General features: G+C 51.4%; 54 protein-coding genes and 1 pseudogene (1 of these 55 running past the window's edge). 25 read left to right on the top strand and 30 right to left on the bottom strand.

Translation table 11 applies throughout. The annotated features are described in order from the left end of the window. From AC3G2T_RS26120 to AC3G2T_RS26075, 10 genes are all read left to right on the top strand, one after another. On the top strand, positions 1-444 hold the 3' portion of the coding sequence (locus AC3G2T_RS26120) for an ABC transporter permease (protein ID WP_474685517.1). It extends 453 nt beyond the left edge of the window; only the last 444 of its 897 coding nucleotides appear in the window; its start codon lies beyond the left edge, outside the window; it ends in the stop codon at positions 442-444. 25 nt (positions 445-469) lie between these two features. Continuing rightward, positions 470-1,447 (top strand): ABC transporter ATP-binding protein, encoded by a 978-nt coding sequence (locus tag AC3G2T_RS26115; RefSeq protein WP_474685464.1) that lies wholly within the window; start codon positions 470-472, stop codon positions 1,445-1,447. Further along, complete coding sequence (locus AC3G2T_RS26110; protein WP_474685465.1) at positions 1,444-2,433, top strand: ABC transporter ATP-binding protein; 990 nt, start codon at positions 1,444-1,446, stop codon at positions 2,431-2,433. The genes AC3G2T_RS26115 and AC3G2T_RS26110 overlap by 4 nt, the downstream gene beginning before the upstream one ends. Positions 2,434-2,467: 34 nt before the next feature. Next, on the top strand, positions 2,468-3,280 hold the full coding sequence (locus AC3G2T_RS26105) for a carbon-nitrogen hydrolase family protein (RefSeq protein ID WP_488437416.1): 813 nt from the start codon (positions 2,468-2,470) through the stop codon (positions 3,278-3,280). Positions 3,281-3,303: 23 nt separating this feature from the next. Continuing rightward, a complete protein-coding gene (locus tag AC3G2T_RS26100) occupies positions 3,304-4,524 on the top strand; it encodes a trans-sulfuration enzyme family protein (protein WP_488437415.1) in 1,221 nt (406 codons plus the stop codon). Between the two features lie 54 nt (positions 4,525-4,578). Next, positions 4,579-6,546, top strand: a complete 1,968-nt coding sequence (locus tag AC3G2T_RS26095) for a prolyl oligopeptidase family serine peptidase (RefSeq protein ID WP_488437414.1) — start codon at positions 4,579-4,581, stop codon at positions 6,544-6,546. Positions 6,547-6,947: 401 nt separating this feature from the next. Then, positions 6,948-7,430 (top strand): hypothetical protein, encoded by a 483-nt coding sequence (locus AC3G2T_RS26090; RefSeq protein ID WP_488437413.1) that lies wholly within the window; start codon positions 6,948-6,950, stop codon positions 7,428-7,430. A gap of 237 nt (positions 7,431-7,667) precedes the next feature. Next, positions 7,668-8,567, top strand: coding sequence for an alpha/beta hydrolase family protein (locus AC3G2T_RS26085; RefSeq protein WP_488437412.1), 900 nt, complete (start codon positions 7,668-7,670; stop codon positions 8,565-8,567). Position 8,568: 1 nt separating this feature from the next. Next, positions 8,569-8,868 carry a hypothetical protein gene (locus AC3G2T_RS26080; RefSeq protein WP_488437411.1) on the top strand — a complete coding sequence of 100 codons (300 nt, stop codon included), beginning with the start codon at positions 8,569-8,571 and terminating at the stop codon, positions 8,866-8,868. Between the two features lie 416 nt (positions 8,869-9,284). Continuing rightward, positions 9,285-9,506, top strand: coding sequence for a hypothetical protein (locus tag AC3G2T_RS26075; RefSeq protein ID WP_474685471.1), 222 nt, complete (start codon positions 9,285-9,287; stop codon positions 9,504-9,506). Positions 9,507-9,863: 357 nt separating this feature from the next. Here the strand turns inward: AC3G2T_RS26075 and AC3G2T_RS26070 are convergent, their stop codons facing one another. The 4 genes from AC3G2T_RS26070 to AC3G2T_RS26055 all read right to left on the bottom strand — a co-directional run bounded on the left by AC3G2T_RS26070 (position 9,864) and on the right by AC3G2T_RS26055 (position 12,584). Continuing rightward, positions 9,864-10,271 carry a hypothetical protein gene (locus AC3G2T_RS26070; RefSeq protein WP_474685472.1) on the bottom strand — a complete coding sequence of 136 codons (408 nt, stop codon included), beginning with the start codon at positions 10,269-10,271 and terminating at the stop codon, positions 9,864-9,866. Between the two features lie 290 nt (positions 10,272-10,561). Next, a complete protein-coding gene (locus AC3G2T_RS26065; RefSeq protein ID WP_474685473.1) occupies positions 10,562-10,894 on the bottom strand; it encodes an ArsR/SmtB family transcription factor in 333 nt (110 codons plus the stop codon). A 1-nt stretch (position 10,895) separates the two neighbouring features. Beyond that, positions 10,896-11,321: an SRPBCC family protein gene (locus tag AC3G2T_RS26060; protein ID WP_474685474.1), complete on the bottom strand. Its 426-nt coding sequence runs from the start codon at positions 11,319-11,321 to the stop codon at positions 10,896-10,898. A gap of 141 nt (positions 11,322-11,462) precedes the next feature. Next, entirely contained in the window at positions 11,463-12,584 is a 1,122-nt protein-coding gene (locus AC3G2T_RS26055) for an NADH-dependent flavin oxidoreductase (RefSeq protein WP_488437466.1), read from the bottom strand. Between the two features lie 219 nt (positions 12,585-12,803). Here AC3G2T_RS26055 and AC3G2T_RS26050 point away from each other — a divergent pair, with 219 nt between their 5' ends. The 4 genes from AC3G2T_RS26050 to AC3G2T_RS26035 all read left to right on the top strand — a co-directional run bounded on the left by AC3G2T_RS26050 (position 12,804) and on the right by AC3G2T_RS26035 (position 15,165). Next, positions 12,804-13,226 carry a MerR family transcriptional regulator gene (locus AC3G2T_RS26050; RefSeq protein ID WP_488437410.1) on the top strand — a complete coding sequence of 141 codons (423 nt, stop codon included), beginning with the start codon at positions 12,804-12,806 and terminating at the stop codon, positions 13,224-13,226. 166 nt (positions 13,227-13,392) lie between these two features. Beyond that, positions 13,393-13,725 (top strand): winged helix-turn-helix transcriptional regulator, encoded by a 333-nt coding sequence (locus AC3G2T_RS26045; protein WP_488437409.1) that lies wholly within the window; start codon positions 13,393-13,395, stop codon positions 13,723-13,725. Positions 13,726-13,963: 238 nt separating this feature from the next. After that, positions 13,964-14,692 (top strand): NAD(P)-dependent oxidoreductase, encoded by a 729-nt coding sequence (locus AC3G2T_RS26040; protein WP_488437408.1) that lies wholly within the window; start codon positions 13,964-13,966, stop codon positions 14,690-14,692. 14 nt (positions 14,693-14,706) lie between these two features. Next, on the top strand, positions 14,707-15,165 hold the full coding sequence (locus AC3G2T_RS26035) for a DUF2269 family protein (protein ID WP_488437407.1): 459 nt from the start codon (positions 14,707-14,709) through the stop codon (positions 15,163-15,165). 253 nt (positions 15,166-15,418) lie between these two features. Here AC3G2T_RS26035 and modB read toward each other — a convergent pair whose 3' ends face one another. Then, entirely contained in the window at positions 15,419-16,090 is a 672-nt protein-coding gene (gene modB, locus AC3G2T_RS26030; protein ID WP_488437406.1) for a molybdate ABC transporter permease subunit, read from the bottom strand. Next, positions 16,087-16,944 (bottom strand): molybdate ABC transporter substrate-binding protein, encoded by an 858-nt coding sequence (gene modA, locus AC3G2T_RS26025; protein WP_488437405.1) that lies wholly within the window; start codon positions 16,942-16,944, stop codon positions 16,087-16,089. Before modA ends, modB begins: the two co-directional genes overlap by 4 nt. A gap of 172 nt (positions 16,945-17,116) precedes the next feature. On the opposite strand from modA, the gene AC3G2T_RS26020 reads away from it, so the two are divergent. Continuing rightward, positions 17,117-18,064 (top strand): substrate-binding domain-containing protein, encoded by a 948-nt coding sequence (locus AC3G2T_RS26020; RefSeq protein WP_488437465.1) that lies wholly within the window; start codon positions 17,117-17,119, stop codon positions 18,062-18,064. Positions 18,065-18,168: 104 nt separating this feature from the next. Here AC3G2T_RS26020 and AC3G2T_RS26015 read toward each other — a convergent pair whose 3' ends face one another. Next, positions 18,169-18,876 carry a DUF421 domain-containing protein gene (locus AC3G2T_RS26015; RefSeq protein WP_488437464.1) on the bottom strand — a complete coding sequence of 236 codons (708 nt, stop codon included), beginning with the start codon at positions 18,874-18,876 and terminating at the stop codon, positions 18,169-18,171. A 35-nt stretch (positions 18,877-18,911) separates the two neighbouring features. Here AC3G2T_RS26015 and AC3G2T_RS26010 point away from each other — a divergent pair, with 35 nt between their 5' ends. Both AC3G2T_RS26010 and AC3G2T_RS26005 read left to right on the top strand, forming a co-directional pair. Beyond that, positions 18,912-19,127 (top strand): Ig-like domain-containing protein, encoded by a 216-nt coding sequence (locus AC3G2T_RS26010; protein ID WP_488437463.1) that lies wholly within the window; start codon positions 18,912-18,914, stop codon positions 19,125-19,127. A 597-nt stretch (positions 19,128-19,724) separates the two neighbouring features. Continuing rightward, the gene (locus tag AC3G2T_RS26005; protein WP_488437404.1) at positions 19,725-21,725 is read left to right on the top strand and encodes a transglycosylase domain-containing protein; all 2,001 of its coding nucleotides are present in this window, start codon (positions 19,725-19,727) and stop codon (positions 21,723-21,725) included. Positions 21,726-21,821: 96 nt separating this feature from the next. On the opposite strand, the gene AC3G2T_RS26000 is transcribed toward AC3G2T_RS26005, so the two are convergent. Together AC3G2T_RS26000 and AC3G2T_RS25995 are read right to left on the bottom strand one after the other, a co-directional pair. Then, on the bottom strand, positions 21,822-22,691 hold the full coding sequence (locus AC3G2T_RS26000) for a hypothetical protein (protein ID WP_488437403.1): 870 nt from the start codon (positions 22,689-22,691) through the stop codon (positions 21,822-21,824). Between the two features lie 298 nt (positions 22,692-22,989). After that, positions 22,990-23,358, bottom strand: a complete 369-nt coding sequence (locus AC3G2T_RS25995; protein ID WP_488437402.1) for a DoxX family protein — start codon at positions 23,356-23,358, stop codon at positions 22,990-22,992. A gap of 292 nt (positions 23,359-23,650) precedes the next feature. Between AC3G2T_RS25995 and AC3G2T_RS25990 the strand changes: the two genes are divergently transcribed. Continuing rightward, a complete protein-coding gene (locus AC3G2T_RS25990) occupies positions 23,651-25,234 on the top strand; it encodes an alpha-L-rhamnosidase-related protein (protein ID WP_488437401.1) in 1,584 nt (527 codons plus the stop codon). Positions 25,235-25,260: 26 nt separating this feature from the next. Here the strand turns inward: AC3G2T_RS25990 and AC3G2T_RS25985 are convergent, their stop codons facing one another. From AC3G2T_RS25985 to AC3G2T_RS25970, 4 genes are all read right to left on the bottom strand, one after another. Then, the gene (locus AC3G2T_RS25985) at positions 25,261-26,271 is read right to left on the bottom strand and encodes an AraC family transcriptional regulator (protein ID WP_488437400.1); all 1,011 of its coding nucleotides are present in this window, start codon (positions 26,269-26,271) and stop codon (positions 25,261-25,263) included. A 326-nt stretch (positions 26,272-26,597) separates the two neighbouring features. Continuing rightward, positions 26,598-27,380 (bottom strand): DUF6886 family protein, encoded by a 783-nt coding sequence (locus tag AC3G2T_RS25980; protein ID WP_488437399.1) that lies wholly within the window; start codon positions 27,378-27,380, stop codon positions 26,598-26,600. Continuing rightward, a complete protein-coding gene (locus tag AC3G2T_RS25975) occupies positions 27,365-28,588 on the bottom strand; it encodes a hypothetical protein (protein ID WP_488437398.1) in 1,224 nt (407 codons plus the stop codon). Before AC3G2T_RS25975 ends, AC3G2T_RS25980 begins: the two co-directional genes overlap by 16 nt. Positions 28,589-29,323: 735 nt before the next feature. Then, on the bottom strand, positions 29,324-30,829 hold the full coding sequence (locus tag AC3G2T_RS25970) for a DUF4153 domain-containing protein (protein ID WP_488437397.1): 1,506 nt from the start codon (positions 30,827-30,829) through the stop codon (positions 29,324-29,326). Positions 30,830-30,975: 146 nt separating this feature from the next. Here AC3G2T_RS25970 and AC3G2T_RS25965 point away from each other — a divergent pair, with 146 nt between their 5' ends. Then, positions 30,976-32,760 (top strand): ABC transporter substrate-binding protein, encoded by a 1,785-nt coding sequence (locus AC3G2T_RS25965; protein ID WP_488437396.1) that lies wholly within the window; start codon positions 30,976-30,978, stop codon positions 32,758-32,760. 64 nt (positions 32,761-32,824) lie between these two features. Here the strand turns inward: AC3G2T_RS25965 and AC3G2T_RS25960 are convergent, their stop codons facing one another. Together AC3G2T_RS25960 and AC3G2T_RS25955 are read right to left on the bottom strand one after the other, a co-directional pair. After that, positions 32,825-33,757, bottom strand: coding sequence for a polysaccharide deacetylase family protein (locus tag AC3G2T_RS25960; RefSeq protein ID WP_488437395.1), 933 nt, complete (start codon positions 33,755-33,757; stop codon positions 32,825-32,827). A 650-nt stretch (positions 33,758-34,407) separates the two neighbouring features. Further along, positions 34,408-34,668 (bottom strand): YqkE family protein, encoded by a 261-nt coding sequence (locus tag AC3G2T_RS25955; protein WP_474685492.1) that lies wholly within the window; start codon positions 34,666-34,668, stop codon positions 34,408-34,410. Between the two features lie 328 nt (positions 34,669-34,996). On the opposite strand from AC3G2T_RS25955, the gene AC3G2T_RS25950 reads away from it, so the two are divergent. Next, positions 34,997-35,602, top strand: a complete 606-nt coding sequence (locus tag AC3G2T_RS25950) for a GNAT family N-acetyltransferase (protein ID WP_474685493.1) — start codon at positions 34,997-34,999, stop codon at positions 35,600-35,602. 112 nt (positions 35,603-35,714) lie between these two features. Here AC3G2T_RS25950 and AC3G2T_RS25945 read toward each other — a convergent pair whose 3' ends face one another. Genes AC3G2T_RS25945 through AC3G2T_RS25935 form a run of 3 tightly spaced genes read right to left on the bottom strand, consistent with a single transcriptional unit; the run spans position 35,715 to position 37,714 of the window. Beyond that, a complete protein-coding gene (locus AC3G2T_RS25945; protein ID WP_474685494.1) occupies positions 35,715-35,876 on the bottom strand; it encodes a hypothetical protein in 162 nt (53 codons plus the stop codon). A 45-nt stretch (positions 35,877-35,921) separates the two neighbouring features. Then, complete coding sequence (locus AC3G2T_RS25940; protein WP_488437394.1) at positions 35,922-36,530, bottom strand: TetR/AcrR family transcriptional regulator; 609 nt, start codon at positions 36,528-36,530, stop codon at positions 35,922-35,924. A 14-nt stretch (positions 36,531-36,544) separates the two neighbouring features. Next, positions 36,545-37,714, bottom strand: a complete 1,170-nt coding sequence (locus tag AC3G2T_RS25935) for a YhgE/Pip domain-containing protein (RefSeq protein WP_474685496.1) — start codon at positions 37,712-37,714, stop codon at positions 36,545-36,547. Positions 37,715-38,100: 386 nt separating this feature from the next. Here AC3G2T_RS25935 and AC3G2T_RS25930 point away from each other — a divergent pair, with 386 nt between their 5' ends. Beyond that, entirely contained in the window at positions 38,101-39,375 is a 1,275-nt protein-coding gene (locus AC3G2T_RS25930) for a right-handed parallel beta-helix repeat-containing protein (RefSeq protein ID WP_488437393.1), read from the top strand. 15 nt (positions 39,376-39,390) lie between these two features. Continuing rightward, complete coding sequence (locus tag AC3G2T_RS25925; RefSeq protein WP_488437392.1) at positions 39,391-40,827, top strand: pectate lyase family protein; 1,437 nt, start codon at positions 39,391-39,393, stop codon at positions 40,825-40,827. A gap of 103 nt (positions 40,828-40,930) precedes the next feature. On the opposite strand, the gene AC3G2T_RS25920 is transcribed toward AC3G2T_RS25925, so the two are convergent. From AC3G2T_RS25920 to AC3G2T_RS25905, 4 genes are all read right to left on the bottom strand, one after another. Next, a complete protein-coding gene (locus AC3G2T_RS25920) occupies positions 40,931-42,163 on the bottom strand; it encodes an NAD(P)/FAD-dependent oxidoreductase (protein WP_488437391.1) in 1,233 nt (410 codons plus the stop codon). A gap of 854 nt (positions 42,164-43,017) precedes the next feature. Next, positions 43,018-43,785, bottom strand: coding sequence for an EcsC family protein (locus tag AC3G2T_RS25915; RefSeq protein ID WP_488437390.1), 768 nt, complete (start codon positions 43,783-43,785; stop codon positions 43,018-43,020). Between the two features lie 663 nt (positions 43,786-44,448). After that, complete coding sequence (locus AC3G2T_RS25910; protein ID WP_488437389.1) at positions 44,449-44,973, bottom strand: hypothetical protein; 525 nt, start codon at positions 44,971-44,973, stop codon at positions 44,449-44,451. A gap of 117 nt (positions 44,974-45,090) precedes the next feature. Continuing rightward, on the bottom strand, positions 45,091-45,960 hold the full coding sequence (locus tag AC3G2T_RS25905) for a sigma-70 family RNA polymerase sigma factor (RefSeq protein WP_488437388.1): 870 nt from the start codon (positions 45,958-45,960) through the stop codon (positions 45,091-45,093). A 360-nt stretch (positions 45,961-46,320) separates the two neighbouring features. Between AC3G2T_RS25905 and AC3G2T_RS25900 the strand changes: the two genes are divergently transcribed. The 3 genes from AC3G2T_RS25900 (at position 46,321) to AC3G2T_RS25890 (ending at position 49,350) form a co-directional block, all read left to right on the top strand. Continuing rightward, on the top strand, positions 46,321-46,962 hold the full coding sequence (locus tag AC3G2T_RS25900; protein WP_488437387.1) for an NAD(P)H-dependent oxidoreductase: 642 nt from the start codon (positions 46,321-46,323) through the stop codon (positions 46,960-46,962). 373 nt (positions 46,963-47,335) lie between these two features. Beyond that, the gene (locus tag AC3G2T_RS25895) at positions 47,336-48,247 is read left to right on the top strand and encodes an SDR family oxidoreductase (protein WP_474685504.1); all 912 of its coding nucleotides are present in this window, start codon (positions 47,336-47,338) and stop codon (positions 48,245-48,247) included. Positions 48,248-48,474: 227 nt separating this feature from the next. Next, positions 48,475-49,350 carry a LysR family transcriptional regulator gene (locus tag AC3G2T_RS25890; protein WP_488437386.1) on the top strand — a complete coding sequence of 292 codons (876 nt, stop codon included), beginning with the start codon at positions 48,475-48,477 and terminating at the stop codon, positions 49,348-49,350. Here AC3G2T_RS25890 and AC3G2T_RS25885 read toward each other — a convergent pair. The 8 genes and pseudogenes from AC3G2T_RS25885 to AC3G2T_RS25850 all read right to left on the bottom strand — a co-directional run. Beyond that, positions 49,331-50,434, bottom strand: a complete 1,104-nt coding sequence (locus AC3G2T_RS25885) for an AbrB family transcriptional regulator (protein WP_488437385.1) — start codon at positions 50,432-50,434, stop codon at positions 49,331-49,333. The two genes, AC3G2T_RS25890 and AC3G2T_RS25885, sit on opposite strands and share 20 nt — an antisense overlap. A gap of 99 nt (positions 50,435-50,533) precedes the next feature. Then, a complete protein-coding gene (locus AC3G2T_RS25880) occupies positions 50,534-51,712 on the bottom strand; it encodes a MalY/PatB family protein (RefSeq protein ID WP_488437384.1) in 1,179 nt (392 codons plus the stop codon). Between the two features lie 48 nt (positions 51,713-51,760). After that, positions 51,761-52,495, bottom strand: a complete 735-nt coding sequence (locus AC3G2T_RS25875) for an amino acid ABC transporter ATP-binding protein (protein WP_488437383.1) — start codon at positions 52,493-52,495, stop codon at positions 51,761-51,763. Positions 52,496-52,508: 13 nt separating this feature from the next. Then, the gene (locus AC3G2T_RS25870; RefSeq protein ID WP_474685509.1) at positions 52,509-53,177 is read right to left on the bottom strand and encodes an amino acid ABC transporter permease; all 669 of its coding nucleotides are present in this window, start codon (positions 53,175-53,177) and stop codon (positions 52,509-52,511) included. A 59-nt stretch (positions 53,178-53,236) separates the two neighbouring features. Further along, positions 53,237-54,070: an amino acid ABC transporter substrate-binding protein gene (locus tag AC3G2T_RS25865; protein WP_474685510.1), complete on the bottom strand. Its 834-nt coding sequence runs from the start codon at positions 54,068-54,070 to the stop codon at positions 53,237-53,239. Positions 54,071-54,403: 333 nt separating this feature from the next. Further along, positions 54,404-54,622, bottom strand: a complete 219-nt coding sequence (locus tag AC3G2T_RS25860) for a hypothetical protein (RefSeq protein ID WP_488437382.1) — start codon at positions 54,620-54,622, stop codon at positions 54,404-54,406. Between the two features lie 423 nt (positions 54,623-55,045). After that, positions 55,046-55,531, bottom strand: a complete 486-nt coding sequence (locus AC3G2T_RS25855) for a hypothetical protein (RefSeq protein WP_488437381.1) — start codon at positions 55,529-55,531, stop codon at positions 55,046-55,048. Next, a pseudogene (locus AC3G2T_RS25850) lies at positions 55,531-57,671 on the bottom strand (hypothetical protein); the annotation flags it as partial. The gene AC3G2T_RS25855 and the pseudogene AC3G2T_RS25850, both read right to left, overlap by 1 nt.

The following is a 57,671-nucleotide window of genomic DNA, read 5'->3' as shown; positions in this document are numbered from 1 at the left end:
GTGTTGGGGCCCGGGCTCGGAACACTCATCTTCGTCATCGGAGTTACGAACTGGGTCTCTTACGCCAGGGTCGTCCGCGGCGAAGTGCTGAGCGTGAAAGAGCGGGATTTCGTCAGAGCGGCCAAAGCGGTGGGCGCGAAAGATTTTAGAATTATTTTCACCCATATTTTGCCTAATGTGCTCTCCTCTTTCATTATCATTTCTACTATGAGCGTCGCGACGACGATTATTATGGAAGCCTCGCTAAGCTTTCTCGGTCTCGGCATCAAGCCTCCGACCGTGTCTTGGGGAGGCATGTTAAGCGATGGCCGGCAGTATTTGGCAACCAGTTGGTGGGTGGCCACATTCCCGGGATTGGCGATTACGGTCACAGTACTGGGCGTCATCTTTTTGGGCGACTGGCTGCGGGACGTGCTGGACCCTCGCATGAAGACGAAAGAATAACATTACGAAGCGGGGGGAACCGAGTATGACAACGAGCTTGCTCGAAGTGAAAGGGCTGAAAACGTATTTTACGACCGACGAAGGCGTCGTGCCGTCCGTTAACGGCGTAAGCTTCTCCGTCGCGCCCGGCGAAACTTTGGCTATCGTAGGGGAATCCGGCTGCGGCAAAAGCGTCACTTCCCTGTCGATCATGCGGCTCGTCGCTTCGCCGGGAGAAATCGTCGGCGGCGAAATCCGCTTTGAAGGCCGCGATTTGCTCAAGCTGTCGCGCCAGGAGATGCGCAAGCTGCGCGGCAGCGAAATTTCGATGATTTTTCAGGAGCCGATGACTTCCTTGAACCCGGTTTTTACGATAGGCAATCAGGTTGGCGAAGTGATCCGGCAGCATCAGCGCGCGAGCAAGCAGGAAGCCAAGCGGAGAAGCGTCGAGCTGCTTGAGCGCGTCGGCATCGCCAATGCCGCCAAAGTGGCCGCCAGCTTCCCGCATCAGCTATCCGGAGGCATGCGGCAAAGAGTCATGATCGCCATGGCGCTCGCCTGCCGTCCGAAGCTGCTGATCGCCGACGAGCCGACCACTGCGCTGGACGTAACGATTCAGGCGCAAATTTTGGAGCTGATCGCTACGTTAAGCAAGGAGCAAAACACCGGCGTCATCCTCATTACGCACGATCTCGGCGTCGTCGCGGAGATGGCGGACCGGGTGGCGGTCATGTACGCCGGCGAAATCGTCGAAGAAGCTTCCGTATATGACCTGTTCGCGCATCCCGGGCATCCGTATACGATCGGTCTCCTCGGCTCGCTGCCCAAATTGAACGAACAAAAGGATGAGCTCGATTCGATTCCCGGCATGGTGCCGAACCTGCTGCACATGCCGAGCGGCTGCGCCTTCCATCCGCGCTGTCCGTACGCCGACAGCCGGTGCTCGGCCGTCAAGCCGGAGCTGGAACTCAAAAAGGACGGGCACCGGGTCAGATGCCTGCGCGCCGAGGAGGTGTCGTTATGAGCGAAGCCAAAGAACGGAGCCTGCCGCTGCTTAGCGTAAACGGGCTAAAAAAATATTTCCAGCTCAAGCAGGGCATTTTCTTCAAAAAGACGGGATACGTCCGCGCTGTGGACGGGCTCACTTTCGACGTGTATCCGGGTGAGACGCTCGGCATCGTAGGCGAATCCGGGTGCGGCAAATCGACGATGGGGCAAATGATCGCCCAACTGCTGGAGCCTACCGCAGGAGAAATCCGGTTTGACGGCCGGCAGTTGGGCGAGCTGAACGAAGCGGAAATCCGGCACGTCCGGCGGGATTTACAAATCGTGTTCCAGGACCCTTTCGCCTCGCTAAATCCGCGGATGCGGGTGTTCGACCTTGTCGCCGAGCCGCTCAAAGTACATCATATCGCCAAAGGCCGGGAGCTGCGGGACATGGTTATCGAGCTGCTCGAAACCGTCGGGCTCGGCGCGTACCACATCGACCGCCATCCGCACGAATTCAGCGGCGGCCAGCGGCAGCGCATCGGCATTGCCAGGGCGCTCGCCCTGAAGCCGAAGCTGATCGTCTGCGACGAGCCCGTATCGGCGCTCGACGTCTCGATCCAGGCGCAAATTCTCAACCTGCTGAAAAAGCTGCAAAAGCAGTTTCAGCTGACTTACATTTTCATCGCGCACGGCTTGCCGTCCGTGAAACATATCAGCGACCGCATCGCCGTCATGTACTTGGGCCGGATCGTGGAGTTGGCCGACCGCGACGATTTGTTTGCAAGGCCGCGCCATCCGTACACGGAAGCGCTGCTTTCCGCGGTTCCGGTTCCCGATCCGACGCTGCGCAAGAAGCGCGTTTTGCTCACCGGCGAGCTGCCCAATCCGGCCAATCCGCCGCAGGGCTGCGCGTTCCATCCCCGCTGCCCGTACGCCAGCGATTTGTGCCGGCAGCAAGCGCCGGTGCTGGAAGGAGGCGCGCATTCCGTCGCCTGTCACCACCCGTTAAACGGCGAGTAACCCATTTGCACAAATAAGGAGCTGTGAGGATAAAATGGCTTTTCAACTGGTTATGGCGCAATTGATCTCCACCGACGACAAGCATATCAACCTGAAAAAAGCGGAGGCCGCCGTTCAGGAGTCGGTCTCCGTGCACGGCGCGCAATTGATCGTATTTCCCGAAGTGTTCATGAGCCATTTCCCTATCGGCACGCCCAAGGACGTTTCTTTAAAAGATGCGGAGCCTGTTGACGGCCCTTTCGTTCAAGGGATGGCGCAGCTCGCAAGAGCCCACGGCGTCTGGCTTATTTTCGGCATGCGGGAAGCGGTGGAAGACCCTCAAGAGGAACGCGTCTACAATACGACGGTGGTCGTCGATTCGAACGGAGCGGTGGTCAGCGTGTACCGGAAAACGCATCTGTTCGACGCCTTCGGCTATAACGAATCGCGCAACATCAAGCCGGGCGACGCGCTTTTCAAACCAATCGACACGCCTTTCGGCAAAATCGGCCTGTTCGTCTGCTACGAGCTGCGATTTCCGGAAATTGCCCGCTACCAGGCGATGCACGGCGCGGACATCATCATCGTTCCTTCAGGCTGGGTGCGCGGCCCGATGAAGGAAATGCATTGGACCAATCTCGTCACGACAAGAGCGATCGAAAACACGGTCTTTGTCGTCGCCTGCGATAAAGTCAGCGATAACTTTTACATCGGGCAAAGCCTTGTCGTCGATCCGATGGGCGTTACGATGGTCGCCGGGTCCGAGACCGAAGCGCTCATCCCGTGCCGCATCGATCTCAAACGGGTCGAAGAGGTGCGCGCGAAGCTGCCTTCCTATGTGCACCGGAGACCTGAGCTATACGAATAAACCCCATGAACGGAGGGAACCCGATGAAAGAAGGCTGGACATTCGACACTTTGGCGATTCATGCCGCGCAAAAACCGGACGACCGGACGGGAGCCGTCTCCCAGCCTGTCGTCCCCGCCGTCGCCTACGCGTTTCCGGACGTTGAAACGGCTGCGGCCGTCGTAGCCGGAAGCATGCCCGGAACGTATTACGGCCGATACGGGAACCCTACGACCCGCGCGCTGGAAGAAAAAATAGCCCTGCTCGAAGGCGGAGAAGACGCCGTCGGGCTGAGCAGCGGAATGGCCGCGGTTTCCGCGGCTCTTTTGGCTTTTTTGCAGCATGGGGACCATGTCGTCGTAACCAAGGACGTTTACGGGGGAACTTACAATTTTATGACGCTGCTCGCTCCCCGCTTCGGCATTGAGTGCGATTTTGCCGACTGTACGAATCCGGACAGCGTGCTGGCCGCCATCAAGGAAAACACCAAAGCGATTTATGTGGAAACCCCTTCCAATCCCAGGCTCACGGTATTGGACCTGGCCCAGCTTTCCGCCATCGCCCGGCAATTCCGTATTCCGCTCATTGTCGACAATACGTTTATGACGCCATGCTTGCAGCGGCCTCTGGAGCTCGGAGCGGACGTGGTTGTGCACAGCGCGACGAAATATTTGAACGGCCACGGCGATGTGCTGGCAGGCCTGGTCGTAGGCCGTAAAGACGTTATCGATTTTATCCGCAAGCGGATTGCCGGGGATCTCGGACAGCATTTGAACGCATGGGACGCGTTCCTCATTCTCCGCGGGCTGAAGACGCTGGGCATCCGGGTCAGAACGCACTGCGACAATGCGATGAAGGTCGCCGCCTACCTGGACGGCCACCCGCAGGTCGAAGCCGTTTATTACCCCGGGCTTCCCTGCCATCCCCAGCACGCGCTGGCCAAGGCGCAGATGCAAGGCATGGGAGGCATCGTCTCCTTCGAGGTGAAAGGCGGCCTGGAAGCCGGCAAAGCTTTCATCAACCGGCTGCGCCTGGCTCTGATTTCTTTCAGTCTCGGAGACCCGGAAACGCTCGTTCAGCATCCGGCTTCCATGACCCATTTCTCGATCCCGGAGCGGGAAAGGCAGCGTTTTGGCATCACGGACGGCCTGATCCGGCTTTCCGTCGGTTTGGAAAGCGCGGCGGACATTATCGCGGATTTGGAGCAGGCCTTAGCGCCCGCCGCCGGCGAAAAGAAGGGCCGGGTCATCAGCCAGGCACTCTGATCGCCGCAGGCGGAAATGCAAGGCTACGAAACGGAAACAGAGGCGGAGGCGAGCATGCTGAAACGAAAAATAACAACGGAAGATTTGTACGAATACCGGTGGATCGCCGACCCGGCAGTCAATTCGGCTGCCGGCCTGGTTGCCTACACGCACAAAACGATCGAGCGCGATAAAAATGACTACCGGACGTCCATTCGGGCCGTCGGGCTTGACGGCAGCGGCGACCGCGCTTTTACGTGCGGCACCGGAGACGGAGCCCCCGCCTGGTCGCCTGACGGCGGGTCGCTCGCCTTTTTGCGCGCCGCCGCCGGAGAGGCAGGCCGGCAGATCTGGCTCCTTCCCGCGCAAGGCGGGGAGGCTCGCCCGCTGACCCGTGCGAAGCACGGCGTCAGCGCGTTCGTCTGGGCGCCGGACGGGCAGGCCATCGCCTTCACGGCGCGGGCCACGGCCGCCGGGGAAGAAGCGGCCGCGCCCGGCCAGGTGCGCGTCATTGACCGCACAAGCCCGAAAGCCGAAGGCTCCGGCTGGTGGGACGGCTTGTACGCGCACCTGTTCGTGCTCGATGTGCGCAGCGGCCGCATCGCGCAGGTCACGTCCGGAGCCTATGACGCGGCTCAGCCGTTTTGGCTGCCGGACGGGCAAAGGCTCGGCTTCCTGGCCAAAATCGCGGCCGATCCCGCCCAGGACATCGACCTGTTGGCCTTCAACGATGTGTACACCGTCCGCGCCGATGGCAGCGAGCTCGTGAAGCATACGGACTCGACTTTGCTTATCAGCCAAGCCTGCTGCTCCCTGGACGGCAGAACGATCGCCCTCATCGCGAACGACCGCGCTTACGGCAGCGCGACGCACAACCGGATTTTTTTCGTTCGGGAGGACCGCCTTTCCTGCATAACCGGGCTGCTGGAGATGCAGATCGGCAATTTTGCGCTTAGCGATATGAAAGCCGTCGCGGCCTGTCCCCTGATTTTTGCCGACGACTCCTCCGTGCTTGCACTTGGTTCTCTGCACGGCAGCGTGCACGTCTACCGCTTTTACGAAGATGGCTCCTTTGAGCAAATAACCGCCGGGGACAGAGACGTGTACCAATTCGGCGTTACGGCCGATGGACGGCATTTGATCGCCGCCTCCACCGAACCTTTGCTGCCGGGCGATTTGTACAGGATCGATTTACAGACGCGCGAAGAACTCCGGTTGACGGCAAGCAATGACGCTTTTTTGGAGCAGCTTGAGCTGAGCCGCCCTTCTTCGTTCTGGTTCAAAACTTCGGATAACTGGGACGTCCAGGGCTGGATCATGACGCCTCCGGATATGGAGCAGGACCGGAAATACCCGCTCATTTTGCAAATTCACGGGGGCCCTCACGCCTTGTACGCCAACGATTACAGCCATGAGTTTCAGACACTGGCGGCGCAAGGATACGTCGTTCTTTATACGAACCCGCGGGGCAGCTTCGGCTGCGGCCAAGACTTTGTGCGCGCCTGCCGGGGCGATTTTGGAGGGCGGGATTATGAGGATTTAATGGATGCTGTCGATTACGCGCTGGGCCATTTCGGCTTTATCGATGAAACGCAGCTGTATGTGACAGGCGGCAGTTACGGGGGATTCATGACCAACTGGATCGTGGGCCAAACCCGGCGGTTTCGCGCCGCAGTCACGGATCGGTCGATTTCGAACTGGCTCTCCTTCTACGGCATGAGCGATATCGGCATCTCTTACACCGAAGGGGGAATCGAAGGAAACCCTTGGGACGATCCCGAAAAGCTGTGGAAACGCTCGCCTCTCGCTTACGTGAAGCAGATCGAAACGCCGCTGCTGATTCTACATGGCGAGCAGGACCACCGCTGCCCCATCGAGCAGGGCGAACAGCTGTACGTCGCCTTGAAGCGCCTCGGCAAACGCACGCAGTTCGTCCGCTTCCCGAACGCCAACCATACGCTGCTGAAAAGCGGCAAGCCTTCGCTGCGCGTCGAGCGCCTGAACCGGATCATCGCCTGGTTCAACGACGACCGGGTCGCGTGAGCGCGCGATGTGAAAAGACGCCTGCACAACCACTTCCGCAAGTGGGGGTTGGGGCGTCTTTTTTCCGATGCCGGCGCGGAAAACCCTCTCGCTAACGGGGCCGGCCGGCTGGTTGTGCACTACTTGGCAGCGCAGGTGCGCCGCGCCGTACCTTCCAGCGCGCGGTGTTGCGCTGCATGACGGCGATCGGTCGACCACGTCCCGTCGGGTGCCCCGGATGTGGGCAAACTCGCCCACTACTGGCTGCACATCTGCTTTGCGACGTTGGGAGCAGAAAAACTGCAAAAGTCAGGCTGTTGAGAAAGTCTAACGGGTTTCCTCTCAGATCAATTTTTATGTGGGGGCACTCATCTTGAAGAGAAAAAATTGATTTAAAACGATCTGAGAGGGGTATTTGGCTCATGCTTTTGGTGCTTTTTTTGAGCATCCAGGAAAAAAGGGGGTTTCTCAACAGCCTGAAAAGTGCAGGTTTTTTCGCCTTGCTGCGCTTGTCTCGAACAATTCCTGCAAATGTGCAGGCTTTTTCGCTCAATGCGGGGCTCAGGGCCATTTTCACCAGGAATTCCTGCACAATCGCAGGTTTTTCCGCCAAATGGGCCACATTCACGAAAAAAGCCTGTACTTTCGCAGGCTTTTGGCTTGCCAACCTGCTGGCTAACTGCAACACAGGTGCAGAAAAACTGCAAAAGTGCAGTTTATTTCGCCTTGTTCCGCTTGTCTCGAACAATTCCTGCAAATGTGCAGGCTTTTTCGCTCAATGCGGGGCTCAAGGCCATTTTCACCAGAAATTCCTGCACAATCGCAGGCTTTTCCGCCAAATGGGCCACATTCGCGAAAAAAGCCTGTACTTTCGCAGGCTTTCGGCTTGCCAACCCGCTGGCTAACCTCATGGGGTTCCTCCCGCCTCCAGCTTCAATCCTAATCCTCGTATGGAATGGCTGCGAACTCTGCGTGTATAATCACTTTGTCTGGATTGAACAGGAAAAGGGAACTATTCCCGAAGGAATGGTTTGTACAGTGTTTCCCTCCAGTTCGTATGCCCTATTCACTCATACAGGGTTCTTTGCATAAATTAATGGATACGTTTAGCATTGGATGAAGTTCGAGGAGATGACATAAATATGCAAGAAGAGAAAGAAGTGAACAGAAGTCTGCTTGCCGGCTGCCGGGAGGTTGAACTCGTCGATGAGCAAACAGGTGTAACTTTTCCTATGATAGTTATGTACCCGACATGTACTCCTGAAAAAACCGAAAGACTAGGCCCCTACTATTTGGATGTTTCGAAAAACGCCGCACCGCAAGAAGGCGTATTCCCCTTGATTTTAATCTCTCACGGCAACGGCGGTTCGCCTCTTGTCTATCGGACGCTTGCCCGCCATTTGGCGCGTAACGGGTTTATCGTGGGCCTGCCTGAACACCCCTTCAACAATGTGAAAAATAACACCATGGCAAATACGGTCGAGAACCTGACCCAAAGACCCCGGCATATTCGGGCGGCTGTCGATTGGTTTTTCAGCAGCAAGGATTTTGCGGGTGTTTTAAAACCGGGTGCCGTTTCGCTAATCGGGCATTCCATGGGCGGATACTCGGCCTTGGCAGCAGCGGGAGGCGTGCCGACTTCGTTCCCGAATGAGTCTGCGGACGGGCAATCCCATCACATCCATGTTACACCCGAGCCCAGAATCAAATCATTGGTTCTTTTGGCACCGGCATCCGTCTGGTTTAAAGCCGATGGCGCATTGAATGCGGTCGACATCCCCATTTTCATGCTCGCTGGAGAAAAGGATTCCTTTACGCCTTATTTTCATGTACAAATTATTTTGAACGGGGTCCCCGATCGTGAAAAGGTTCAACACAGAATCGTTGAGAATGCCGGGCATTTTTCATTTCTGAGCCCATTTCCGGAAGCCATGACTAATCCGTCTTTTCCTCCCTCGCAAGACCCGCCGGGCTTTAATCGCGAGAGCTTCCAGCATGAATTAAACGTGGAGATCACAAATTTTTTGCTGCGTACCACATGAAATGATACTGACGGAGAAAAATGCGGAGCAAAGGTTTGTCTGGCAGGATGATTTTAAAGACAGCGCAACCGTTGGCGGAGCCGCTGAACCGACTGCAAAACCTGCAAAAGTGCAGGCTTTTTCTCAGGAATCCGGTCATTTGGAGAAAAAGCCTGCGATTGTGCAGGAATTCCCGATCAAAATGGCCCTGAGCCCCATATTCAGCAAAAAAAACTGCACTTTTGCAGGAATTTTTAGAATCCAGAGTATTAATCGGCAAAAAGCTGCACTTTTGCAGGCTTTCTGCGCACCCCCCAAGTAGGTGCACTACCCCCATGCATGCGAGGTTTTCAGCCGCCTGACTTTCGCGGGCTTTCTGCGTTCTGCCAGCGATGTGGGCTCCAGCCCAGGCTAGTCTCCCAACGACCTCCTCGCATCGTTCCGAGAGGCTGTCGTGAGCCGACGCCTGGCCGCGGCGGACGTGGGCCCCTCTCGGGCCCCTCCTCCGAGACTACACCAAAAGCATCACGACAACCGTCGTTACCGCGAGTCCGATCAGCATCGGCAGCAGGTTCCTTCTCGCCAGCTCGAACAGCGTAACGGCGATGCGCGATGCGAACGGCACGCTTACGCTTTCTTACCCGCATTTTGCAATCAGGGCATTTGACGGTAAATCCGTAACTTGTGGTACAATAGAGCGGAAGCTTTGAACCATGCAGAGAGAAAGGAGATGGTGCGATGGCCCGCAACTATCGTTTGCACACCGATGCCGATTTTCAGGAGGCTGTAGAACGGCAAGCCAGCATCCGGATTTTCAAAGATGATCATATCGTAGATTCGAACGCCGTTATTTTGCGTTTTAGCGATACGACTGTCGTCGTTCAGACCAGGGTCAGCGAGCTGACTTACTACGACCGTGAAGCTTGCGAGTTTTTCGAAATGAAACGGACCGGCGGATAAGGGTGCAGCCCACGCTTAACCGGGACAAACATCGTATATGCCGCCTTTGACATACATGCAGCCGCATCTCGGGCAATTTCCTACATTCAGACTCATTCGTCAGCCCCCCCCCTTAAAAATTCCCATTATTCATGTGGTCCCGAACACTTCTGCGGGCACCGCTTCCTTGATCGCCTTCGCGCATTGGTTCAACGTGCTGCCGGTCGTAACAACTAAAAATACCGCTCCTTTACCGGTTTTGTAGAAACCAATAAGTGAGCGGTATTTGTTGGTTTGCTGCTGAACTATCGCGATGAACTCGCGATCCGTCGGTTTTATATTACTTTTTTTTGCATAGGTACGCTTTCTTCGTGCTATTTATCTTAAATTAATATAATAGCTGGTCGTTGAAGGGCTGGCAACAAACTGAACGTTCCCTGAACCAATATTATTAAAGTTTGCATCATATGCGGTAACTGCAAACAGATAAGTTTTCCCGGGTACAAATCCGGTAATATATTTACCAGTCGCAGTCTGAGAACCAAATTCATAAGTATAATTATCAGTTAGATTAATAGCACTGTAGTCGTATCTATATAGATTAGGAACTGACCTCCAAGAAAAATTAATAGAAAATGAGGCTAGCTGAGCATTCGAAATTTGATTAGCAGCTACTACACTTGCAGCGGTTGAGGAAGCAGCCTGATTGTTATCTTGAGCGAAAGCTGGAACAGCAGAAGCAAATAAAAGACACGTTGCGAAAGTGGATGCGATCAGTTTTTTCATTGCTAAAACACTCCTCTTTAATAAATTTTTTCCGTCTCACAAAAATACCAAATAAAGGAATTAATTTCTTTAATCACCCCTTTAATGTAAATATATGTTTGTTACATATACAATTTAACATCATCATACAAATATTTCAAGTAAAATTATGGTAATTTTATCGTGTGAATAAGCAACTTCTTCGCTTATTCAGAAATTTATATACATCTTATCCACAGACGATGAAAATCATAATTTCCTAAACAATAGAAAAAGAACCGCGCAGATGCCCATTCCGCGCGGTTCTTTTTCTATTCCGGAGACTCGTCCGACTCCACGTAATGCTTGAGCACGGACAAGCGATTTTCCCAATATCGCTCGTAATAAGCCAGCCAGCGCTTCAATTCGAGCAGCGGCTCCGGCTCCAGTCTGTACCGCGTCTCCCGGCCGACCTTCTGCTCTTTCACGAGCCCCGCATCGGCCAAAATGCGCAAATGCTTGGACACGGCAGTCCGGCTCATCGGAAAGTGGCCGCTGATGGCGGTGACGGGCATTTCGCGGTCGCTGAGCAGCTTCAGCAAGCTGCGGCGGGTCGGATCGGCGATGGCCTGAAACACGTCGTGTTTCGGGGACGGTTCAGCCATTTCAGGCCTCGACGTAAGCGGCCAGCTTTTTTTGAATTCCTTCCCAGCCTTGTGCCATGTTGCCGCGAACGACCGTGTGCGGCTGTCCAAATTCGGTAACCTGGTCGATGTCCCAGCCCGAATGGATCAGCGTAAATTCCGTTTTGCCGTCCTGATCGGCGAGCTCGAATGTGAGCGTCCAATCTTTGCCCCACCGGAAAGACAGGCGGTTCGGAGGATCGATTTCCGTTACTTTGCAAGGAGACTTGCCGAAATGACCCGCTTCCAGGTGAAACTCATACCCTACTTCAGGCTTAAAATCATTGGGCATAAACCATACGGCAATGCCTTCCGATGTAGCTACGGCGTTCCATACTTTCTGAATCGGCGCGTTCAATACAATAGTCTGGCGAATATCCGGCAGTGTCGGCTGGCTTTTGTTTTCCATAGCTCAGTAGTACCTCCAGTTCATAATACGAAACCAAAAGGTTTCTCTTTATATATTACGAAACCTTTTGGTTTCGTGTCAAGCCAGCTAACTGGCAGGTTACTTCAAGGTAATAGAAAAAGTAGCCTATAGGCTACTTTTCTATTTACCAATTTTAAACCAACCTGGCGATGCTTGAATAACATTCCAAAGTTTTTCTGGAATATGAAGCTGGTCGCGTTTCGAAACGCTCAGCTCAGAAGCGACCTCGGCTTCACGTCCATTTGCAACCTTTTCAACCCAATCGGGGTTCATCATTAACGCATGCCCGATGGCGATTAACGGTAATCCTAATTCCATAGCTTTAAGAGCATCATCCGGTGTTATTATGGAACCGGCCGCCAACACAGGTACCTTACCGTTTGCTCTCTCAAGAATCAATTCAAGCCTTGTTTTTTCATCTTGACTATCTACCGGCTTGGAAGAAACATGATCTAATGAAGCATGTACATAATCTAAATTTTGTTCAACAAGGAAATCAATTAATTCATATGTGTCTTTCATTCGTAATCCGCCCACTTTGGAGGATTCTTCAGGGGAAAAACGATATCCTAACATGAATGGTTTTGTAGCGTGCATTTCAATTACCTTTTTGATTTCTTCAATAATTGCCGATGGAAAACGCAGTCGATTCTCAAGTGTTCCCCCCCATTGGTCTGTCCGTTGATTGGTTGCCGGAGACCAAAAGTTTTGAATTAAAAATCCATGGGCTCCATGAATTTCGACGCCATCAAATCCAGCTTCAATCGCTCTTCTCGTTGTATCGCCAAAAGCACGTATAGTTGACACGATTTCCTCATGGGATAGCTCCCTTGTTTCTGCACTTGGACCAAAAGTAGTAACCTCAGGTTGCAATGCACTCGCACTGACTGCATCCAATCCAGGCAAGGCTTTATCGCCTGCATGAAAAATCTGCAGTACAGCAGGGGAACCTCCACTTTTGGCTGCATCAGCTAATTTTCGTAAACTTGGAATAAATTCATCGTTGTATCCGGCAAATTCATTCGTAAAACCTTGCCCATTAGGTGTAACATGAGTACAACCTGTAATGACGAGTCCTACTCCATTTGCTCTTTGTTTGTAATAGTGTACCTCTTCATCCGAAATGGTAAGGTCGTCATTACTTGACCAGGTTGTCATAGGTGCCATAACGACCCTATTCTTGATTGTTATTCCGCTTCTGAATGTGAAGGATTTAAATAACTTACTGTATGTTTGATTCATTTCATTAACCTCTCTATCCAGTATTTTTCTGGTGCTATTATTACCATTCTGATCCATCGCAACCCTCCCTGTTACAGGTTCTACCTTAATGTAATTTGTTGACGTTAGGGTAAGTCAAGCGTAAATTTTCATATGAATAAGCCAAGATTATTGGATTTTCATAATCCTCTATGATATTCTTTTAGTTACAGTAACTGTAACTAGAGGTGGGACAGGTAAATGTTGTATTCAATGAAATATGTAGTGGAGAACTTAAATATATCGGCAAAGACACTTAGATTTTATGAAGAGCAAGGGATTCTGCCAAATGTATCTCGTGATGAAAACGGTCGAAGAGTTTATACCGAACAACATATAGATTGGATATCTTTTATTCGTTGTCTCAGAGCGACAGGAATGTCTCTTGCTAAGATAAAAGAATATATGGATCTTTTTGAAGTAGGAAATGCTACCTTCTTGCAAAGACAAGAAATGTTGATGAAGCATAAATGGGAAGTGCAGAAGAAAATTGAAGAAGACTTAAGGCACTTGGAGGAAATAAACTATAAAATAGCCATGTATGAACTTCAGAAAGAAGAGGTTAGTAAAAATCCGAATTATAACTTTAAATGCCATGGTCTGGAGCTTAAGAATGTGAATTAATGTATTTTTGTTTTATGGGATAGTAGGGCGGAGGTGAATACTGCATTCGTTAATGTCTTTATCCTTTTTAGTTTCAACGATTGACTTGATTGTAGAGCTATCGTAAAATTTTGTTATGTTAATTTTAGGTAATGCACTTACTTAAAAGTAAGGGGATGATGTATCAATGATTCATCAGCGTGAATGTCCAATTGAGACACTCATTCATGTTTTAGGTGGCAAATGGAAGCCAATGATTTTATGGCATTTGATTGAATCCAAACAGAGATTCAACGATCTGGAAAAGCTTATACCTGATGTTTCACAAAAAATGCTTTCACAACATCTCCGAGATTTGGAACGAGAAGGCATAGTCGATAGAACGGTCTACCCTGCTGTCCCTCCAAAAGTAGAATATTCTCTTAGTGAATACGGCAGAACATTGATTCCTGTAGCAGAAGTCATGTGTGCTTGGGGAGAAAACCATAATAAGCGGAAATATGAAGAGCCAGCGTCATAAAGCTGGTTCAATAAACTTGTACACTAATTCAATCAACTCAAAACAAAAGCTGCCACGGGATTCCGGGCAGCTTTTGTTTACCTACAGTCGCACTCCTGATATGAATTAATTATCGGGTTGGTCATGCTTACTTTAAAGTAAGTACCCTACTTTAAAGTGGGTTCTTAACATAATTTTGAAGCGATGCTAAGCTTGAGTTAACCAAATGTTGGGGTCCATTTAAGAGGAGGAAAGAACAATGAAAATTATTGTTTTTGGAGCGACGGGGAATACAGGGAAAAGAGTGTTGGTACAAGGGATAAAAATGGGGCATGAAATGACCGCATTTGTGCGAAATTCTGAGAAGCTTTATGATCAACTAGGTGAGCATTCCGCAAAGCATGTGAAGGTGATCGTGGACGATATTATGGACCCAGTGAGCGTCGGTGAGGCACTCGCGCATCAAGACGCCGCTATTATTGCGGCCGGCCATGCGGGCCAGGGAGAAGAGTTTGTTCGTATCGTCGATAACATTATAAGCCAATGTGAATCCCAACCTAGTTTCTCTGGGCGGGTATGGATAATGGGAGGAGCCGGCCTGCTGGATATTCCATATACTGATCTTATCGGCAACAATTTACCCGGCTTCCCACCTGAGTATAGAAATCACAACCGGAATTTCGAAAGGCTACAACAGACTGGGCTCGATTGGTCCATTATGTGTCCGGGAACAATGATTGATTCGAGAGAGCATCCAGACCCGGTTCATCTACATGTAACAACGGAAACCTTGCCCGTTCCGATTCCGGAGACGATCAGGGAATATTCCGAGGCAGATATAGCCGGTCACTTGTTCAGCCGACTTCAAGAGCTGAATGTTGCTTATGACGATGTCGCAATATGTATGTTGAACCATCTTGAGCTCGGAGGAGCGTTTAAAAGAAAAAGGGTCGGTCTAGCCTATCAAAGCAATATTACGGTGCACTGAGGAGAAGGGGGATAATGGGTTTGTTTGGATTACTGCTCGTTTTGCATATATTGGCTTCGATCGCCGTAATTGGCCCCGCTATCGTGATGCCCATCATTCGAAGATCCGCTAGAACCGTGGGCCAGATGCACTTTGCTTTTGGTATAACGACCAGACTTGCCATAATGCTTAAAATTGGCGGAACCGTACTTATTTTAACCGGGGTTTGGCTTATGATCATAACCAAGATGGGGTTATCCCAAATGTGGCTGAATGTATCCATCCTTTCATCGCTGCTCATGGTCGTCATGATCGACGGATGGATCGAGCCGCGTATGAAAAAGATCATAAAGATCATATCTGAAAGTCAAGACCATGGTAATGAAATACCCGCCGAGTTCGGACTGCTGATAAAAAAGATCGTACCAATCGAGACGGCAGTACAGCTGCTGATGATTGCCATATTGGTGCTTATGGTCGTTAAGCCATTTTAAAGAAAAGTAATTGCTAAGTATCTTGAATATCGAAAGGTGATAATTACTGGGCACGGAATGGCTTTTCGTACCCTAGTAGGAGAGATAGGTGAAGTACCGCATGCTTCTATTATCGAGTATTACAAATAGAGGAGCGTCAAGTTAAACAAACGAGGAACGATAGCTTAATAATAAGGGGTTTCACATATTAGATACGTCTAATATGTGAAACCCCTTATTTAATAAATTTAGGTCTTGATAACCGTGGCGATGCTTATTTTTTACCGCTAACCACAAACAACATGATAAAAGATATAATAATGATCGCACCGGCCCAGCACCAGGCAAGCGTCGAATCCCCCGACTCCACGGCGATATAGATCGCTGTCGGCAGTGTCTGCGTTTTGTGCGGAATGTTTCCCGCAATCATCAGCGTCGCACCGAACTCGCCCAGCCCGCGGGCAAACCCGAGTATGTACGCCGTCACGACAGAACGCCAGGCCATCGGCAGCGTAATGAACCGCAGCACCTGCCACTCGCCCGCCCCCAACGACCGGCCTGCGTCTTCGAGGTCCCGGCTGACCGAAAGAAACCCGGTCTTCATCGTTTGATACACCAAAGGAAAAGCTACCGCGACCGAAGCGATCACGGCAGCCCCCCAGGTGAAAATGATCGACTGGTCGAACAAGCGCTCCATCAGGTAGCCGATCCAGCTTTTTTTGCCCAGAAACACCAGCAGGATGAAACCTACGACCGTAGGAGGAAGCACCAGCGGCAGCAAAAACAAAGTTTCCACCAGCGTCTTCCCTTTAAAGCTGCGCCGCGACATCCCCCATGCCGATAATCCTCCGAGCACTAAAACAAACACGCTGGAAAAGACGGCCACCTTCAAGGAGATCAGAATGGGAGAAACAAACTCATTCCAATCGATTGACGGCATGATCATTTAGGCACGGTAAAACCGTATTTTACGAACACGTCCAGCGCTTCTTTCGTTTGGAGATAGGCGTAAAAATCGGCGGCTTCCTTGCTGTGCTTGGTCGCTTTCACGATGCCGATAGGATACTCGATAGGCGTGTATGTTTTCGGATCGGCGCTGAAGGCCACTTTCACCTTTTTCGAAGTGAGCGCATCGGTTTTGTATACGAAACCGGCCTCTGCGTTGCCGGATTCCACATAAGTAAGAACTTGGCGCACATCTTTGCCCTGCACCAGCTTGGATTGCAGCGAGTCCCACAATTTGGCGTTGGTGAGCGCTTCTTTTGCATAAGTTCCCGCCGGTACCGTCTGCGGCTCGCCTACGGCCAGATGCTTAATATCCGCACCGGACAAATCCTCGACCTTTTGCACGGAAGCTTTGCCGTCGGCAGGCACCACAACGACCAATTCGTTGATCAGCAAATTTTTTTGCTGTGCGCTATCGATCAGCTGTTTGTCGACGAGAGCTTTCATATTTTTGGTTGCAGCCGAAAGAAATACGTCGGACGGGGCTCCCTGCTCGATTTGCTGCTGCAAAGCGCCGGAAGCGCCGAAATTAAAGTTCAGCTTTATATTTTTGTTCTTGCCTTCATAAGCGGTTTGAATCTCTTTCAACGCATCGGTCAAGCTTGCCGCCGCCGAAATCGTAAGCTCCACTTTTTCAGCAGGAGTCTGGGTCGTTTGAGCAGTGGCTGCAGGCGTTTGCGACTGGGTCCAGGCAGTTGCCGCCGGCTGTTCCTTCTTCTCTGCGCAACCCGTGAAGACGGCAATGGCAATCCCGAGCAGCAACAACAGACTACTGGCTTTAACTCTTTTAAACATATGAATCCCTCCACCTATAAAATATAATCTATCTAAATATATTTAGACCTATTTAATTGTAAATAATTATACTGAATCCCTGTATACTAGTAAATATCTAACATTAAAATTGAAATGCCGGAACGATCCGCTTATGATGAATATACATGCAAACGGAAAGCAGGTGGCCATTATGACAGCCGACATCTCCTATACGACTGAAGAAATAGCGAAACTTTTGAAAATATCCAAGCTGACCGTATACGACTTGATCAAAAAAGGCGACCTTCCGGCCTACCGGGTCGGCAAGCAGATGCGCGTGGACGCGACGGATCTGGAGGCCTACAAAAATCGGGCAAAAAGCGGGAATCCCGCAGCTTTCAGAGCGGACAGCCCCGCGCCTGCGGCACGAAGCGAATCTCCGGCATCTTCGGCCCGGCCACTCGTCATTACCGGACAAGACGTCAGTCTGGACATACTGGCCAAATACATGGAAAAAAAAGCGCCCGGCTTCCGGCCGCTCCGCTCCTATGTCGGCAGTCTGGACAGCCTGATTTCGATGTACCGCGGCGAGTCGGATATCGTCAGCACCCATCTGCTGGACGGGGATACCGGCGAATACAATCTCCCCTATATCCGCAAGCTGCTGATCGGCTCCTCCTACGTCGTCGTCAATCTTGTTTCGCGCAATGCAGGTATGTACGTACCCCGAGGGAATCCGAAGCAAATTGGCAGTTGGGCCGATCTCAAGCAGCCCGGGCTGCGGATCGCCAACCGCGAAAAAGGCTCCGGCGCGCGCGTGCTGCTGGACGAGCAGCTGCGGCTCCACGGCATCTCCCCCCAATCGCTGCTGGGGTATGACGAGGAAGAAACGAATCACCTTGGCGTAGCCGGCAAAGTCGCCTCCGGACAAGCCGACGTCGGCGTCGGCAACGAGAAGGCCGCTCACCTGGTCGGCGGCGTCGATTTCATCTGCATGATCCGGGAGCGCTACGATCTGGTCATGCTCAAAAAACCGGAAAATCTCGAATGGATCGAGCAGGTCAAACAGGTTTTGCAATCCGAGCCGTTTCAAAACGAGCTGCGCTCCATCCAAGGCTACGACCTGTCTCAGACAGGACGCATTTTGCTCGAAACATGAACCAAAGGACCGCAAACACCAAAATACCGCAAACCCGTCGTTTTTCGCAGGATTTGCGGTATTTTGGGTTGTTTAAGTTGCTCCGGCTGCTCCGATCGCCCCGGTTACTCCACATCGATCGGATGCCGAATACGATCCTGATACAAATCGTAGAACATCTCCCCGTTGGTCCCCCTGACCGCGTAACATACCTCTTCCGCCTTGACCCCCCGCTTTTTCAGCTGCGCGGAAAGCCATTCCGGCGATAACCCGGTCAGGCGCAAATTTTCCGTTACGACTTGTCCGTCCATGATCAGCTCAACCGGGAACTGCGGCTTATTAGCAGGGTAAAGCAATTGCAGGTCCTTGCGCAAAATAGGCATGTATTCCGGCTTTTTCAACACGGACAGCTTCCCGTTGATTTCCAGGACGGCATACTCCACTTCTCCGGGGTCAAAAATCTGAACCTCCCTTAATTCCTGATTTAACGAATCGAGCGAAACTTTGATTTTCCTCAAATTCTGCTCCAAAATTTTGCCGTGTTCGATGACGACCGTAGGCTTGCCTGCCAACCATTTGCGCGATTTGCGCGATTTTAAAGAAATGTACGAAATGAGATACGCAATCAGGCTGAACGTTAAAAAAGAAACGATCGGATTCCATATCCTTAGCTGGGTGTTGAACGCGAGATTGGCCGTAATCGCCCCCAACGTAACCGATGCGACAAAATCATGATAGGTCATGCGTGCAATCGTATGCTTGCCGATAACACGGGTAATAGCCATCATAAGAATAAATGCAATCAGCGTCCGAAAAGCCGTATCAAGCAGCACCAAAGCGTTTCGCCTCCTGACCGCTAGTATTTGTAATATGTTGGAAAACATGCACGATCCGGCTATATAGTTATGGCCCACTGCCTGGCGCCAACCAACGCCACATGTCGTTTAGCGGCAGCGACAACGGCATCGCAGCAATGAGCACATCAGGCACAATAACGGCCAAAGCAGCCGGAACAGCTACCATTACCGTAACCACCAACGATAGCAGCAAAACAGCCACTGTCAGCGTCACCGTTACAAACTAGTTGCTATTTGAATTGACTTGGCACGAACGCCGAAAAAACTGCGAAAGCTGTTTAGCCCCCTAATTGAACCGCCTTGACACAAACGTTGAAAAACCTGCAAAAGTGCAGGCTTTTTCCGAGAAAGCGGCTCGTTCGGGCGAAAAGCCTGCAATTGTGCAGGAATTTCCGATGAAAATGGACCTGAGCCCATGTCCCGGCTGAAAAGCCTGCACAATTGCAGGAATTGTTCGTTGCCAGCATCACAACAGGCAAAAAACTGTACTTTTGCAGGTTTTCCTCGCGCTGCCGGGTAGATGTGCTGCCCTCAGCGTGCGAGTTTTTTCAGCAGCCTCAGATTTGCAGGGTTCCTTTGCATTTCTGGCGGTGTCTTGTCGGGCAGGAATGTGTTTCGACCGGCGACCGGCGGGGCCAAAGAGCCTGGGACGTGCCCGGGACTCGGCTGAAACGGTTGCCTCCTCCCCGTCAAGGGATGCCACGCCAACGCAAAAAGACGCCTTATTCCCATTTGCACAATGGGTTTTGGAGGCGTCTTTTTGTATAGCGTCGCATTCCTTGCCTGCCTTGCGAATCCTATAGGCGCGGGTAAGGAGGATTTTCATGAATACACCGAAACAGGCTTCATCTTCATTTTTGAAAAACAAAAAGCTGTGGGCCTCTGTCGGCGCTGTTTTGTTCGCGGGCGCGGCAGGCTTGGCCGCCGGCTGTTATTTGTACATTCGCGGGCTCGATGTGTCCAAGCTGGACCAGCCGCTGCCGGAGCCGACCCTCGTGCTGGACCGCTACGGAAAGCCCGCCTCCCAACTATCGGCATCGAAAATGAACCCGGTATCGCTGTCGCATATGCCGAAAACGCTGACCGATGCGGTTGTCGCCGTGGAGGACAAAAGATTTTACGAGCATTCCGGCGTCGATGTGCAGGCGGTTGCCCGGGCGCTCGTCCGCGACGTTCTGCGGGGCGGCTACTCCGAAGGAGCAAGCACCATCACCCAGCAGCTTGCGCGTAACTTGTTCCTGAATGCCGACAAAACAATTGGCCGCAAACTGCGCGAAACCGCCTATGCGTTGAATATCGATATGACGTACAGTAAAGACGACATTTTGGAAATGTATTTGAACAGCATTTATTTCGGCGAGGGCAGCTGGGGGGTGCAGAGCGCGGCTATGACCTATTTCGGAAAATCCGTGCAGGACTTGTCCCTGCAGGAGTCCGCGCTGCTCGCCGCCCTGCCCAAAGCGCCGAGCCGCTATTCGCCGTTTCAGAACGAAGCCCAGGCGTTGGAGCGGCGGAACACCGTGCTTGCATTAATGCGCGAGCAGGGGAAAATCACGGATCAAGCTTATCTGCAAGCAAAAAACTCGCCGCTCGGCGTCGTCAAAAACAACAAGAAGGGCGAGCTGAAAGGCCGCTATCCCGCCTACGTCGACGCCGTGATCGAAGAGGCCGTGAACCGTTACGGCTTCACGGAGGAGCAGCTCCTCACCGGCGGCCTGCGGATCACGACCGAGCTTGATCCGGCGGCGCAAAACGCCGCCCTTGAAGTTTACGGCAACGACAGCTTCTTTCCGGACAGCAAGCAGGATCAGTTGATCCAGAGCGGCGCCGTCATCCTCGATCAGAGCAGCGGCGGCATCCGCGCCGTTGCGGGAGGGCGCGGAGACGGGGTGTTCCGGGGGTTCAGCCACGCCACGCAGCTGAAGCGGCAGCCCGGCTCCGCCTTCAAGCCGATTGCCGTCTACGGTCCGGCTTTGGAGAAGGGCTACACCCCCGCTTCGGTCCTCTATGACGGACCGCTTAATATCGACGGCTACCAGCCAGAAGATTGGGACCATCAATCGAGAGGCAGCGTTACGATGCGGGAAGCGATCGTCTCTTCCTGGAACGTCCCGGCCGTATGGCTGCTCAAGGAAATAGGCATCGGCAGCGGTCTGGCCTTCGCCGATCGGCTTGGCCTAACGCTCCCGGCGGAAGACCGTCAGCTCGGCATCGCCCTCGGCGGTCTGTCCAAGGGCGTCTCTCCTTTGCAGATGGCGCAAGCGTTCAGCGCCTTCGCTGCCAAAGGCGTTCTGCACAAGGCGCATACGATTGCCCGGATTGAAACCGGCGACGGCCATGTGCTGGTCGAGGCGAACGCGAAAGGCGAGCAGGTGATGCAGCCTTCCACCGCGAATGCGATGACTTCCATGCTGCAGGAAGCCGTTATCCGCGGGACCGGCCGCAATGCCGCCATGAACCGGCCGGTTGCCGGCAAGTCAGGCACGACCCAACTGCCGGACACGGACGAATTCAAAGGCGCCGGCGCGAATACCGCGAAAGACGCCTGGTTCGTCGGCTACACGCCGGAGCTGACGGCCGCGGTCTGGGTCGGTTACGACTATACCGACCGCAACCATTACTTGACTACGTCGGGCGGCGCCGTGCCGGCCGTGCTGTTTCGGGAAATGCTGTCCCGCGCCCTGGCGCAGACGCCGGACGCTGCATTCGATATTCCCGCGGCTGTTGACGCCGCGCCGGAAGCCGCGGCGCCGTCTCCCGCTCCATCTTCCGCATCGACGGAGCATTCCGAAAAGCCCGGCCACGGCCACGGGAAGAAAAAATAACCGCAGCTGTCCGCGACGCGGCTGCGGCAAAAAAGACGCCTGATCCCCGCTCGTACAGCGGCTGGACAGGCGTCTTTTCATTTTCGGAGCGTTTCCTCAATCGTCCTCATTCTCGTCGTCCGACTTGCTATGTTTGTCACGGCCTTCGGACTTCCCGTTTTTTTTGGCTTGTTTCTCGTGTTTATCCTCGTTCTGCTGCGCCCATTTGGTTTTTAATTGCACCTGCATGCTGCCAGCGTCGAGTCCGTATTGATCGGCGATTTGTCCAAGCACCTGCTGACGGGCGGAATCCGACTTCAAATCCACGGAAGCCAACAATTGCTTGATCCAGGCGGCGGCCTCCGCTCCTTTAAGATGAATCGAGCCGCCGCCGCCAGGCTTCAGGCTGAGCTCGTACCCCGCTCCGCCCGGCCCGTGCGTTTGGTCGATGCGAAGCTTAAAGTTTTTGCCGTCCACTTTAAGCTCCAGTTCGTCCAAACCGGAGTAGACGCCCTGCGTTTGCGCAGGCGGGGTCGCTTGCGGCGCTGCAGTCGGCATCGGCGCCTTTGTGGACGATGCCGCCGATGCCGTCGGCGTCGGGCTCGGCGTTGCCGCCGGCGTCTCTGTCGGCGCTGCAGTCGGCACCGCCGCAGACGCGCCCCCCTGCCCGGAAGCCGCTCTTATGTAGGCTGCTTGATGCTTGCTGTTGAGGATGACCTCGACCTGGTCGCCCGGCTTCAAATCCGGCAGCAGCGCCTTTTGCTCGTCGCGGTAGACCCAAACGGATTTGGCCAGCGGCATCGTTTGTTCCCCGGCGGCAGTAGTTATAGTTACGCTGGCCCCATCGCTGCTAATGGATTTGAACGTGCCGGTCGCCGTCTCCGAAGCCGCGGAATTCGACGATTGCGCGGCATAGGCTGTCCAGCCGCACAGCGCCAGGACGACGCATACGATAACGGCGATACTTATTGACGCTCTTTTTTTCATTGCAAATTCACCTCTACCACAACGTTCGGGCGCAAATTCGGTTTTAAGGCGGTCCCGCAAGCAGAGGCGCCGCTGCCGATTCCGATTCCACCCCAGCCAACCGCATCGCGTACGGCATTCAACAATTCCGCCGATCCTTCGAACGAACGTCGCAGATTTGTAATGCAAATGAAATATCATTTTCATCTTGTTTTAATGTACCTGGGCTATTCTATATATGACCCCCCTTTAATATATACATTTAAGACCCACAAAGCCCGTTGCTTGTGGGTCTCTTTCTTGTTTGCGGCGGCCGCCGTCAGCCGGGGAAGCTCGCCAGCGCGGAACTATGAATGACAGTTACGGCGACGGCGATAATCAGCAGAACGAGCGGGAATACCGTCTGCCCCGCGGGATCTTTGCCGCGAAGATGTGCCGCTACGGCGCCCAACATCGTGACGGCCAGCAAAATTCCGCCCCACGCCGCCCAACTGGGCGTCCAAATGCCGACGATGACGGCGATCGCGCCCACCAGTTCAACCAGCCCGGTAAATACCCGGAACCATTGGGGCAATTTTAAACGCTCGAAATTGTCCACATGCATTTTGGACCCGGTCAGCTTCATAACCCCCGCCATCAAAAACATCAACCCCAAAATCACTTCAAGAACAATAGCTGTAATACCCACGTCCATCTCTCCTTTTTAAAATTGTCAACTGATATTAAGACAAGCACAGTTAATCCTAAAAATGAAAGCTGCAGTCCGCAAGCACCGGCGGTTAAATGCAACTTTTATAAGCACATTATATGGCAGTAACTGCAACTATGCAAGTAGCATTTTTTTCGCAAAATGTGGTTATATGAGCTGCATGACCGGACATGTAAAAAGAATAGCCGATCCTGTAAAACCCGCATTGTTTGCGATTCCGTAAACTGCTTTAATGAAGATAATCAAACGCAAAATAAGGAGAAGTGAACCCGTGACCAACTCCGCAAAAATCCAAAAAATCGACCTGCACCATATCGAACGCAATGAAGCTTTTCTGCAAAAGGCTGAACGCTTAAAACCGGTTCTGCTCAAACAGCCCGCCGCGCCGCAAAACATGGTGAATATCGCCGCCGACAGCCAAGCCTTTCACGGCTGGCGTGCCGAGTCCGTCGGCCCGGCCGCGGAGCTTTCGTCCCGCGATTACGGCAAGGGCGACTCCTTCGTCCTTGATTTCGGCACGCACCTGGTCGGAAACTTGCGGCTGAACATTCGTCCGGTAGGCAGTCCGCCTGACGCCCCGCTTCACCTTAAACTCATTTTCGGGGAAATGCCGGTCGAACTTGCCGAGCCTTTTTCTTCGTACAACGGTTGGATTAGCAGCTCATGGCTTCAGGAGGCATCGCTTCATATCGATGTGCTGCCCGGAATCGTGGAATTGCCCCGCCGTTACAGCTTTCGATATATCAAATTCGAAATTTTGGATACATCCCCCAAGTACCGCGTTGCGTTCGATCAAATCGAATGCGTCAGCGTAACTTCGGCGGATACGGCCCTTGTCGCTCCGCTCGTTCATGCGGACCCGATTTTGCGCAACATCGACGCCGTCAGCATCAAAACGCTGCAGGACTGCATGCAGGACGTTTTTGAAGACGGCCCGAAACGGGATCGGCGCCTATGGTTGGGCGATTTGCGGCTGCAAGCTCTGGCCAATTACGAGACGTTCCACAATAACGGACTGGTGAAGCGCTGCTTGTATTTATTTGCCGGGCTTCCGAACGGCGACGGCCAGGTGACGGCCAACGTGTTTACCACATCGTCCCCAATCCCTGACGACACGTATTTGTTCGATTACTCATTATTATTCGTCAGCACGCTCTATGATTACTATATGGCGTCGGAAGACCGCGAAACGCTGGCGGAACTGTGGCCTACGGCTTACAAACAAATCGAGCTGGCGCTGCAAAGACTGGATGATCGCCATATTGTGCAGGACGAGGCAAGATGGTGGTCGTTCATTGATTGGCACGACCAATTGAACAAGCAAGCCCCTTCTCAAGCCATCCTGATCTATGCATTGAGGCAGGCGATCGAGCTCTCCGGGCTGGTTCGGCGCGAAGACGAAGAAGCGTTCCTGAAGCAATCGCTGGACACGATTGCAGCCGCGACGGTCCGTCATCTCTGGAATACGGAAGCCGGCTTTTTCACAAGCGGGGCGGACGGTCAGATTTCATGGGCGAGCCAAATATGGATGGTTCTTGCCGGGGTGCTGGAGCCGGAGGAGAACAGGAGGCTGATGAATCGCTTGCTGACGGACAAACCGGCAATCGGCTTGACTACGCCTTATATGTACCATCATCTGGTGGAAGCGCTCATTCTGGTCGGCGAAAAGGAGCAAGCGGTCGCACAAATGAAAGCGTACTGGGGCGAGATGCTGAGCGACGGGGCGGATACGTTTTGGGAGCTGTATGACCCTGACAACAAATCGTTTTCGCCGTACGGCAGCCCGTTAATCAATAGCTACTGCCATGCGTGGAGCTGCACGCCGACCTATCTGATTCGCAAATATTTGCTGTAGGAAAAAATACAACGGACCCCGGCCGGTTACTGTTTAACTGCCCGCGGTTCGTTATTTTTTTGGCGAAAACGGCTCGGCGTCAGCCCATGGTGCTCCTTGAATTTGCGGTAAAAAAATCCGACGCTTTCATAGCCGATCTCGCGGGCGATTCGCTCGATGCTTTTATCGGTGTTATTGAGAAGCGCCGCGGCATGAATCATCCTCTGGTGCTGCACCAGCTCGACAAACGTTTGTCCTGTGCGCTCTTTGAGCATATTGCCCAAGTAATTCGCGTTAAAATTAAAGTTCTGCGCCAGTTCCGTCAATGTGCAGTCGCGGTAATGCCGCTCGACGTACTGCAAAATGTCGACAAGATTGGATTTCCCCGCTGCAGGGACAAGCTCGAAATTTTTGTCGTGCCGGTAAACCCGCTTAAGCTCGGCGAAGAGCAAAGGAATGTAACATCCAATCATTTCCATCGCGTCGTCCTGCGGATCGAAAAACTCGCACAGCATGTTTTTGATCAAATGCTGAAAATTCGCGTTATCCTCGGAATGGAATACGATATACCGGTCGTGCCGTTGATTTTCCGATAAAGCATTCGTCAAAAAACTGGAAACGATACCCGGTTTATCAATGTGCCCCCGCAATGCCGCAGAGAACGTTTCTTTTGTCATAATCACGTTGACGAGAATATCGTTTTCGCCAAGCGCATAAATGCGGTGCGGAACATCTCTGTCCAGCAGGCAGACCTGCCCTTCCCTCATCTCCACTTCCTTGCCGTTAATCTCCTGGCGGCACACCCCTGAAAAAATATAATTCATCTCGATAAAAGCGTGTGTATGAAGGGGCATATCGGCAAACCGGTGATGTTTGTTGATGAAAAACGGCCCTTTTTCGAAAAAATAGTACTCCTGCATGCGGGGCACCGCGCTCCCGCCCTCGGTTAACAGCTCGTTGCCGTCAAAATCGTTGATGTTCGTTTTCGTCATGATCTGAATTTTTTCAATCTCATCAAGCCGGCGCAAATACGAACCGAGCTGCTGGTGATTCATCATATCGCCTCCTATTCGCCTAACTCGGTACAGACCGCCAAGACGCCGTTCAAATCGTTTGCCGGGTTGAAAAGCCTGCAAAAGTACATCTTTTTGCTCACGGATGCCCCTGCCTCGAATTATTCCTGCAAATGTGCAGGCTTTTCCGCAAATACGCGGGGCTCAGACCATTATAATCGAAAATGCCTGCACAATCGCAGGCTTTTCCCAAAAACGAGCCTTTCCCATCGAAAAAGCATGCACTTTTGCAGGTTTTCCCCAAACAGACAGGCCTGATTCCGGCACCGGTGCAGCAGCCGAGCTTGACGGTTAGAAGCCTGGCGGGTTCGTCAACTACTTTTGGCATTTGCAAATCTGTGTATGCCGAAGTCTTTTAAAGATGAGTTTAAAATAGCATCCCGCAATGGGTGCAGATTGGGGCTGAATCTTACGTCTATATCCAGACTTATCAGCCTGTCCAAAACGTTATCGAGCGGTTCCACGTCCAGCGGCCGTACCGTTTGATGCGAAATGTAATATCCGGCAGTTTTATCAAACAATTGAAAGTTGTCCGTAGGAAATCTATATCTGTACAGGGTCACAGCCTTCATACGCTCATACCAGCCGTTTTCAACCGTTATCACAATATCCGATCGGGTTGCGCCAAAGAAAGTATGCCTGTCCTCATCGGTCATCTCGCCGCTTCTCGTATAAACAATCCTCGGACAATCCCGCGGAAAATAAAAAGTAAATTCATGAGCATCGTCAATCGCCCAAACTACAGGCGGCATATCCCTGCGGTTTTCCTTCACTCTGGGAACAAAAACCTCGATAGAGCTTTCCTCGCTAAAATGAAAAAGCTTCACATAACATCCCTCAATTCTTGAAGCTATATTTTTATGATGTCGACAAAAAAACATCTTCATTGTTTGGTTCATGAAAGTGTCCGGTAACCATGCAAACAAGAAAGGCGCGCAACAATGATACACCATCGTTATCTGTCTGACCAGTGCGAGGTCTTGATCCCCGTTGTTCCTAAATAACGATTTCAGGGCTGCCTTGAAGGCGGCCCTTTTAAAATTTCTGCGTGATTTATGGCCGGTTCCTTCCGACTCGCTTACGGCCGCACCCATTTGGCTCCCTGCCAGGTGTGGATGTAGTACCACGTTTCCCCGTTAGGGGACTTCCAGACGCGTGAAGCGGTGACGGTTTGCGGCGTAAAAGTGAGCGCGTCGTTCGTGGGCGAGTTATCCACATAGGGTATATCCAGCGCAATCGACGCTTCGGTCAGCTCGAGGCGGGCATCGCTCAGCTTCACCCCGAGCTTGGCATCGTTCTGGAAATCCCCGGTCAATCGGGACGAGATTTCCTTGGCCGGGTTGATCCATTTACCGGAGCCGTCCGCCAGAACGAAGTACCAGTCTTCTCTTTTGCCGATCGCGTGAACGGTTTGCGGCTGCTGCTGCCCTGCCGGCTCCGCATAGGAGGAGAAAGGGGCTTCGAAATATTGGAACGGGACAGGAATGTCGAGTTTAAGGTTGACCCGCTCCACCCCTTCAAATCCAAGCCCATAAGCGTCATCCGAATGAATCCATCTAAGTCCCTTCGGGGTTTCGATCTGATACCAAACGCTTGGAGGGACCATTCGCGACTGCTGAGTATATTTCGCAACAGGCTTCACTACTTGAGGAGTCAGCTTCGGCTCGTCAGTCAACGGCTTCTCGGAGGGAAGCATGTACACGTCGCTATCCTGTGCGATAGCTATCATGCCGTCCACCGGAATGCCTACATATTTCTCGGCATAATGGTAGGGACGAATCCATTTTTCTCCCATCCACGAGGTTCGGATCAAATACCACTTATCTTTCGAATAACAAGGGGTGTATGGATCGCACGCATCGATGGAGGCAACCGCCTGCACCTTTTGCGGCGAGAGTGTATATTCGGTTGTTCTCATAGGCGAATCGTAAATGGGAGTTTCCTGTTCAAGCAAAGTCAGCGTTTGCTCCCGAACTTCCAGTTGGCCGTACTTGTACGCGCCTTCCTTCAAGTTAATCCATGCTTCGCCAAGCCACGTCACAACCTTCACCTTATCCTGATGCGTAATGCCAAACAGCTTGTCGCTCTCGATCGGGGCAAGCCGGACCGATTGAAGAGCGCTTAGCGAGCCGATTGCCTCATCCGGTTTTGCTTTGTTGGTTGCATACAACGTAAATTCGTCAAGCAGGGTAACATAAGGCATATCGCTTGGCGCGGCAAGAGCCTGCTCTGCCTGGGTGAGCTGCGGACCGGACGGTAGAGCTATAGCTACAGCCAGCAGTAAAGTTAAATATTTGTTCATCCTGATCATGCTCCTTTGCCAAGTTAGACGTAGGTTCCACCGGAAAGTTTCTTTGATTGGGAAAATGGAACGCTCGCCAAAAAGCTTGTTTCGACGGGCTATCCGAACCTCCCCCTGCCTTCCCTGCCAAGCTTTGCGAGCCGGCCCATCATCGGCAACGCTGCGTAACCAGAGGGGCCCTGATTTGGGAAATAGCCGCTTTTTCCGGGGCGTGCGCCTCTCCCGGAGTAGGTCGTGTAACTGCGAAACCGGACAGGAAGCAGCTTGGCAAGGAGGAAACCTGCGAAAGTGCAGGTTTTTTCTTCGATATTGGCTTATTTTTGCGAAAAACCTGCAAAAGTGCAGGAATCTTTGCTGAAAGTGAATCCGAACCCATGAGTTCGGCGAAAAGCCTGCATAATTGCAGGAATATGTCGAGACCAGCGTATCCACCAAGCAAAAACTGTACTTTTGCAGGTTTTCTGCACGTGGTCGACCGACCGCCGTCATGCAGCGAAACATTGCGCGCAGGGAGATGCGAGGTGCGACGCAATCAGGCAGATTGTGCGACCGGCTCTGGGCGCAGGTTTCTGGGCAGCCTGATTTTCGCGGGTTTTGCGGGCTGCCGCTGCCGAGGCTGCATAACGCGACCCGCTGCACCGGTCGTAGGCGGCCAAATGAAAGGGCATCCCGACTGTGGTCAGCCAGTTGGGATGCCCTTTCCCGCCCCAGTGAGTAAAGGCCGGTTAAACAATTTTACCGCGACGCCCGTTGTTTTGAATAATTCCAGGACGGCCAGTGTCCCTCGTCTGAGGAGCGGGTTTTTATGCTTGCGATGGCGTTCTTCAGCGGAGCCAGATCCGGATGCCGGGACTGCAGTTCCAGCAGGGCGGGCAGCGCATCCGTGGACAGTTCGCCCAGGTAAGGGAAGTCGATCGCACCCGTGCGTTCGTAGCGTTCGATGTTGCCCTCCGCAATGCGCGCATCCAGATTCGCGTAGTTGATCGTTAAATAAGCGAGAATCGATACGCAAATGTACGCCTTGGACAGCGACAACCGCTCCTGCCAAATCCGGGCAAAGGCGATGATAAGCAGCACGCCCAAATACAGCATAAATCCGTGAACCAAAAGCCTTGTCACTGTAAAACCATAAGCGTCCTCGTACAAGGAAAGCCGGCTGTAGGCGGAAACAAGCATAACGACGGTACAGCCGACCAGCATGCTCAGCAGCAGCTTGCGGATTCTTTCCGCCCACTCGCCTGCCGAGCGGACGAGATGCAGCCCGCCGAACAGCAGCCCCAGGTTGATAAGCGATACGAAAACCAACTCCGCAAAACCTCTGCGCGCGTATTCCGCGTAAGCGACTCCCGCAGGGAGCAAACCGTCGGCCGCACCGAACAGGTAAGAAAACTGAATCGCCGCAAACAGCGCGTATACGAGGTTCACACTTAGCAGCAAAGTGCCTGCCGCCACAGGGCTGAGCGCAAATACATTCAGCTCGTGCTCTTCCCTTTTTTCCAGCGTGGCGGCAACGCCGTCCGCCCGATCGTCCGATTTGTGGAACAACAATCCCCATATGTAACAAAACGTGTACAGCGCAAGGCCGCCGGCTACGCCGATACGCACGATCCCTTCGCCTGGCGAGACCCCGGCAAACCAATCGGGAATTTCCGATACCCATGCGAAAAAGATTTGATCCGCTGATGCAAGCAAAGCAATCACGATGGCCAGAATCGGCGCGGCGAGCAGCAAGCCGAAGGCGACCTGGCGCAGCCTGCCCAAAGTGGAATCGGGTCTGCCGCTCGAAGGCGCAATATCCCGGATCAGGCCGAACGGAGCGGAAATATGGGAAATCGGCTTCACGACGCTTTGATGTACGATTTCCTGCACAAATCCGATCCGGTACCAGGGATGCGTACCGCTGCGGGTCAGCAGCATCGTCTGGGCGACGATCAGAATCGGCAAGGCGATCCCGTTCAGCGCCCGAAAAAGGCCGTTGGCGAACATAACATACGTGAACGCGAGCAATCCGATCGGAACGAGCAATATCCAGCCCGAATGAGCCTGCCCCCGCCACTTTTCGAAGCCGCCGATTCTGCCCTTGACCGCGTAAAAAAAGATGCCGTAAAAACCGAGCAAAAACAAAATGACGGATACCCCCGCCGCTTTGCCGACAAACAAATACTGGCTGATCAGACCGAACAATAAGGACAGCAGCAGCAGTCTGCCGTACCTTTTTTGCCATGGCGCCGGATCTCTCATGCACTTTCACTCCCGTGTTCGTTTTAAGTGGAACGGTTTGTTTATTTCTCCCTTTTATTGTAACCTGGAAAATAGGAAGAAAAAGTGCAAGTTTATCCGGGGAAATTTCATGTTTTACAAACGGCAGACCGACGGGAGCAAAGAAGATGAAAATACGGCGGCATTATTTGGCGCTGAGGCGCTCTTTTCCGCACATCCATGAAGAAACGCCTTTCGATACTCACATTGAGGAGCTTGCCCGCTTGCTGGACTGTACCCATCGCAATATGGTCATGCTCTTGAAACGGATGAGCCAGGAGCAGTGGCTGACATGGACGCCGAAAAGGGGGCGGGGAAACCGCTCGGAGATGGTCTTTTTGGCCCGCAAGGAGCAGATTGCTCTGCAGGAAGCGCAGGAGATGGTCGAAAAGCAGGATTTGCGCTCGGCGCTGGAGCTTTTGCAATCGGTGGAGGAAGCTTCTGTGCTGCGGGAGCAGTTTCAGGAGTGGCTGTCCGGCCAGTTCGGCTTTCGCTCGGAGGTTCAGGGGTACAGGCGGACGGATATTTTGCGGTTCCCGCTGCCGCAGACGATCCATTCTCTCGATCCCGCAGCGATCCATTACATGGGCGAATCCCATCTTGTCAATCAGCTGTTCGACGGGCTTGTGCGGATGGATTCGCAGGGCGGCGCGATTGTTCCGCACCTTGCCCATGCGTGGGAAACCGATGATACTCGGACATTGTGGACTTTTTATCTGCGCAAAGGCGTCCTCTTCCATCACAACCGCGAGATGCTGTCCGCAGACGTGAAGTATTCGCTCGAACGGCTCCAAAAGCTTGCGCCGCGCGGGCTGTACAGCTGGGCCTATGCGGGAATCGAGTCAATGGAGACGCCCGATGATACGACGATACGCATCCGCCTGGCGGAGCGCAACGAAGCTTTTCTCGCTTTTCTGACGACCAATCGCGCTTCGATTGTGCCCCGGGACGTTGGCGAGGCGGCCGGCGGGCAGTTTGGCGCAGCGCCTGTCGGCACCGGCCCTTTTCGGCTTGCCGGGCAGGAGCGGGGAGTGTGGATTTTGGAAGCTTTCGCCCCTTATTTTCAGGGACGGGGGTTTTTGGACCGGGTGGAGGTGTGGACGCTGACGGAAGAAGAGCAGCGCGGCCATCCGGAGCAGTGGCAATCTTTTCAGGTGATGCACAATGTGCGGATGTCCGATATGAACGCCGATCAGTGGCAGCAAGTCCGCCAGTCGGGGATGACCTGCAAATTCATGACCGTCAATGAGCTGAAAAGCGGGCCGCTCGCCAATCGGGCGATCCGCGCGGCGCTTGACTTTGCGATCGACCGGGCGCTGCTGCTGGAGCGGCTGTCGGGAGATGTTATTGAATACGGGGACAGCTTTTGGCCGGATTCGCACGATACCGGGCTGCGCGAGACCCCCAGGGACCCCGCAGAGATCAGACGGAAGCTGGAAGCCGCCGGGTACCGCGGCGAAACGCTGACGCTGGCGACGATTCCGCAGTACGAAGCCGACGCCGAGGCTGTGCGGCAGGTGTGCGCCCAATCGGGAATTGCGCTGGACATCCGGCTCATTCCCGCGGAGCAGTTCAAAGGCGAAGCCCGCATGGCGGCGGATTTGCTGCTCTTTGCCGTCATGCTCGACGAACACCGGGAGCTGCGGCTCATCGATCTGTACAAAAGCATGCAGCAGCACGCGCTGCCGGACGTGCGCACGACGCTGGAGCAAAGCCTCCGGCTGATTCTCGCGGAGCCCGACGTCGGACTGCGGGCCGGCATCTTCGGGCGAATCGAAGCCGAACTCAAAGAAAGACACAACCTGCTGTTCCTGTACCGCAAGCACCTGAAAACCGCGTTCCACCCGGCGATCCGGGGGATTTCGCTGGAATCGCTCGGCTGGGTGCGGTTTCGAGATCTTTGGTTTACGTAATCGCTGGGGGCGCTTCCTGGGCGCGCGTTGAAACGCAGCCGTAGACAACGAGCCGCCCCCGCGGTTATTCCAGCGGGTAATCCGCCAACCGGACAAAAGTGAAGCCTTGCTCTTTCAGCTTCGGCACGGCTTTCATCACCCCTTTTGCGGTGTCCTTCTCGGGGTGGTTCATGTGCATGAGCGCGATGGAGCCGTTTTGCGATTTCATGAGCGCTTTGTACACCTGCTCCGTGTTGTAGGTAGCGCCTGCGTCCCCCAGCACGTTATAGTTGACCGCGCGCAACCCCAAATCCTGGACGATCTGCACCGCCACATCATCGTAATAAGCCGTTCCCGAGCGGAAAAACAAAGGGCGGCGGCCTGTCAGCTTCTCGATTTTGTCCTCGTTCCGCTGCACCTCGTCGAACGCTTCGGCCGCGCTCTTCGTGCCGCTGATCCCGTAAGCGGCTTTCCCGGTTACGGACAAGGGCCGGTGCTCGGAGCCGTGGTTCTCGATCTCGAACAGCGGATTGGCGGCCAGCTTCGCAAACGTGTCCGGGTTGGCGTCGATCCACCTTGCATTGATGAACAAGGTGGCCGGTATTTGCTCCTGATCGAGATAATCGATCAGCTTCTTGTCGAACCCGCTCCCTTCCTTGCCGCCGCAGGCGTCAAACGTAAGGGCGACGACTTTGTCCTGCGTGCGCAGCCGCGTCATCACGCCGGGCACATGCTCGCCCCAGCGGGCCGGGACGCTTGCGCGGTAGCGGCTGGCGATCGCCGCGCGGTCCGGCTCCGCGCCGGCCGCGGCCGGCTGCGCCGACGGCAATGCCGCCGGTGCGGCTGCGGCGGGCTGCCCGGCGGGAACCGCCTGCGCGGCGCCTGCCGCTTGCGGCGAGGCCGGCGCTTCAGGCCGCGCCGCCTCGTCCGACGCGGGCTGTGCGCCCGCGCCGCAGGCAGTAAGCGCAATCATGGCCAGCATGATTGCGAATCGAATCCAAGGCCGCGCCTGGTTCATCGGCGGTCCTCCATTCAAGCTGCCTCTTCGCGAGGCAGCTTCAGATTGTTCATAAGCGGCAGAGGTGTACAGCCGTTCTTCCCCCCTACTATGCCACCCCTTCACGGTTTACGGAGCTGGTGTGTACCACACCTCTCCTTCACAGTTTACGGAGCTGGTGTGTACCACGCCTCTCCTTCACAGTTTGCGGAGCTGGAGTGTACCACACCTCTCCTGCACAGTTTACGGAGCTGGTGTGTACCACGCCTCTCCTTCACAGTTTGCGGAGCTGGTGTGTACCACGCCTCTCCTTCACAGTTTGCGGAGCTGGAGTGGTAGGACAAGGCAGCTTAGCAGGGAGAAAACCTGCGAAAGTGCAGGTTTTTCCCGTGGAATTGGTTTATTTTGGCGAAAAACCTGCAAAAGTGCAGGAATTTCCTCTGAAAGTGAACCTGAGCCCATGTCCCCGCTGAAAAGCCTGCACTTTTGCAGGAATTCTTTGTAGGCAGCGATCAGGGACGCAAATTCATGTATTTTTGCAGGTATTCTTCGTGCAACCAGGCAGTTTGTGGCTATCGACTGTGACGCGGGAGGTTCTCAACATTCTGAAGCTGCCTCTCGATGGTGTGCCGTCCGCTTCGCCACCGTTCGACATTGCCGCACGAACGGGTTTACTTATGTTTGCGCCAGTCCAGGCTGCTCTTGTTCAGCAAATGCTCGAAGTCGTTTTCGAGCCGCTTCTCCTCCGCTTTGCGCGCTGCTTCAGCCTGCTTGCGGGATTCTTCTCTGCGCTCCGCTTCCTCGGCTTTCATTGCGTCCGCTTGCGCCTTCAGCCGATCCACGACGTCCGGGCGCAGCAAATCCTTGAGCGTAGCCGGCTTCTCCTGGGCAGCAGGCTCGAGAGAAGCCTGGGGCCGTTTTTTCTTTACCATTGCATTCACCTCTGTTTCTATCCCCTATTATACTGCTTTCAGCACTTTGTATAAAATATAGTTATCCCAGAACCATATCAGCAGCTTATCCCGCTAAATGGCAGTCGAGCATGATCTTACCCAGATGGTAACTTCGATTAAAATCAAACTATCCATAGCATCTTTCAAGGGTTGCAGATTACGCTAAGAGATAATGCCGGATTTCGCACAGAAACGTACAAGTCTTAAAAATGCTCCCCAAAGGTTTTTCTACATGTAACGAACCGAGCACCCTTATTTCGTGGTAAACCGCCCGTATTATAACAATACAGACAAGAGGGGAACCGAGATGCAAACCGAATTAACTACGATGCGCCTGGAAACGGAGCGCCTGATCATTCGTCCTTATATTGAAAATGATTTGATGGAATCGTTTGAGCTGATGCAAAACCCGGAATTGTTTACTTATATGCATATGGGCGTCTTGTCATCTGAAGAATATAAAGGACTATTCAAGTGGCTAATCGACAGTTACAATACCCCCTTCGACATGCCGTTTAAATACTCATTTGCGATTCGAAGCAAAGCAACAGGCGCTTTCATTGGCTGGTGCGGTGTGGGCGTGCTTGATTTCATTGCTCCTGATAAAGAATTGTATTATTTGATTGGCCGTGATTATTGGGGTAATGGTTATGCAGCTGAAGCAGCCGCCGCGTTGGCAGCCTATGCCTTCGATGTTATTGGATTAGACCGATTGTTTGCTAAGGCCCATTCACAAAATACAGCGTCATTGGGAGTTTTAAAAAAGCTGGGCTTTGTATTCGATCGTGAACTAAGGGGCTTGGCAGGGGATTTCGAGGAGTGCAACGGCGAGTTATTGCATGTTCTCACAAGAGGAAAGGTTTCGCGAATTGGCCGGAATTCATCCGATTTAGGGAATGTCATCTTGCGATGAGCGGAATTTTTCGAACCCCCTTACTACCTTGCCCATTCATTCCGTTAAATGTTAACGATGTAAACTTTCCGGGATAACGCAACATGAAGCCGCTCGTCAGAGAAACTGACTTTTATTCCGGCCGATTCCCATCGGGGATCAGGATCGAATTCGGCAATCCGCAATCAATCGTGGAGTTGGAGCCTGGCAAGATGGCCCTGGACTTGGGCAGCAGCGCGGTCGTTTGCGGCCGGCTGCCCGTCAGGCGGTCACAGGCGGCCTCATACAAGCGCAAGCTTGATTTTCCCGATGGAGCGCGGCGGCGTTGCACCGATCCGGTTCATATCGGATCTCCTCCGGCATGCTCCGGGACTCCAAGCATCCGGAAGACATACAACGTTATATACTTGGACATATCCTCATATGTAATGGGCTTTTCAAGCAAAGGTTCCACCACCATAGTATTGGGAGGAAAAAACACCATTCCCATAATGCCTGTCATGGCATAGTCCATAGATTCGAACCGGAAAACAGATAGCCTCCGGCCCTCCTCCAAAATTTGCTGCAGCAGTTCCCATATCGGAAGCAAATGCCCGCGTATCATCTCCGCACGTTTGGAGCGCGTCGTCATCTCCCGGGAGGTTATCACCATCAGCTCCGGCTCTTCAAAGCGGTAGCCAACAATAGAGCTAATAAAAGCCTTCAGCGCAGCGCTGGGATCACCTATTAATTGATAAAAGAGCTCATATCTCTCCGGTCTGTAATAGTATTCGTAGATGGCTTTGAACAACTGTTCCTTTCCGCCAAAATGATAAGACACGAGAGCCGTGTTGGCTCCTGCCGCTTCGCAAATCTGGCGAAGACTTGTCGCATCGAAGCCCTGTTTGGCAAACAGCATTTTGGCGGCCTGGAGTATTCTTTGCTTGGCGGCGAGTTCGCCTTGATTCACTAGCCTCTTCCTTTCTAAGCCGGATTTGAAGCCTTATGTCCGAACCTTTCTTCATTCATTGCAGGCTTTGGCTTCTTAAGCATAACCGCAAGGACGCTTACGCTCAAGCAAACTGCCATTGCCAGGAACAGCATGCCAACAGAATAGCCGACGGACGGGCCTCCAAAAATCAGGTTCATCATGCCGTTAACAGCATAGGTCGCCGGTAAATAATCGCTTATGCCATGGTAGAATCCGGACAGCAGCTCTCTTGGAATCGTAGCTCCCGAAGTGACAAGCTGGACCGACAGGCTGATGATGTTAAGCAGCATGCCGGGCATTCCCAATAACAGCAGGAACATCTGGGAGTAGAACATAAAGGTGGCCAGGAACAAGCTTTGGAACAGCCAAATGGATACATAGCCTCCTTCGCTCTGCCCGCCGAACGCCAGTACCAATGCGGAGCCGATTGCCGATATGATCAGTGAAGACACGAGATTGATAACCACCCGAGCCCCGAAGATCGACCATCTGCCCGCGCGTGCGCCTACTGCCATGGCGGCTTGCTGCATATTCAACTGCATAATCATGGCGCCGACAAAAGAAGCCAGCAACATCATCATCGGCAGCATCTGATTATTCATCCCGTTAACCGGATGCAGGGAATGGGCATCGGACACCACTTTTTCCGATAATCCTTGAGCCATATTTTGAGCCTGTTGAGCAGGCACCTGCAGTTGGCCGAGAGCAGCTTGTACCCCCGCCGCCACCGTCTCTTTATTAGCGTTCGCCGTAATAACAGCCGTTACTCCCTGCATGACGCTCTTGATCATCTGGGGATTCGATTCGTTGATATAATATTCAACTTTCGCTTGCTGACCCGGAGTTTGCAATTGTTTGGTGAAATCCGCGGACAACGCCACAACCAGGTGAACCTCTCTGTTTTCCAGTTTATCCATGGCGGCTTGCCGGGATTCGACTTTTTCCGCGGAAAAAGGCAGCTGCTCCTTCAGCTTGTCGGCGATCGTTTGACCCACTCCTGAGTCTTCACTGACCAAGGCGATTTTAAGATGATTGACGTTGTCCGTTACTCCTTTGTATCCCGTCATCCAAATGACGCAGAAAATAATCTGAAACATGAGCGCTGTCAGAATGGCGCTTTTGGCTGCCGGATGTTTCATCAGTAAGGATAATGCGTGTTTCATGTGCTCCCCCTATTAATTAAACGATTGATTAATTTGACACAACCAAATTTATCACATTAAAATCAGCGGTGTCAAGCAAGGACTTCTGCATCCAATCGGCAATAGAACAAGAAAATTATGGCCTTTTTACCAACGTCTTATGTAATGATTATTTTCTTAAAAATTGATTATAGACACAAAAAAAGCCTGTATTTTCAAGCCAAAAACAAGACAACAACATAATGATTATTGCAGCAATCCGCGGAATTCGGTATACCTGAACTTGCAAGCCCACAAAATTCCAAAGTTGCAAAGGCGGTGATTTATGAAAGCGTTTGAGCGGCATGCGGCCGTACTCGGACATGCAGGTGTATAAAACCATTTATTTTTAGGAGGATGTGGATTATATGAAAAAAAAGAAACTCGTAAAAACCCCGGCAGTCGTTTTATCTTCACTTCTTGCAGTTGCAGTGATGGCCCCTGCGCCTATGGCTATGGCGGCGACCAACATTTATGTGGCGCCTAACGGCAAGGACAGCAATGCGGGAACGCTCGCAAGCCCGACTACGCTGACGGCAGCCATTGCCAAAGCAGCCCCTGGCGACATCATTTACATGCGCGGTGGAACCTACGCTTACTCGACGCAAATTACGATCGAAAGGACGAACAACGGAACATCAAGCGCCAAGAAGCAACTCGTGGCTTATAACTCGGAAAAACCTGTGCTCGATTTTTCCTCGCAGCCTTATAATTCTTCCGACGTTTCGAAGAACGCCAGAGGCTTGCAGATCAACGGCAGCTATTGGACGATCAAAGGGCTGGAAGTTAAAGGCTCGGCTGATAACGGCATCTATGTCGCGGGCAACAACAACCGCGTTGAGAATGTTGATGTCCATCACAATCGGGACACGGGCCTGCAGATCGGCAGGTACAATTCCACAGCGCCCAAAAACGAGTGGCCAAGCAATAACGAAATCGTGAATTCCTATTCCCACGATAACTTCGACCCGGACAACGGGGAAGATGCCGACGGATTCGCGGCGAAGCTGACAGTCGGACCGGGCAATGTTTTTGACGGATGCATTGCGGCTTACAATACGGACGACGGTTGGGATCTCTTCGCCAAGCAGGAAACCGGCGCGATCAGCCCGGTAACGATCAAGAACAGCATCGCGCACCATAACGGACAAACTTCGTCAGGCCAGTCGACGAGCAACAGCGACGGCAACGGCTTCAAACTGGGCGGCGATAAAATTGCCGTCAATCACATTGTCACAGGCTCCATCGCGTATCAAAACAAAAAACACGGCTTCACCTACAACAGCAATCCGGGCTCGATCACGCTCAAAAACAATACGTCGTTTGACAACGGTCAAAGCAATTTTGCCTTTGACGCAGGCACGCACCAGTTCAGCAACAATTTGTCCTATAAAGGCGGGGCCAGCGACAAAACGAGCGGAACCGACGTGCAAAGCACGAATGTTTGGTGGAAATCCAGCAAAAGCACGAATGCCAAAGGGCTGGTTGCCAGCGACGCCGACTTTGTCAGCTTGACGCCTTCTCTGTCCCGCAACGCGGACGGTTCCCCGAATCTCGGGAATTTCCTGAAGCTGGCTAAAGGAAGCGATCTGATCGGCTCAGGTACGCCATCCGGCACAGATATCGGCGCGGCAGGCCACTAATCGAGGAGGACATACATGCATACTTTGAAATTGGGAAAAAGAATTGAAGTTTATACGGCGTTAATGTTGTCGCTGCTGCTTGCCATCTCGTTAGTACTCCTGTCTCCGCTGAATGCTTCAGCCGCCAACGAGTACGACCTGACAGGCTTCTCGGCCGGTAATACGGGAGGCGGCAACATCGCCGAAACGGATTCGCGCTACAAAAAAGTGTACAATGCGACGGATTTGGCCGCTGCGCTCAAGAAAGGTTCCGGGGTCAAAGTCGTCGAGATTATGAACGACCTGAATCTGGGCTGGAACGAGCTTCCGTCGGCAGCCAAAACTTCTCCTTTCAGCGCGCATAACAGCGCCCTTACGCATCCTGTGCTCAAAACGACCGGCGTCAGCAAGCTGACCATCGACAGCTTCAACGGTTTGACGATCTTTTCCGCTAACGGCGCGAAGATCAAGCATGGGGCCATTACGATCAAACGCAGCTCCAATGTCATTATCCGCAACCTCGAATTCGACGAGCTGTGGGAGTGGGACGAATCGACCAAAGGCAATTACGACAAAAACGATTGGGATTACGTGACGATTGAAGAAACAAGCAAAGTGTGGGTCGACCACTGCACGTTCAACAAAGCTTACGACGGCGTGCTCGATGTGAAAAAAGGAAGCAGCGGCGTTACGGTTTCTTGGTCCACTTTTAAGGCGGATGACCGCAGCTCGAACAGTTGGGTAACGCAGCAAATCAATGCGATGGAGGCCAATCAATCGGCTTATCCGATGTACGCTTACTTGAGAAGCAGCGCCGTGGGCCTGAGCAAGAACGATATTATCGCTATCGCAGCGTCACAAAAGAAAGGCCACCTCGTCGGTTCGACCGAATTCGCCTCCGACAATGCGGACCTTGAGGTTACGCTGCACCACAACTATTATCAGGACGTTCAGGACCGCATGCCTCGCCTCAGAGGGGGGAATGTGCACGCCTATAATATCGTTATGGATAGCGCCGGAGCACGGGCTGCCAGCAAAAAAATAACTTCCGCCATGGAATCGGCGATAAGCTCGAAGGGCTACCATTTCGGAATTACGAGCAACGGAGCCATTTCCACCGAGGACGGAGCCGTACTGGTTGAGAAGTCGCAAATCATCGACGTCGTGTTCCCGATCCGCAACAATCAGGCGGATGCGTCTAACACAAGCTACACAGGCAAAATCCGCGCGCTGGATACGATGTACTCCCTGGACGGCTCCTCGTTCAGAGGCAGCAGCGACACATCCGGCAGTCCGCTCGCTCCTGTCCCTGCGGCAGTGAAAGCTTTCTCTTGGAACAAATTCAGCACTCTGCCTTACAGCTATACGCCAGGCGATCCTTCCACGCTAAAAGCGAGACTTACCGCTTCCAACGGGTCGGGCGCCGGCAAACTGAGCTGGGCCAAGCAAAACTGGCTGCTGACAAGTTATTAATCAGGTGAAATAATCGCCAAAGAGTTGCGCCTTTCGGCAGCCCCGCTGCTTAAAGCGCAGCTCTTTGCTTGTTTCGCCGCTCCATTCCGTTCCGGCGCTCCCCTCAGCCCGAGACATGATCTTTTCGCGTCAGCGACCTTTGCTTGAAAATCATCTTTTTCCAGACCAACGGCACGCCGCCGATCATGAGCAAATACCGGGCGTCAATGACTTTTTTCAAAAGTGCGGCCAGGCGGCCTTTGACCTTTTTCACCTTCAACAGCCCGATCGCTTCCCCTCTTCCCAGCGAGGCTACGGTTCCCTTGTAATCATATGCAAAAGGCTGCAAAGGCCGCGTCCGCGCCAAATGGATGAGATTGCGCGCCACGCTTACGCCCTGCTGCACCGCGATCTGTCCATTGGCGGGATACGGCGCGCCCTCCGGGCTGATCACGAGCGAGCAGTCCCCGACGATGAATACGTCAGGGTGCTGGCAGGAGCGCAGGTATTCGTCCACCTTGACCCTGCCGCGCTGCACCTCAAAACCCGCCGACTCCAGCAGCGAGTTGCCGCGAATCCCGCCGGACCATACCACGGTCGCCGACCGGATAAACTCGCCGTCCCCCAGCAGCACGCCTTCCGGCGTACACTTCTTGATCGGAGTCGACAGCTTATATTGGACGCCCTTGCGGCGCATAACGTCCATTCCGTACTCGACCAGGTCGGCCGGCATACCCGGCGGAAGGGCGACCGGCGACGCCTCCACATTAATCATTTTAACCAGCGCCGGGCTCACATCGTAAGTCCTGCACAGCACGGGGACACGGTCGGCCAGCTCACCGACGAATTCGGTGCCCGTGAAGCCCGCTCCGCCGACGACAAAGGTCAAATAATCTTTGCGCTCCGGCTCCATTTTGTATTTGGCGAACATGTACTCGATGTGCTGGCGGATAAAGCGGACGCTGTTGATGCTTTTGATTGACATGGCGTGCTCCTTCATTCCCGGGATGCCGAACGTCTCCGTTTCGCTGCCCAGCCCGACGACCAAATAATCGTACGATAAAGTTCGATCTTCCAGTACGACCTGCTTCTCCTCCGGAATAATTCGGGTGACCGTCGATTTAATAAACTGCACCTTCTTTTCATCGATCAGCTCCGCAATGCTCACCCGCGCATTGTCATGGTGGTCGGTGCCTGCCGCCGGCATGTGCAGATGCGTTGTGATGTAGTGATAGTGATGCTTGTTGACGAGAGTCACTACGATCTCGCCAGACCTGATTTTCTTTTGCAGCCTGATCGCCGTCACAATCCCGCCGTAACCCGCTCCGAGAATGACAACTTTGAGCTTTGTGCCCATAACAACCACTCCTCCGATTCTTTTTGACTAACCAATAGTTTGTGAAAAAAAGAACATGCATAAGCGGCAAAAAGGATGCGCTTTGACTTGGCAGCAATCCATCATGTGTTTGGATGCACGGAGGGCAAATGCTGGACTTGTTTGCGCCTCTTGCATGTTTTTGGAATGTGAAAATTATCACAATTTACCCCGTGGCTGTTCCCCAGTCGACCTTTTTGTGTGTGTCAAGCGTCTGGCTGAAAACCCGCCGTCCCAGATGTCACAGCCGAATCGACGGTCTGCAGGTTAGGTTGTGAAAAAAATCACATCGTCGGTTTAGCACTATTATATAACCAATCAGCTTGTGTTGTAAATCACTAAAATGCCCTGATTTCCGGCCACCGCCACCGTCTACATCTGTGTCACTGTCAGTGTCAACGCCTGGCCGTTTCCCGATTTACGCCAGGCTCAAACTGCCCACCCTGGCTTGAGGGCTGACGCACCGCACACAGCCCTCAACGCGCGGTGTTGTACCGCATGTCGGCGGTCGGGCGACCATGTCGCAACAGGCAAAAACTGCAAAAGTCAGGCTGTTGAGCAACTCGCACGCTAGAGCCACCAGCACATTTACTTAGCAACGCGGGGAAAGCCTGCAAAAGTGCAGCTTTTTGCTCGTTCATACGCTGATAACGGAAAATTCCTGCAAATGTGCAGGCTTTTCATCGAACACATGGGCTCAGACCCATTTTGAGCGAAAATTCCTGCACAATCGCAGGCTTTTCCCCGAAACGAGCCGCTCCCAACAAAAAAACCTGCATTTTCGCAGGTTTTGCCGGCTTCCCAAGCCGCTTAACGAACGGCTGGCCGCACCGTCGTCAATCTCCCCCGGATAACTTCTCTTTATCATGCAGCCTTCTGATGCGAAAACAGTTCATCCCCGCCTCCCCCAGTTCCTCCAACAGCCCGTAATTCGCCCATGCTCCCACGACAGCCCCGATGCCGGGAATAAGCTGCAGCATTTTGCGAAAATCGATCGTATCCCGGTATTCCTGCTGCAGTTGCAGCCAGTCCACATGATCCGTGTACGACGCGGCCGGCGGCAGCGCCACCGCTATATCGTCCCAGCCGTGAATCGCGGCCAGAAGCTGGGGCTTTTTGCTTTGACTCGAGAAGGCAAGCTGAAACACATACAAAATAAACAGGCGCTCCCGGTAATCCCGCGTCGAGTAACCGTAAGCGTGGGCCAGCTCAAACAGGAACTTCATCTTGATGCCGATGAGGATCGGAAAATCCGCAAGCCCGAGCAGTATCCCTCCCGCTCCCGTACCGGCGCCTTCGGCGGCGGCGATCTTTTTGTAAAGGGACAGCAGCTCTTCGGCTTTCGCATCGCTCTCGGCCAGCGTTGAACCGAACATCGGTTCATGGCTCGGAATGAAATTCATTCCGAATAAAGTCGACTGAACGATGCCTTTCACCGTTACTGTAATCGTCTGGTGCACTTTTTCCGGTATCATCTTGTTTATGCGCGTCTGGACGGATCTGGAAGTTTTCTCCACCAACCCCGGCGCCTTGTGCAGCCTGATTTCCCAACGTTTCAGCTTTTTGATCATTTGCTCTTCGTACAACGTAAAATCGGCTGCCACGGCTTCACCATCCATGCCCTTGTTTATTACCGCCAGTATACAATACGGTGTTCCCGATCTTCAAATTCAGTTCAAAATATTTGACATCACAACGCATATATGTTGATAGAAACTTTCTCTTCCTGTGGTCGCGCACTACCTCCAGCCCGAGGAAATGGCAGTACTCTCCCGAAGTGTATCTCGGACGCTACAAAATTTCGCACACGACTTCTCATTTATAAACTGACGAAGGAACAGATTGCGTCTTTGCTGATAAAGAAACAGAAAGAGTCCAGTGAATTTCAAAGGAAGTTGTATCTGAGAAGGGCGATCAAAATACGGAAAACTAATGCTAAGGACTTCGTTGGAACTCCCCCATTTATGTTTACTTTGTTATAATTCCGATGTAATGGGAATAAATTGGAGGAAAGGAGGGGATTAATTTATTCACTGGAGTAACATATTTTTGTTTTTGGGAATATTAGCAATACTTGTCGTGGGTTTAATTATTTATATAAAAAAAAAATAAAAAAGAGAGACTCACAATATCAAGTGAATCTCCCTTTTTTATTTCTTGCTGTTTAACTTCAGCGGACCATTCTACAACAGATCCATTGTTGTTCCACTCAAATAATCCTCTGTGATAAATGACAGATAAAAAGACAAGTCCTGTAAAAGATTGATCTACGGCAAAGCTAGCCACATCTTTTGAGTATAAGTATTTGTAGCAGTAATCAGTTGACTACCACCCACGAATCCATATCTAGTGATTTCCACTTGTCCTTTTGCCTTTGAAGGATAATCACCTTGAGCAATTACCGTTGTTGCTAAATGGCTATTCAATGTTCCAACCGTATATGTTCCAGAAACATACGCACATCCTCTTTTTGAATTACTCGATTCATATTTACAGTTATTCCCTCCCAAACTGTAATCCACATCAGTACCAGACAGTGGCAAGCTGTTAGCGTTTTTATCAAGTATATCCTTCTTTTTCTTGTTTGCTTCAGTCAAGACACGATCAATATCTTCCTGATTTTTATAAATTTTTATTGTAACTGTTTCGGTATAACCGTCATGTTGAATTACCGTTGTTCCTTCTTTTAGATCACCCAAAGGATTCTCTTTTTCAGGTGAAGCAGCTGATGCAGAAAAAACACTAGTAAAAACGAAGACAAGAGATAATGCAAAAGCTAATATTTTTTTCATTTCCATTCCACCTTTTTCTTAAAATAGTATAAACATGTATAATGGATTCTGTCGTTGAAGTAACAGGCAAAATAGCGTAATACTAGGCAATATCTGCTTCCGTGACACAACTGCGACTCAATCGCTCAACACCGCCAGATCAAGCCGGCTTATGCGCTGGGGATCGGAGATCAAGTCGACCTCGGTAATCTTTCCGTGACTTATCGTAAATTTGAGCACATAGAGCACCCTGCCTCGAGGGGCTGCAACGATTCCTACTGTTCCGTTCACGAGGACCGGCTGTGCTGCGGTTTGTGCACGTCCCGAAACTTGTTTTGCCAGCCCGACCGCCCCTCGTGTTACCCTTGAAGACCCGGTCTGGCGATCGTCTCGAAGTACAACGTCCGGATTGAGCGCAGCGACAAGAGCATCAAAATCGCCTGCATGCGCCGCAGCAAGAAAAGCCTGGACAACCTCGCGTTGGAGAGCAAAGTCGACTTCCGGCATTGCCTTTGCCCCGCGAACGCGGCGGCGTGCCCGGCTCGCCAACTGCCTTGCAGCGGTCTCCGATTTCCCCACAATTGGCGCAATCTCTGTGAAAGGCACGTTGAAAATATCGTGCAGCACGAATGTGATCCGTTCCGCAGGATTCAGATTACCGAGCACGACTAGTAAAGCAATACCGACAGAATCAGCCAATATGGCTTCTTGTTCAGGATCGATCATATTCTCATGGCTCGCGAAAGTCTCGGACAAGTGTGTTTCTATTGATTCTTCACGTCTAGCTTTTCGCGACCGCAACATATCGAGACAAATCCGCGAGATAACGGTGGTCAACCAGCCTCCCATGTTCTCTATCCCTCTTGCATCCGCACGGCTAAGACGCAGCCAAGTCTCCTGTACCGCGTCCTCCGCTTCGCTCAATGACCCGAGCATACGATAAGCCACTGCCTGAAGGTGATTCCTGTGTGCTTCGAATTCATTAGCCAGCCGAACCAATTCGCTCATCACTCATACTCCCTTGTACAAAAATGAGATAAACCTCTATCGAAGTCTTTCGAAGTAGAGCGACCGCGTTTAGAGGTAGGTTTATTCGCCAATAAGAATGCTGTTCCGCTAAAAAAGCCTCCATAAATACTGACGAATGAAATCCGGACAATGTGACGAGAGACACGACGCCGATTATTTGTCACAGATCCCGAGGGTCCATTCGTCAGCATAGTAAGGAGCCAAAATCGGCTCTTATCAAAAAATAAAGGAGTGTTTCACATGCAATCATAATGTCGCCCTAACGTCTCCGCAAGACAGATCGCAAAAATTACGGTAGGCAATCGCTTTTCATAAAAAGAGAAGGTAGGTATTTCCAATATGACAACAGTATTATATATTACGGCAAATCCGCACAATCAAGAAAAATCATACAGCATGTTAGTGGCTAATGAGTTTGTACAGGCTTACCGATCTGCAAATCCGAATGATGAAGTTATCCATCTTGATCTGTATAAATTCGATATACCTCAACTTGATGCCGATGTTTTCAGCGGTTGGGGCAAGCTGCAAGCAGGTACTGCATTTGAAAATTTGACCGAAGCGGAGAAAATGAAACTAACCCGTCTTAGTGAGCTGGTGGACCAATTTGTGGCCGCAGACAAATATGTATTTGTTACTCCGATTTGGAACTATTCGTACCCACCCGTCATGAAGTCATATATCGACTCCATTTGCGTTGCAGGCAAGACTTTCAAATATTTACCGGATGTCGGCCGGGTTGGCTTGCTGGGTGATAAAAAAGCAGTTCACATTCAAGCTAGCGGAAGCTTCTTGTCACCAGGCTCAGATGATGCGGACTTAGAAATGGGTCACCGTCACCTGAAGGCCATTATGGAATTCGTTGGAATTCCTGGCTTCGAAGGGATTTTTGTTGAAGGCATGGCTGCGAAACCCGAGCAAGAGCCTGCGATAAAAGAAAAGGCGATTCAACAAGCGCGCGAGGTTGCCCGAAGATTTTAACGAATTAGACAGACATGTCTAGGCACGATTCTATTCGAATTTTCATACTTATTTTTCGATTTTACGAGATCAGTGCAATTTCTGTATGAAATTTAGAACAGATTTCCACGATGTGCAAGTGGCAGCGGTTGCCAGACCGGCTCCCATCTTATCACTTTCCTGAACCCCAGTCGAACTGGGGTTTTTTATCGTTTGAAACGCTTGTCTTTTGTGTAAGTTCTCTCCCGGAGCACTTTCATCACTGCAGCAAGTTTCCGACCCCGGCTAGCTCCTGTTACCAATGCGATTTTGAATAACCTTCAATTACTATGACACAAGCTGACATACTTAAGGTTTATAGTGGGTGATAGATCAACGAAAGGAGTAACAAACGATGAAACCTTTAAATGGAAAAGTAGCTTTGGTGGCAGGTGCGACACGCGGCGCCGGCAGAGGAATAGCTATCGAATTAGGAGCGGCTGGGGCTACTGTTTATGTGACAGGACGTACGACACGGACGCAAAGTTCTGAGTACAATCGTCCTGAAACTATTGAAGAAACCGCTGAACTTGTAAGTAATGCGGGCGGTCGAGGAATAGCGGTTCAAGTGGATCATCTGGATCCTGATCAGGTACAGGCTCTAATTGCCCGCATTGAGAATGAACAAGGAGGACTGGACATCCTGGTCAACGATGTATGGGGAGCTGAATATTTGACGCAGTGGAACGTGCCCGTGTGGGAGCACTCCCTTGACCGGGGGTTTCGCATGCTTCGGCTTGCGATTGACACGCATATTATTACCAGTCACTTTGCGCTCCCCCTTTTAATCCGAAAAAAGAATGGACTAGCCATTGAGATAACGGACGGCACGGCAGAATACAACGATAGAAACTACCGTCTATCCCTGTTCTACGATCTGGCCAAGACGTCTGTCATTCGCATGGCTCAGTCTTTAGCCCATGAACTTTCGCCATATACATGCACTGCAGTAGCAGTGACTCCAGGTTGGATGCGTTCTGAAATCATGCTTGATCACTTTAGTGTTAAGGAAGAAAGCTGGCGTGACGCGACTGCGAAGGAACCTCATTTCATCATCTCGGAATCGCCCCGTTTTGTAGGGCGTGCCGTTGCCGCGCTAGCCGGAGATCCGGAAGTTGCCCGATGGAACGGTCGGTCTGTTTCAAGCGGCGAGCTCGCACAAGTGTATGGTTTTTATGATCTTGATGGCTCACAGCCAGACTGCTGGCGGTATCTTGTAGAAGTACAGGAAGCAGGCAAACCGGCGAATGCTTCCGGTTACCGCTAATACCGAACTCAAGCGTTCTGTAGAATGTGTATGGTCCTTACGAACTGTTTGTGATGACGCGGCTGCCGGGTATGTATCGGCAGCCGCGTTGCGCTATCAGGCAGTTTAGCGTAACAAGGTATGTTGGAGTATTTAATTTTTCCGGCTGTTCCTGTATAATTAATCATAATAATTTTAAATGGTTATCGTCCATTTTTATAATTTATTTTTATGGCAGGAGCATACCAATGGAAGAAAAAGACTGGATCATTCTGAAAACATTATATTTGAAAAAAAATATAACCAAAGCTGCGGAGCAGCTTTACATCTCCCAGCCGGCTCTGACATACCGCATACAGCAGTTGGAGAAGGAATTCGGCGCCAAGATCGTATCCCGAGGCAAAACGGGTGTGGAGTTTACTCCCCAGGGCGAATACCTGGTCAAATATGCGGAGCAAATGCTGCATGAGCTCAGAAGGACCAAGGAGCGCATTTTGAATATGAACGATCAGGTCGTAGGCACATTGCGGCTCGGCGTTTCCGCAAGCTTCGCACGTTACTATTTGCCGCTGCTGCTCAAAAGCTTTGTCCGTCAGTACGGCGGAGTGGAAATCAATGTGAAAACCGGATTAAGCCCCGAAGTGTTGTCCTATGTCCAGAAGGAAGAAGTGCATCTCGGCATCCTGAGAGGAAACCACAGTTGGTCGGAGCAATCGCTGCTGCTGACCAGCGAGCCCCTCTGCCTCATCGCTAAAGAACCGATCGATCTCCATGATCTTCCGAGCCTTCCGAAAATCAATTACGTCATTAATGATTCCCGCTTGCGGCAAGATATCGAAAAATGGTGGATGGAAAGATTTTCGGTACCGCCCCTTACTACAATGGAGGTCGACAGCATCGAAACTTGCGTCGAACTGGTCAACAGCGGGATGGGCTACGGAATCGTTCCGAGCATGAGCCTGCAAAATCATAAGTCGCTGTTCGTTCACAATCTCCGGACCAAAAACGGCGACCCGATTATTAGAGAAACGATGCTTATCTATCGCAATGCTTCGTTGGAATTTTCGGTTGTCAAAGCATTTGTTGATTTTATGAGTAATGATCTTAAGAATGTTCTCGGTTAAAGGGCCGGCGAAATATTTTTTTTAACGCAACCGGTATGATGAACAAAACGAAGAATACCCGGAACAGCTGATAGGCCGCAACATTTGAAACGTCGGCATGAATGGCCGCTGCCGTAACCCCCATCTCCGGCAAGCCGCCCGGCGCTATGCTTAAAAACGCCGTTACAAAGCTGATCGGCTGGGTCAGGCTCAGCATGTACGCGATCGCCAGCGTCATGCCTACAAGCAGAACGCTTCCGGCAAGACTGTAAGGAAGAAGACGGCGCCAGCCGCTTAACGCCTTGAGCTTGATGCCTTGCCCAAGATAGATGCCGATGCACAGCTGCGCTATAATGACAACAAGCTGCGGCAAGTGCGGCAGGGCAATGCCGGACGCCGAGATAACGGCGGAAGCGATAAGCGGTCCGATCAGCCAAGGGTTCGGAAATTTGAACCTTACGGCGAAAATGGCTGCCGGCAGTACCAGCACGATTGCGACGGGTAGCATGAACCATGAAGTGCCGGAGATTGACAGGATGCTGTACGCTTGCGGCCGGGAACCGTCCTCCGCAGCGGCTGCAGCGGCCAGACCGTGTACAGCGACAAAGGGCACCATAAATGTAACCACCAGCATCCGGATTGTTTGCATGAACGTAACGATTGTCGGTTCCGCACCTTCAATTTCTTCACTTAACGGAACCATTTGCGAAATCCCTCCGGGAATACACCCCATGATACTGCTCGGAAGACTGATTCCGGTACGTTTGGCTATAAAGAAAGCCAATCCCAGGCTGGAACCGGTCAGCAAGGCGGTGGAGATGGCCATAGAGGGCAGCGAAACGGCTATTTGCCGGGCGCTCTCTGCGGTAAACGACAGCCCCATGCTGTATCCCAAAAGCATTTGTCCCCCGTTTCGCAAGCCTGTCGGCCAGTATAACTTACTCTTAAAAGCAACCTGCCATACCAGAACCGCTGCAAGCGGCCCTAGCATCCAGGCGAGCGGAAAATGCAAAATCGTAAAAAGGGAACCTCCTATACTGGCAATCAGAACCGTTTTGACGATTTGCCATACATGCATCTTTTTAATGCCGGTCAATCCGAACATGAAGCAACCTTCTTTCACAGGACAAGTAATTCAAACCGGAATTGTACGGCGGCACACTCTGCCAATATCCATACGCAGCATGCATGCCTCCGCCAGCGGCTAACGCCATGCATTCACCGCACGCTCAATCCGTTCCAGAGCTTCTTGCAGGACGGCCCTGCGGCAGCCGATGTTCATTCGCATAAAACCCGCCCCTTCCTCGCCGAATATCATGCCGTCATGCAAGCCCACCTTGGACCGTTCCAGCATAAAGGCCCGCAGTTCTTGCTGAGACATGCCCAACTGCCTGCAATCCAGCCACATTAAATACGTCGCTTCCGGTTTAATGACGTTAATCCCGGAAATATTGCGTTCAAAATAACCCGTCAGAAGGCGTACGTTTTCCTCCAAATATTGAACCAACTGATCCGCATAATAACCGCACTCCTTATAGGCCGTTTCAAAGGCCAACGTACCGAAAACGGTTCTACCGTCAGCTTTGTTCGCCGCAATTGTCTTCTCATAGGTACGGCGCAGCATTTCGTTCGGGATAATGATAGCTGCCGTGCGAAGTCCGGGGATATTGAACGTCTTGCTCGGGTTCAGACACATGATGCAATTATCCCTAATTTCCCCGGACAACGACGGAAAAGGTATATGATTATGGCCTTCGTAAACGATATCGGAATGAATTTCATCGGACACGACAATAACGCCGTACTCCAGACACAATTCGCCGATGCGGGTTAACTCTTCCCAGGTGTATACCCGACATACAGGATTATGCGGGTTGCACAGCAGCATCATTTTCGTTTGCGGATCCTTCAGCTTTTGTTCCAGGTCTTCGAAGTCGATTTCATATTTCCCGTTTCGAAGCAGCAAATTATTCTGCACTTTGGTTCTTCCGTTGTTGGCGATGAGATGGTGAAATGGATGATACACCGGGGACTGGATCAATATATTGTCTCCCGCTTGCGTGAATGCTTGCACCGCATTAACCAGTCCGTTAACTACCGCCGGAGCATAAACAACCCAATCTTCGTCGATATGAAAATCGAAACGTGCGTGCAACCAGCTTTTGACCGACAAATTAAAGCTTTTGCCGCTCAGCGTATATCCGTATACCCCCAGCTCCGCTCTTTTCACCATGGCATCAACGATCGGCTGGGGACATTTAAAATCCGTATCTGCAATCCACATCGGAATGACATCTTCAGGATAAAAATTATGCTTCTTGGAATCGGTTCCTCTAAGTTCTATGATCTCGTCGAAATTATGTGTGCGCACTAATCCGCTCATTATGCCACCTCTTTTATAAGCATTTAACCTGCAGCAATCCCCTTGGCATTAACTGGAAAGCTGGCTCAAAAACTTTTTCGTACGATCGTTTTGCGGGTTCGAGAAAATGTCCTCCGGTCCGCCTGTTTCGACTATTCTCCCGTCCGCCATAAAAATAACTTTGTCGGCAACCTCACGGGCGAACGACATCTCATGGGTGACGATAATCATCGTTGTATTCTTGTCAGCAAGCTGACGCATAACATTCAGCACTTCGCTGACCAATTCGGGGTCCAGGGCGGAGGTCGGCTCGTCGAACAATATAACATAGGGATCCACGGCAAGCGCGCGGGCGATTCCGACCCTCTGCTGCTGCCCGCCGGATAAGGTGGACGGGTAATTATCGAATTTGCCCGATAGTCCAACCTGCTCCAGCAATCGCTCGCCAATCGACCTGGCTTCGCCTTCCTTCATTTTTTTGACGGCAATCAACGATTCGATCACATTTTGCAGAGCGGTTTTGTTTTTGAACAAGTTATAGTTTTGGAATACCATAGCGCTCTTTTGTCTCAAACGGTACATATCCTTCTTGCCCAACTCTTGCATATTCACGGCGACATCGTCTATGATAACCGTTCCTTCCTCGGGTACTTCCAATAAATTCAGGCATCTTAGCAGCGTCGATTTTCCGGATCCGGAGGGACCTATAATAGCGGCAACCTCTCCTTTGTTAACCTCCAATTCAATATCATGCAGCACCTGGAGATCATGAAATTTTTTCCGCAAGCCGTTCACTTTAATCATTCCGTGCTCCCCCCTAACGGTATGGTTTGTTTAATTTGACTTCGATTTTGGTCTGGATCATCGTAAACAGCACGGTAATAATCCAATAAACAATAGCGACGGCCAGGAAGCTTTCGAAAAATTTATACGTCGATGCCGCAGACATTTTCGCTTGGGCAAAAATTTCGGCTACGCCCACAGTAAAAGCGAGCGAGGTCTCTTTCACCAAAATAATAAAGAAATTTCCGGTCGACGGTACAGCGATCCTCGTCGCTTGAGGCAGCACGATGCGCCTCATCGTTTGCCACTTGGTCATACCCACGGATAAACCCGCTTCCAATTGCCCGTTGTCAACCGAAGTAATCGCCGCCCGGAAAACTTCAGATAAATAAGCGGCATTCCGAAAGCTCAAACCGATGATCACGGCAGTAAAAGCATTAACGAAGCTCATTGCCGGAAATAGCTGGGGAAGCCCGAAGTAAAACAGGAAAATTTGCACAATGGTGGGAGTTCCACGGAAGAAAGATATATACAGATTGGCCAGCGGGCTGATTATCTTCACTTTGCTTTTTGTAATAACCGTCAGTATCAACCCTAGTACAATCGCAAAGAACATGGCGACCAGCGCCATAATCAGCGTGAGATGAACATATTTCAGCAGCTGCGGAAAAAGACTTATCATATAATTCAGGTCAAAATTCATTGCGTTCACCACCCGGAAAAATTGAAGTTAAGCTTTAAGCGCTTCTCCGCTCTGGAAGCTTATTTCTTGCTGATATCTTGCTTGTAAAACTTTATAGACAACTGCGACATAGTCCCGTCCTTTTGCAATTCCTCAAGAGCCTTATCGAACTTGTCCTTTAATGCCTTGTTCTTATCGTTTTTTACAAACGGGAAGGCGATAATGTAATCCTCAAACGGTTTCCCTGCGAACTGCAGCGGCAAGCCGGATTTTTCAATTTTGACAAGACCGCTCGCTTTATCGACAATGTAGGCGTCCACCCTGCCGTTGGCAACGTCATAGACAATACCGCTCGGATCCTCATACGTGACAATGTTCATTTTGACTCCTTTTTCATTATCATAATCGCGTAGAAATTTTTCTTTATTCGTGCCTAACCCGACCGCTATCTTCTTGCCTTTCAAATCTTCCAGCGATTTAATCGAATCATTTCCTTTTTTGACAACCAGTTGGCCGCCCGAGTATACATAAGGAATACTGAACAAATATTTTTCTTTACGCTGGTCCGATATCTCCACCTGGTTGGCGATCGTATCGATTTTACCGGCGTCCAGCATCCCGGATAGTCCGCTGAAATCGGCCGTTATCCATTCCACCTTGTAACCGATTTTGCCCGCGATCGCTTTTATCGCCTCGATATCAAAGCCGTCCAGCTCCTGCTTCTCATTTTTGTAAGAATGCGGCACGCTTCTGCCCGATGTGCCTACCCGAAGCACCTTTTCTTCTCCCGCCTCCGTCTTCGATGCATCTTGCGGTCCGGCCGCCGGAGCGGTTGTTTGTGTGCCGCACGCGGAGCTTGATAAAACAACGGCAGCCAGCACGCTGGCTAAAAACGATTTTCTGATTGTCGACATTTTCAATGACCTCCCTGATAGTGTTATATTATTTAACAATATAAGAAATATATAATCCCATAATACTGCCTTTCTATATATAAATATAATAGTTAATTTTTATCTTCCTGAATAAAAGTAAATTATGAATGAATTGATGTAACGAAATGTAACACATAAATATCATTAAACTAGTCATTATCGATCCTCATGGATTTCATCGGTGAACGAGAAAAAGGAGCTTGCCGCGGCAATCTCTTTTCCTTTGCGTCATTTTCATCTTAACTGTTCGTCGTTTCGATAGAAGTGAAAGTCCATTCCCGGACGTTGATCCAGTAATGTAATTCCCAACGGCTAAATAGACCTATTTTCTATTTTTTCAATTAATGTCCAATCTACCCCTTCTCCAAGTTCAACATCTATCTCTTCCAATAATTTGAATCCTTCTTGCTCAATGCCTGCGTCATACCCATACAGTTCAAAATATCGTTCTTTAACCTGTACGAACCAAAAATAAATACTATAATAAATGCTTGGTTTGTCCAAAGGTATTGAATTGGCATTGTTCTTCAAAAAAGAATACCGTGATAACAACTCATTAAATTGGACCTATTCAGGGAAGCATTTAATAACAATATCCATATTTTTAGATTTAAACAGATTTGTCAATTGCTTTACACCCCCGTCCCCTAAGTTGTAATCTTAAACTGGGACTATAGGTATCTCCATGGCCTCTAGAAGATTCTTTACGGCAAAACATCAAAGCTGCTCGGCTTGTTTTCGATTTGAAGTGTTTTAGGAAAATAATTCTTCATATTGCGCCGCGCATACTCTCTGAGCGTTATTTACCGTTAGCGGTACCGCGGCAAAAAAAGACCACAATACGGGCGGTTAACTCGCATTGTGGTTTTGTTGGTTGTATTGTACGATCTTATTGTGGAAATTGTAAATGTATTTATACAAAATTTATGACAAACCCATTATCAGCCACCATAACTATTCTTGGGCAATATCTCTTGGATTTTTATAGCACCAATCATTATTATACGGCAAATTAGTGATATTCTCCAAATCTTCTAAAGTATAAAACCAATCTTCCTCAACCCACATTTTTGCTGTCGGATATATATTGAGAATGGCATGGGCAAATCGTAATAATAAATCTTCATTATCATAAAAATCATCAGACACTACTGCTTTAAAATATTCACTATTCGTATCATCCCATTTAAAACTAACTATTTGATATTCATAAGGTTCATCATATACGCTAAAGCAAAGCTGTCTTGAATAATTATCTCTAAATGGTATATCACTTATATACACTCGAGAATATTTTAGTGTTCCTTCAATATTAAAATTTTCTTCATCACTATCAAAAAAAAGGGTTTCCTTAATACATATATTATTAAGATTCCTCAATAGGTCGTTTGCTGGAGCACTCTCTCCACGTTTAAATAATACAAAGGCTGACATTCCCATTACTTGAATACTCCTCCTAACTCTTCGAGCGAATTTACAACTGTTATACCTTTACTATTGAGTTCTTGAATAATTTTAGTTATTTGAGCATTTGAGGTATCAATAACCTCATCAACATATAGCATAACCTCTCTACCCTCATAATTAAAGAATTGAGGATTACTTGGATTAATATACTTATCGATTTGATCCATTTTCACAGCAGACATTGACTTCTTAACCTCTATAATTTGATTATTTGTCATAATATCAATATCTCCTGCTGGTTTACCAGTAGAAATGTTATCTAGCTTTAAGCCGAACCCTGTTACTTCCATCCTTTGTTGAACATAATCTCCAACTTTACCCTCAATGGATTTTCCAGCATTGCTACTATTTTTAGCACTTTCAATTGCACTAGGTATGTTTTTGGGATTTTGTTCAACCCATTTGATTGTATTACCCAATGGATTTGTAAATTCGACTTCTAACCCCTTATTCGTTTTAGTTTTGATTGGTTCATTGAATATGGGCACATCATTACCCGTCCCCTTAGAGCCTGAACCACCTCCACCCTTTCCATGGCCGACTGAATCGCCTTCGCTTTTCATATAATTCGATATTTTCCCCGTTGCTTCCTGAAAGAGTTCCCTTAGCGTTGTTGTTTCAGGTATACCTCCAAACACTCCTGCCTTCTGCGGTGCAAACGGGTTAATAAATTCTGCATCCAAAATCTTATTCATATCCTGAGTCAGCTTCGTGTAACTTCTCCCCAGGGTAGTGCCCTTTTCACCCAGTGATCGTACAAACTGATCGAATCTTGCGCTTATGCTTGCAACCTCTGTCACCTGCACCGACTTCGTGCCACTCAGCACCAACTTTTCAGCTTGCATGGCCCTGGATGCCGCTCCTGCCTCGCCACCGACGAAAAAGGAGGCTATGGTAAGTACCAATTCCGTTCCATATTTGCTTCGACTATAGGTATCTCCATTGATGACGTCATCCTTGAAATCCCGCTTTACGCCTTCCCAGACTCCCGCCAGTGTTCTCAGCAGCTCATCTCGATGCTCCTTGTTGGAGTAGTATTTGCCTACATAAACGATGGGGTTCGCGACAAACTCCAAGGCCTCCAGAGGATTCTTTACGGCAAAATCCAATTCCTTATATAACAAGTCTGCCAACCCCAGAACGGTTTCCTCTACAACCGTGCCGATTCCTGCCAGGATGCCAGCGCTCATCGGATCAAATTCTTTGTACGCTTCCCATGCTTTCTTGATGGGTCCGAAAAGCGCACCGGATGTCGCACCGCTCATCAACTCCCGAAACGCATCGGCGGGGGAGTAATCGCTGAAGTCGCTCACTTCCCCTCGCTGGACATCCGAGGCGGCTTTCGCTCCTACTGCGACGGCTCCCGCTGCCATCACGCCGGCTGCCACGACCCCGATTACCACCGCTCCGGCTCCTAACGTCGCTACGGTAACTGCCGCAACTACCGCTACAACGGCCACAACTGCGAGTGCGCCCAGCACGTTGCCCGCCAGCTTCCCCCAGCTAAATTTCTTTTTCTCCGGCGGCGGGGGCGGAGGAGGTGGCGTTCCTTGCTTCGGCTCGTCGTCAAACGGCGCATACGAGGTGCGGTCTCTTCCTTCCGCCCTTACGTTCGCTCCGAGAAAGTGGTACTCGCTCTCGATCGAGAAGCCGCTTTGTGCGCTCAGCTTCTTCGCCATGAGCTGACTCTGCGCGTAGATGACCACACGCTTGGGCGTGTAAAGCGAGATGTCCGCCTTCGCGTTTAGCGTCAGCTTCTTGTGGCTCGTCATCGTCACGCCCACCGCGTCGTCGAAGCTCAGCTTCAGCGGCTCTTTGCTCCCGCCCGTCAGGTTGATCGCCGTCGGCGTCAGCTCCAGCTCGCTCCCGTGCTCCGTCCCGAAGTATCGTTTGCTCGGGTCGCCGGTTTTGGCGCAGCTGCCGCCATTGGTGCGCACCGCCCCTACGACGAGCGCCTGCTTTCCCTCGGCATCGGGAATGTACAGACTCGCGCGAGTCCCCGCCTTCGGCATGCTGTACATGGCGCTGCCGGTCGCCGGTGCGAACGGGAACCAGTGCGCCTTGTCCTTCGACTGCTCGCGGTCCACGCTCAGATGCAGCTTCACCTGCTCGC

The sequence above is a fragment of the Paenibacillus sp. sgz302191 genome, assembly GCF_057749925.1.
Note: the sequence above shows the minus strand (reverse complement) of the source record. Positions and strands in the feature narration are given on the sequence as shown.

What these genes read in the sequence shown, in the direction of transcription:
- AC3G2T_RS25890 (WP_488437386.1), top strand. Translation starts at nt 48,475, where the DNA reads ATGGAAGAAAAAGACTGGATCATTCTGAAAACATTATATTTGAAAAAA.
- AC3G2T_RS26035 (WP_488437407.1), top strand. Translation starts at nt 14,707, where the DNA reads ATGGGTTTGTTTGGATTACTGCTCGTTTTGCATATATTGGCTTCGATC.
- AC3G2T_RS25855 (WP_488437381.1), bottom strand. Translation starts at nt 55,531, where the DNA reads ATGGGAATGTCAGCCTTTGTATTATTTAAACGTGGAGAGAGTGCTCCA.
- AC3G2T_RS25885 (WP_488437385.1), bottom strand. Translation starts at nt 50,434, where the DNA reads ATGTTCGGATTGACCGGCATTAAAAAGATGCATGTATGGCAAATCGTC.
- AC3G2T_RS26000 (WP_488437403.1), bottom strand. Translation starts at nt 22,691, where the DNA reads ATGAAAAAAAGAGCGTCAATAAGTATCGCCGTTATCGTATGCGTCGTC.
- AC3G2T_RS25985 (WP_488437400.1), bottom strand. Translation starts at nt 26,271, where the DNA reads ATGATGAATCACCAGCAGCTCGGTTCGTATTTGCGCCGGCTTGATGAG.
- AC3G2T_RS26050 (WP_488437410.1), top strand. Translation starts at nt 12,804, where the DNA reads ATGTTGTATTCAATGAAATATGTAGTGGAGAACTTAAATATATCGGCA.
- AC3G2T_RS26075 (WP_474685471.1), top strand. Translation starts at nt 9,285, where the DNA reads ATGGCCCGCAACTATCGTTTGCACACCGATGCCGATTTTCAGGAGGCT.
- AC3G2T_RS26055 (WP_488437466.1), bottom strand. Translation starts at nt 12,584, where the DNA reads ATGAATCAAACATACAGTAAGTTATTTAAATCCTTCACATTCAGAAGC.
- AC3G2T_RS26005 (WP_488437404.1), top strand. Translation starts at nt 19,725, where the DNA reads ATGAATACACCGAAACAGGCTTCATCTTCATTTTTGAAAAACAAAAAG.
- AC3G2T_RS26110 (WP_474685465.1), top strand. Translation starts at nt 1,444, where the DNA reads ATGAGCGAAGCCAAAGAACGGAGCCTGCCGCTGCTTAGCGTAAACGGG.
- AC3G2T_RS25920 (WP_488437391.1), bottom strand. Translation starts at nt 42,163, where the DNA reads ATGGGCACAAAGCTCAAAGTTGTCATTCTCGGAGCGGGTTACGGCGGG.
- AC3G2T_RS26040 (WP_488437408.1), top strand. Translation starts at nt 13,964, where the DNA reads ATGAAAATTATTGTTTTTGGAGCGACGGGGAATACAGGGAAAAGAGTG.
- AC3G2T_RS26080 (WP_488437411.1), top strand. Translation starts at nt 8,569, where the DNA reads ATGATACTGACGGAGAAAAATGCGGAGCAAAGGTTTGTCTGGCAGGAT.
- AC3G2T_RS25955 (WP_474685492.1), bottom strand. Translation starts at nt 34,668, where the DNA reads ATGGTAAAGAAAAAACGGCCCCAGGCTTCTCTCGAGCCTGCTGCCCAG.
- AC3G2T_RS25865 (WP_474685510.1), bottom strand. Translation starts at nt 54,070, where the DNA reads ATGTCGACAATCAGAAAATCGTTTTTAGCCAGCGTGCTGGCTGCCGTT.
- AC3G2T_RS26020 (WP_488437465.1), top strand. Translation starts at nt 17,117, where the DNA reads ATGACAGCCGACATCTCCTATACGACTGAAGAAATAGCGAAACTTTTG.
- AC3G2T_RS26070 (WP_474685472.1), bottom strand. Translation starts at nt 10,271, where the DNA reads ATGAAAAAACTGATCGCATCCACTTTCGCAACGTGTCTTTTATTTGCT.
- AC3G2T_RS25895 (WP_474685504.1), top strand. Translation starts at nt 47,336, where the DNA reads ATGAAACCTTTAAATGGAAAAGTAGCTTTGGTGGCAGGTGCGACACGC.
- AC3G2T_RS25935 (WP_474685496.1), bottom strand. Translation starts at nt 37,714, where the DNA reads ATGAAACACGCATTATCCTTACTGATGAAACATCCGGCAGCCAAAAGC.
- AC3G2T_RS25900 (WP_488437387.1), top strand. Translation starts at nt 46,321, where the DNA reads ATGACAACAGTATTATATATTACGGCAAATCCGCACAATCAAGAAAAA.
- modB (WP_488437406.1), bottom strand. Translation starts at nt 16,090, where the DNA reads ATGATCATGCCGTCAATCGATTGGAATGAGTTTGTTTCTCCCATTCTG.
- modA (WP_488437405.1), bottom strand. Translation starts at nt 16,944, where the DNA reads ATGTTTAAAAGAGTTAAAGCCAGTAGTCTGTTGTTGCTGCTCGGGATT.
- AC3G2T_RS26115 (WP_474685464.1), top strand. Translation starts at nt 470, where the DNA reads ATGACAACGAGCTTGCTCGAAGTGAAAGGGCTGAAAACGTATTTTACG.
- AC3G2T_RS25910 (WP_488437389.1), bottom strand. Translation starts at nt 44,973, where the DNA reads ATGAAAAAAATATTAGCTTTTGCATTATCTCTTGTCTTCGTTTTTACT.
- AC3G2T_RS25970 (WP_488437397.1), bottom strand. Translation starts at nt 30,829, where the DNA reads ATGAGAGATCCGGCGCCATGGCAAAAAAGGTACGGCAGACTGCTGCTG.
- AC3G2T_RS25975 (WP_488437398.1), bottom strand. Translation starts at nt 28,588, where the DNA reads ATGAACAAATATTTAACTTTACTGCTGGCTGTAGCTATAGCTCTACCG.
- AC3G2T_RS26090 (WP_488437413.1), top strand. Translation starts at nt 6,948, where the DNA reads ATGCTTTTGGTGCTTTTTTTGAGCATCCAGGAAAAAAGGGGGTTTCTC.
- AC3G2T_RS26060 (WP_474685474.1), bottom strand. Translation starts at nt 11,321, where the DNA reads ATGGAAAACAAAAGCCAGCCGACACTGCCGGATATTCGCCAGACTATT.
- AC3G2T_RS26105 (WP_488437416.1), top strand. Translation starts at nt 2,468, where the DNA reads ATGGCTTTTCAACTGGTTATGGCGCAATTGATCTCCACCGACGACAAG.
- AC3G2T_RS25980 (WP_488437399.1), bottom strand. Translation starts at nt 27,380, where the DNA reads ATGGGTGCGGCCGTAAGCGAGTCGGAAGGAACCGGCCATAAATCACGC.
- AC3G2T_RS26065 (WP_474685473.1), bottom strand. Translation starts at nt 10,894, where the DNA reads ATGGCTGAACCGTCCCCGAAACACGACGTGTTTCAGGCCATCGCCGAT.
- AC3G2T_RS25875 (WP_488437383.1), bottom strand. Translation starts at nt 52,495, where the DNA reads ATGATTAAAGTGAACGGCTTGCGGAAAAAATTTCATGATCTCCAGGTG.
- AC3G2T_RS25870 (WP_474685509.1), bottom strand. Translation starts at nt 53,177, where the DNA reads ATGAATTTTGACCTGAATTATATGATAAGTCTTTTTCCGCAGCTGCTG.
- AC3G2T_RS25905 (WP_488437388.1), bottom strand. Translation starts at nt 45,960, where the DNA reads ATGAGCGAATTGGTTCGGCTGGCTAATGAATTCGAAGCACACAGGAAT.
- AC3G2T_RS25965 (WP_488437396.1), top strand. Translation starts at nt 30,976, where the DNA reads ATGAAAATACGGCGGCATTATTTGGCGCTGAGGCGCTCTTTTCCGCAC.
- AC3G2T_RS25950 (WP_474685493.1), top strand. Translation starts at nt 34,997, where the DNA reads ATGCAAACCGAATTAACTACGATGCGCCTGGAAACGGAGCGCCTGATC.
- AC3G2T_RS26045 (WP_488437409.1), top strand. Translation starts at nt 13,393, where the DNA reads ATGATTCATCAGCGTGAATGTCCAATTGAGACACTCATTCATGTTTTA.
- AC3G2T_RS25930 (WP_488437393.1), top strand. Translation starts at nt 38,101, where the DNA reads ATGAAAAAAAAGAAACTCGTAAAAACCCCGGCAGTCGTTTTATCTTCA.
- AC3G2T_RS25960 (WP_488437395.1), bottom strand. Translation starts at nt 33,757, where the DNA reads ATGAACCAGGCGCGGCCTTGGATTCGATTCGCAATCATGCTGGCCATG.
- AC3G2T_RS26085 (WP_488437412.1), top strand. Translation starts at nt 7,668, where the DNA reads ATGCAAGAAGAGAAAGAAGTGAACAGAAGTCTGCTTGCCGGCTGCCGG.
- AC3G2T_RS25880 (WP_488437384.1), bottom strand. Translation starts at nt 51,712, where the DNA reads ATGAGCGGATTAGTGCGCACACATAATTTCGACGAGATCATAGAACTT.
- AC3G2T_RS26100 (WP_488437415.1), top strand. Translation starts at nt 3,304, where the DNA reads ATGAAAGAAGGCTGGACATTCGACACTTTGGCGATTCATGCCGCGCAA.
- AC3G2T_RS25925 (WP_488437392.1), top strand. Translation starts at nt 39,391, where the DNA reads ATGCATACTTTGAAATTGGGAAAAAGAATTGAAGTTTATACGGCGTTA.
- AC3G2T_RS26095 (WP_488437414.1), top strand. Translation starts at nt 4,579, where the DNA reads ATGCTGAAACGAAAAATAACAACGGAAGATTTGTACGAATACCGGTGG.